At 58.9% G+C, this 57,400-nt stretch carries 56 protein-coding genes and 1 tRNA gene (1 of these 57 cut by a window edge); 25 read left to right on the forward strand and 32 right to left on the reverse strand.

Translation table 11 applies throughout. The features are described from left to right. The coding region (locus HNR46_RS03425; RefSeq protein WP_184015832.1) for a hypothetical protein at positions 1-301 on the reverse strand (301 nt) is incomplete at its 3' end. 241 nt (positions 302-542) lie between these two features. Here HNR46_RS03425 and HNR46_RS03430 point away from each other — a divergent pair. Beyond that, positions 543-875 carry a transposase gene (locus HNR46_RS03430; RefSeq protein WP_343076014.1) on the forward strand — a complete coding sequence of 111 codons (333 nt, stop codon included), beginning with the start codon at positions 543-545 and terminating at the stop codon, positions 873-875. A gap of 150 nt (positions 876-1,025) precedes the next feature. Here HNR46_RS03430 and HNR46_RS03435 read toward each other — a convergent pair whose 3' ends face one another. The 3 genes from HNR46_RS03435 to HNR46_RS03445 form a co-directional block, all read right to left on the reverse strand. Further along, entirely contained in the window at positions 1,026-1,481 is a 456-nt protein-coding gene (locus tag HNR46_RS03435; RefSeq protein ID WP_184015834.1) for a hypothetical protein, read from the reverse strand. A 1,117-nt stretch (positions 1,482-2,598) separates the two neighbouring features. Then, complete coding sequence (tpiA, locus tag HNR46_RS03440; protein ID WP_184015836.1) at positions 2,599-3,369, reverse strand: triose-phosphate isomerase; 771 nt, start codon at positions 3,367-3,369, stop codon at positions 2,599-2,601. 37 nt (positions 3,370-3,406) lie between these two features. Next, on the reverse strand, positions 3,407-4,603 hold the full coding sequence (locus HNR46_RS03445) for a phosphoglycerate kinase (protein ID WP_184015838.1): 1,197 nt from the start codon (positions 4,601-4,603) through the stop codon (positions 3,407-3,409). A 137-nt stretch (positions 4,604-4,740) separates the two neighbouring features. On the opposite strand from HNR46_RS03445, the gene HNR46_RS03450 reads away from it, so the two are divergent. The 12 genes from HNR46_RS03450 (at position 4,741) to secD (ending at position 15,265) form a co-directional block, all read left to right on the forward strand. Then, positions 4,741-5,361, forward strand: a complete 621-nt coding sequence (locus tag HNR46_RS03450) for a bifunctional 4-hydroxy-2-oxoglutarate aldolase/2-dehydro-3-deoxy-phosphogluconate aldolase (protein WP_184015840.1) — start codon at positions 4,741-4,743, stop codon at positions 5,359-5,361. 49 nt (positions 5,362-5,410) lie between these two features. After that, positions 5,411-6,958, forward strand: coding sequence for a pyridoxal-phosphate dependent enzyme (locus HNR46_RS03455; protein WP_184015841.1), 1,548 nt, complete (start codon positions 5,411-5,413; stop codon positions 6,956-6,958). Positions 6,959-7,032: 74 nt separating this feature from the next. Then, positions 7,033-7,308 carry a metal/formaldehyde-sensitive transcriptional repressor gene (locus HNR46_RS03460; protein WP_184015842.1) on the forward strand — a complete coding sequence of 92 codons (276 nt, stop codon included), beginning with the start codon at positions 7,033-7,035 and terminating at the stop codon, positions 7,306-7,308. Positions 7,309-7,313: 5 nt separating this feature from the next. Next, the gene (dmeF, locus tag HNR46_RS03465; protein ID WP_221284994.1) at positions 7,314-8,285 is read left to right on the forward strand and encodes a CDF family Co(II)/Ni(II) efflux transporter DmeF; all 972 of its coding nucleotides are present in this window, start codon (positions 7,314-7,316) and stop codon (positions 8,283-8,285) included. An 80-nt stretch (positions 8,286-8,365) separates the two neighbouring features. Beyond that, positions 8,366-8,692, forward strand: a complete 327-nt coding sequence (locus HNR46_RS03470; RefSeq protein ID WP_184015843.1) for an ArsR/SmtB family transcription factor — start codon at positions 8,366-8,368, stop codon at positions 8,690-8,692. Beyond that, complete coding sequence (locus HNR46_RS03475) at positions 8,692-9,174, forward strand: DUF6428 family protein (RefSeq protein WP_184015844.1); 483 nt, start codon at positions 8,692-8,694, stop codon at positions 9,172-9,174. Before HNR46_RS03470 ends, HNR46_RS03475 begins: the two co-directional genes overlap by 1 nt. Positions 9,175-9,186: 12 nt before the next feature. Next, positions 9,187-9,609 carry an arsenate reductase ArsC gene (locus HNR46_RS03480; protein WP_184015845.1) on the forward strand — a complete coding sequence of 141 codons (423 nt, stop codon included), beginning with the start codon at positions 9,187-9,189 and terminating at the stop codon, positions 9,607-9,609. Further along, positions 9,602-10,702: an ACR3 family arsenite efflux transporter gene (gene arsB, locus HNR46_RS03485; protein ID WP_184015846.1), complete on the forward strand. Its 1,101-nt coding sequence runs from the start codon at positions 9,602-9,604 to the stop codon at positions 10,700-10,702. The genes HNR46_RS03480 and arsB overlap by 8 nt, the downstream gene beginning before the upstream one ends. Before the next feature lie 86 nt (positions 10,703-10,788). Beyond that, entirely contained in the window at positions 10,789-11,265 is a 477-nt protein-coding gene (gene rplI / locus HNR46_RS03490) for a 50S ribosomal protein L9 (protein WP_184015848.1), read from the forward strand. 77 nt (positions 11,266-11,342) lie between these two features. Beyond that, positions 11,343-12,464, forward strand: coding sequence for a tRNA guanosine(34) transglycosylase Tgt (tgt, locus tag HNR46_RS03495; protein WP_184015850.1), 1,122 nt, complete (start codon positions 11,343-11,345; stop codon positions 12,462-12,464). Beyond that, complete coding sequence (gene yajC / locus HNR46_RS03500) at positions 12,461-12,808, forward strand: preprotein translocase subunit YajC (protein WP_184015851.1); 348 nt, start codon at positions 12,461-12,463, stop codon at positions 12,806-12,808. The genes tgt and yajC overlap by 4 nt, the downstream gene beginning before the upstream one ends. Positions 12,809-12,826: 18 nt before the next feature. Beyond that, a complete protein-coding gene (secD, locus tag HNR46_RS03505; protein ID WP_184015853.1) occupies positions 12,827-15,265 on the forward strand; it encodes a protein translocase subunit SecD in 2,439 nt (812 codons plus the stop codon). Here the strand turns inward: secD and HNR46_RS03510 are convergent. The 5 genes from HNR46_RS03510 to HNR46_RS03530 all read right to left on the reverse strand — a co-directional run bounded on the left by HNR46_RS03510 (position 15,250) and on the right by HNR46_RS03530 (position 20,017). After that, the gene (locus HNR46_RS03510) at positions 15,250-16,476 is read right to left on the reverse strand and encodes an NnrS family protein (protein ID WP_184015855.1); all 1,227 of its coding nucleotides are present in this window, start codon (positions 16,474-16,476) and stop codon (positions 15,250-15,252) included. The two genes, secD and HNR46_RS03510, sit on opposite strands and share 16 nt — an antisense overlap. 20 nt (positions 16,477-16,496) lie before the next feature. Then, entirely contained in the window at positions 16,497-17,729 is a 1,233-nt protein-coding gene (locus HNR46_RS03515; protein ID WP_184015857.1) for a radical SAM protein, read from the reverse strand. Continuing rightward, positions 17,726-18,793, reverse strand: coding sequence for a TIGR04053 family radical SAM/SPASM domain-containing protein (locus HNR46_RS03520; protein ID WP_184015859.1), 1,068 nt, complete (start codon positions 18,791-18,793; stop codon positions 17,726-17,728). The genes HNR46_RS03515 and HNR46_RS03520 overlap by 4 nt, the downstream gene beginning before the upstream one ends. A gap of 91 nt (positions 18,794-18,884) precedes the next feature. Then, positions 18,885-19,544, reverse strand: a complete 660-nt coding sequence (locus HNR46_RS03525; RefSeq protein ID WP_184015860.1) for a type II secretion system protein — start codon at positions 19,542-19,544, stop codon at positions 18,885-18,887. A gap of 396 nt (positions 19,545-19,940) precedes the next feature. Further along, positions 19,941-20,017: transfer RNA gene (locus HNR46_RS03530), tRNA-Met, on the reverse strand. Positions 20,018-20,132: 115 nt separating this feature from the next. Here HNR46_RS03530 and HNR46_RS03535 point away from each other — a divergent pair. Further along, complete coding sequence (locus HNR46_RS03535; RefSeq protein ID WP_184015861.1) at positions 20,133-21,032, forward strand: 3-methyladenine DNA glycosylase; 900 nt, start codon at positions 20,133-20,135, stop codon at positions 21,030-21,032. On the opposite strand, the gene HNR46_RS03540 is transcribed toward HNR46_RS03535, so the two are convergent. Further along, complete coding sequence (locus HNR46_RS03540; protein WP_184015862.1) at positions 21,029-23,383, reverse strand: serine/threonine-protein kinase; 2,355 nt, start codon at positions 23,381-23,383, stop codon at positions 21,029-21,031. The genes HNR46_RS03535 and HNR46_RS03540 overlap by 4 nt on opposite strands. Before the next feature lie 76 nt (positions 23,384-23,459). Here HNR46_RS03540 and HNR46_RS03545 point away from each other — a divergent pair, with 76 nt between their 5' ends. Together HNR46_RS03545 and HNR46_RS03550 are read left to right on the forward strand one after the other, a co-directional pair. Beyond that, the gene (locus tag HNR46_RS03545) at positions 23,460-24,383 is read left to right on the forward strand and encodes an RluA family pseudouridine synthase (RefSeq protein WP_184015863.1); all 924 of its coding nucleotides are present in this window, start codon (positions 23,460-23,462) and stop codon (positions 24,381-24,383) included. Positions 24,384-24,394: 11 nt separating this feature from the next. Next, the gene (locus tag HNR46_RS03550) at positions 24,395-24,664 is read left to right on the forward strand and encodes an Ntn hydrolase family protein (RefSeq protein WP_184015864.1); all 270 of its coding nucleotides are present in this window, start codon (positions 24,395-24,397) and stop codon (positions 24,662-24,664) included. Here the strand turns inward: HNR46_RS03550 and HNR46_RS03555 are convergent. Continuing rightward, positions 24,625-25,878, reverse strand: coding sequence for an FtsW/RodA/SpoVE family cell cycle protein (locus HNR46_RS03555; RefSeq protein ID WP_221284995.1), 1,254 nt, complete (start codon positions 25,876-25,878; stop codon positions 24,625-24,627). The two genes, HNR46_RS03550 and HNR46_RS03555, sit on opposite strands and share 40 nt — an antisense overlap. Before the next feature lie 111 nt (positions 25,879-25,989). Here HNR46_RS03555 and HNR46_RS03560 point away from each other — a divergent pair, with 111 nt between their 5' ends. From HNR46_RS03560 to rhaM, 4 genes are all read left to right on the forward strand, one after another. Then, positions 25,990-26,487 carry a hypothetical protein gene (locus HNR46_RS03560; RefSeq protein WP_184015866.1) on the forward strand — a complete coding sequence of 166 codons (498 nt, stop codon included), beginning with the start codon at positions 25,990-25,992 and terminating at the stop codon, positions 26,485-26,487. Between the two features lie 106 nt (positions 26,488-26,593). Then, a complete protein-coding gene (locus HNR46_RS03565) occupies positions 26,594-28,261 on the forward strand; it encodes a ribulokinase (RefSeq protein ID WP_184015868.1) in 1,668 nt (555 codons plus the stop codon). Positions 28,262-28,346: 85 nt separating this feature from the next. Then, positions 28,347-29,906, forward strand: a complete 1,560-nt coding sequence (locus HNR46_RS03570) for a glycosyl hydrolase (RefSeq protein WP_184015870.1) — start codon at positions 28,347-28,349, stop codon at positions 29,904-29,906. Further along, positions 29,903-30,223: an L-rhamnose mutarotase gene (rhaM, locus tag HNR46_RS03575; RefSeq protein WP_221284996.1), complete on the forward strand. Its 321-nt coding sequence runs from the start codon at positions 29,903-29,905 to the stop codon at positions 30,221-30,223. Before HNR46_RS03570 ends, rhaM begins: the two co-directional genes overlap by 4 nt. Here rhaM and HNR46_RS03580 read toward each other — a convergent pair. Genes HNR46_RS03580 through obgE form a run of 3 tightly spaced genes read right to left on the reverse strand, consistent with a single transcriptional unit; the run spans position 30,211 to position 32,185 of the window. Then, entirely contained in the window at positions 30,211-30,690 is a 480-nt protein-coding gene (locus tag HNR46_RS03580) for an SRPBCC family protein (protein ID WP_184015872.1), read from the reverse strand. The two genes, rhaM and HNR46_RS03580, sit on opposite strands and share 13 nt — an antisense overlap. Before the next feature lie 45 nt (positions 30,691-30,735). Beyond that, on the reverse strand, positions 30,736-31,134 hold the full coding sequence (locus HNR46_RS03585; RefSeq protein ID WP_184015874.1) for a gamma-glutamylcyclotransferase family protein: 399 nt from the start codon (positions 31,132-31,134) through the stop codon (positions 30,736-30,738). Between the two features lie 4 nt (positions 31,135-31,138). Next, positions 31,139-32,185: a GTPase ObgE gene (gene obgE / locus HNR46_RS03590; protein ID WP_184015876.1), complete on the reverse strand. Its 1,047-nt coding sequence runs from the start codon at positions 32,183-32,185 to the stop codon at positions 31,139-31,141. A 193-nt stretch (positions 32,186-32,378) separates the two neighbouring features. Between obgE and HNR46_RS03595 the strand changes: the two genes are divergently transcribed. Then, positions 32,379-32,927 carry a YqgE/AlgH family protein gene (locus tag HNR46_RS03595; protein WP_184015878.1) on the forward strand — a complete coding sequence of 183 codons (549 nt, stop codon included), beginning with the start codon at positions 32,379-32,381 and terminating at the stop codon, positions 32,925-32,927. Positions 32,928-32,968: 41 nt separating this feature from the next. Here HNR46_RS03595 and HNR46_RS03600 read toward each other — a convergent pair whose 3' ends face one another. After that, positions 32,969-33,928 (reverse strand): hypothetical protein, encoded by a 960-nt coding sequence (locus HNR46_RS03600; protein WP_184015880.1) that lies wholly within the window; start codon positions 33,926-33,928, stop codon positions 32,969-32,971. 96 nt (positions 33,929-34,024) lie between these two features. On the opposite strand from HNR46_RS03600, the gene purB reads away from it, so the two are divergent. Continuing rightward, the gene (purB, locus tag HNR46_RS03605) at positions 34,025-35,443 is read left to right on the forward strand and encodes an adenylosuccinate lyase (RefSeq protein ID WP_184015882.1); all 1,419 of its coding nucleotides are present in this window, start codon (positions 34,025-34,027) and stop codon (positions 35,441-35,443) included. A gap of 62 nt (positions 35,444-35,505) precedes the next feature. On the opposite strand, the gene HNR46_RS03610 is transcribed toward purB, so the two are convergent. The 9 genes from HNR46_RS03610 to HNR46_RS03650 form a co-directional block, all read right to left on the reverse strand. Continuing rightward, positions 35,506-37,680: a thrombospondin type 3 repeat-containing protein gene (locus HNR46_RS03610; protein ID WP_184015883.1), complete on the reverse strand. Its 2,175-nt coding sequence runs from the start codon at positions 37,678-37,680 to the stop codon at positions 35,506-35,508. Positions 37,681-37,720: 40 nt separating this feature from the next. Next, complete coding sequence (locus tag HNR46_RS03615) at positions 37,721-38,452, reverse strand: RsmE family RNA methyltransferase (RefSeq protein WP_184015884.1); 732 nt, start codon at positions 38,450-38,452, stop codon at positions 37,721-37,723. Between the two features lie 7 nt (positions 38,453-38,459). Beyond that, positions 38,460-39,602: a molecular chaperone DnaJ gene (dnaJ, locus tag HNR46_RS03620; RefSeq protein WP_184015885.1), complete on the reverse strand. Its 1,143-nt coding sequence runs from the start codon at positions 39,600-39,602 to the stop codon at positions 38,460-38,462. Between the two features lie 5 nt (positions 39,603-39,607). Continuing rightward, entirely contained in the window at positions 39,608-40,177 is a 570-nt protein-coding gene (gene grpE / locus HNR46_RS03625) for a nucleotide exchange factor GrpE (protein WP_184015886.1), read from the reverse strand. A 51-nt stretch (positions 40,178-40,228) separates the two neighbouring features. Beyond that, positions 40,229-41,671: a PP2C family protein-serine/threonine phosphatase gene (locus HNR46_RS03630; protein ID WP_184015887.1), complete on the reverse strand. Its 1,443-nt coding sequence runs from the start codon at positions 41,669-41,671 to the stop codon at positions 40,229-40,231. Further along, entirely contained in the window at positions 41,668-42,231 is a 564-nt protein-coding gene (locus tag HNR46_RS03635) for an STAS domain-containing protein (protein ID WP_184015888.1), read from the reverse strand. Before HNR46_RS03635 ends, HNR46_RS03630 begins: the two co-directional genes overlap by 4 nt. A 47-nt stretch (positions 42,232-42,278) precedes the next feature. Continuing rightward, positions 42,279-43,067, reverse strand: a complete 789-nt coding sequence (locus tag HNR46_RS03640; protein WP_184015890.1) for a CAAX prenyl protease-related protein — start codon at positions 43,065-43,067, stop codon at positions 42,279-42,281. Between the two features lie 3 nt (positions 43,068-43,070). After that, positions 43,071-44,237, reverse strand: a complete 1,167-nt coding sequence (locus HNR46_RS03645; protein ID WP_184015892.1) for a pyridoxal phosphate-dependent aminotransferase — start codon at positions 44,235-44,237, stop codon at positions 43,071-43,073. A 61-nt stretch (positions 44,238-44,298) separates the two neighbouring features. Beyond that, positions 44,299-45,102, reverse strand: coding sequence for an alpha/beta fold hydrolase (locus HNR46_RS03650; protein WP_221284997.1), 804 nt, complete (start codon positions 45,100-45,102; stop codon positions 44,299-44,301). A 218-nt stretch (positions 45,103-45,320) separates the two neighbouring features. Here HNR46_RS03650 and HNR46_RS03655 point away from each other — a divergent pair, with 218 nt between their 5' ends. Next, complete coding sequence (locus tag HNR46_RS03655) at positions 45,321-48,509, forward strand: efflux RND transporter permease subunit (RefSeq protein ID WP_184015896.1); 3,189 nt, start codon at positions 45,321-45,323, stop codon at positions 48,507-48,509. Positions 48,510-48,519: 10 nt separating this feature from the next. Here HNR46_RS03655 and HNR46_RS03660 read toward each other — a convergent pair whose 3' ends face one another. From HNR46_RS03660 to HNR46_RS03670, 3 genes are read right to left on the reverse strand one after another with little or no spacing between them, the layout of a single operon-like run. Then, complete coding sequence (locus tag HNR46_RS03660) at positions 48,520-49,191, reverse strand: ElyC/SanA/YdcF family protein (protein ID WP_184015898.1); 672 nt, start codon at positions 49,189-49,191, stop codon at positions 48,520-48,522. Beyond that, complete coding sequence (locus HNR46_RS03665) at positions 49,188-50,150, reverse strand: YegS/Rv2252/BmrU family lipid kinase (RefSeq protein WP_184015900.1); 963 nt, start codon at positions 50,148-50,150, stop codon at positions 49,188-49,190. Before HNR46_RS03665 ends, HNR46_RS03660 begins: the two co-directional genes overlap by 4 nt. Positions 50,151-50,163: 13 nt before the next feature. Beyond that, a complete protein-coding gene (locus tag HNR46_RS03670; protein WP_184015902.1) occupies positions 50,164-50,730 on the reverse strand; it encodes a Maf family protein in 567 nt (188 codons plus the stop codon). Between the two features lie 148 nt (positions 50,731-50,878). Here HNR46_RS03670 and HNR46_RS03675 point away from each other — a divergent pair, with 148 nt between their 5' ends. Continuing rightward, entirely contained in the window at positions 50,879-51,739 is an 861-nt protein-coding gene (locus HNR46_RS03675; protein ID WP_184015904.1) for a metal ABC transporter substrate-binding protein, read from the forward strand. Here HNR46_RS03675 and HNR46_RS03680 read toward each other — a convergent pair whose 3' ends face one another. The 5 genes from HNR46_RS03680 to HNR46_RS21325 form a co-directional block, all read right to left on the reverse strand. Further along, the gene (locus HNR46_RS03680; protein WP_184015905.1) at positions 51,740-52,132 is read right to left on the reverse strand and encodes a YraN family protein; all 393 of its coding nucleotides are present in this window, start codon (positions 52,130-52,132) and stop codon (positions 51,740-51,742) included. It lies immediately after the preceding gene. Then, positions 52,113-52,742, reverse strand: a complete 630-nt coding sequence (locus tag HNR46_RS03685; RefSeq protein WP_184015907.1) for a ribonuclease HII — start codon at positions 52,740-52,742, stop codon at positions 52,113-52,115. Before HNR46_RS03685 ends, HNR46_RS03680 begins: the two co-directional genes overlap by 20 nt. 7 nt (positions 52,743-52,749) lie before the next feature. Next, a complete protein-coding gene (locus HNR46_RS03690) occupies positions 52,750-53,322 on the reverse strand; it encodes a CAP domain-containing protein (RefSeq protein WP_184015909.1) in 573 nt (190 codons plus the stop codon). 669 nt (positions 53,323-53,991) lie between these two features. Next, a complete protein-coding gene (locus HNR46_RS03695; RefSeq protein WP_184015911.1) occupies positions 53,992-54,690 on the reverse strand; it encodes a response regulator transcription factor in 699 nt (232 codons plus the stop codon). Next, positions 54,687-56,321 carry an ATP-binding protein gene (locus tag HNR46_RS21325; RefSeq protein ID WP_184015913.1) on the reverse strand — a complete coding sequence of 545 codons (1,635 nt, stop codon included), beginning with the start codon at positions 56,319-56,321 and terminating at the stop codon, positions 54,687-54,689. Before HNR46_RS21325 ends, HNR46_RS03695 begins: the two co-directional genes overlap by 4 nt. Positions 56,322-56,423: 102 nt before the next feature. Here HNR46_RS21325 and HNR46_RS03705 point away from each other — a divergent pair, with 102 nt between their 5' ends. Further along, on the forward strand, positions 56,424-57,400 hold the 5' end (the start) of the coding sequence (locus HNR46_RS03705; protein WP_184015915.1) for a DUF3500 domain-containing protein. The gene runs 1,096 nt beyond the window's last position; 977 of the gene's 2,073 nt are visible here — the first part of the coding sequence; it begins with the start codon at positions 56,424-56,426; the stop codon falls past the right edge of the window.

The raw sequence follows: 57,400 nt of genomic DNA on the forward strand, positions 1-57,400 counted from the left end.
AGGCGTTGAAGAAGCCTTGAAGAAGGTCCGGCAGGATACCGCACGAGGTCGGCAAGGCGCCGGCGGCTTCCCTTTCCTGATGGTCCCGGCCTCCGCTCATCAAGGCACGCTGCCGCCCTTGGTCGCGTGGGAGGGCGACCAGCGGAAACTGCGGTTGGAGATGAGGCCCGAGGCCCATCATTCGATCAGCGATCCAACCCCCATCGGCTGCGGCAAATGCAGATTCCGCCGATTCCAGAGTGCTGACGGCTGAGAACAGACCTTGGGGGAGCGGCTGGAATCGCTGTTTCGGCACTCTCATTTCACATCCAGAGGCGACGCACTCGCTCGAAGTTTGGAGCCCATCATTCCGTGGACTCCAAGGGTCGAAGCTCCATTCGCACCAGCATGCTGTCCCCGTCTTCCACCTTGTGGGCCGTCCTCAGATCCCTCCCATCCTGAAGCTGGAGCTCCGGCCAGAGTTCTCGCAACTCGCAACCGAATAAGATCCCTTCCCATCCAGTGATTGGGGAAAGAACGGCATCGACTCCGACTTCTGCTCTATCTCGGGCTGCGGAAAAAATGCCTGCGACCCGGCGCGGGCAGGCGCGACCCGGCACCCCCTCTCCATCCGCACCGAATCCGGCCGTCCTCTCTGCGACGGGATGCGAAGCAAGGTCGACAATTCCGGAGGCCGCGAACGCTACAGCCACCGCATGGGCATCATCGAACCCGCTCTCGCCAACATCCGCCATGCCAAAGCCATGAACCGTTTCGACGATCGAGGACGTCGCAAGGTCTCCGCCCAGTGCCGACTCGACGATATCGTGCACAACCTAGGCAAAATCGCTCTCTCTCGGCCGGGTTACGCCACCGGCGAGCCCGCCACGGGGTGAATCCCCCTTGCCTCACAGCATGGGTGGCCCCGGCAGGGCGTCACAGGAGCCCATCACCAGGTGCCACGACCCCGCAAGGGAAACGCCCGCCCGGAAATCGAAAACGACGTCCATCACTCGGCACCATCGGAAGGCAACGGTATGACGGGCTCAACCGGGGTTTTCCGATGGTCTCGTTTGGCCTTTTTGTTTCAGCAACTTGGTAACCTGAAACCGACTTTGAAAGTGGTGTGCGGTCGTCGGCACGAAAGGAACATCCTCGAATGCCTCGTTGGGAATCCCGGTGAATCCTCCTGTCTCATATCCGCGAAATCGAGCAACGGTGCCACGCTCAGGAATCGAAATATCGATCCATCCAAACACAAGAAGTTCGATCACTATCGGTTTCGTCAGTGCGTGCGTTCCGACCCGCTTCACCTCAATGAGCTTCTTGCCGAGGTGCGCGCGAAGGCGAGTGTCCTGATCGTCGACAATTCGCCCCTCAATCTCGATCATCTTGCCAAATCCGGCACCCAACTGTGAAGAAATCGAGATGCCTTCCCCTTGGTCCTCGGCTGCGCAATGAAGAGCCGTCGCTGCAAAGAGGATTGCGTGGAGGAGTTTCATCTTCTGGCGCGTCATAGCACCAACTGCCTGACGGCAGCCGCGCGTTGACTGTGGTTTGAGGATTGAAATCACGGTGAGAATTCGACTCCGACTCCGAGCGGGGCAGCGGTCATTCGCGTCAACCTAGTGCGACAATCGATGGGTTGTCAGTCGATTGAATTCACAAAAAACGAGAAGAGGCTTGATAGGGATAGAGCTCCGGCAAAATCGGCATGTTCGGTGCCAACTTCTTTCCGAGTCTCCCAGATCTCGAATTCATCGCAAGATCATTGGGCCTGATCGTCAGGCATTCCCACAAATTCAGTGGAGCGGGATTCCTCTTCGCCCTGCTTCGCTCCGTGACCATGGGCGACTGCTCGCTCGACCACCTCCCAGCACGAGCTGGAGTGAGACCTTGACATGAGGGTTCGAGTCCTAGGCGGGATACGATGAAGGCCCTTGAGCAGAAAAGCTCACAGGCCTTCGCCTTTTCTGAATATGGTGAAACTCGAGAGAAGCTCCGGAGAGGGAATGGAAGTAGGATTCGCTCCGAGCAGGTCTCCCCAGTGAGTTGAGTCCTGATCTTTATGGAAACTCGAGCTTCCAGAGCGTCCAATCCTCGCCCAGAGCCGACCTGCACCCCTCCGTATCACCATTTCGCGAAACCATCCCCCCACCCTGCTCTCTCCTCACTCCAAGAAGCCTCCCCTCCATTTTTTGTGACGCACGGTGATCGGTGAGTTTTCCTGTGTGGCGCCCACCACCGCTTCACAATGCTCGCTGTGGAGTTCGCGACCTTCGTGAAGCCGGTTCGGCAAAAGGGCGACTGGCGAACTCCTTCGAAGTTTCCCGCTCCCGGATCTGGGGGAAATCTTCGGCTGCTGCCCATTAGGGTTCTTGGAAACCGGATCGATGAACTGCGCTGTCCCTGCCTTGATGGCGCACCAGCGAGGCTGAAAAGCTCTTCCTCACCAACCCACCTGGAACGCCGTGGAAGCCAGGGAGCCACCTGAGTGTCTTCTTCGATTCCCATGGTCGTTTCACGGATCCCCTGTCGAAAGGATCTCTCCCGCACTCCCTAAAAAAAGGCCGCGGAGAACTCCGCGACCTTCCAAGGATTCGTTAGGCAAACTTCCGATTAGGAAGCGGTGCCATTCTCGATGATTTGGAGGAAGCTAGAGGCTTCGAGTGCTGCACCCCCAATCAGGGCTCCGTCAATGTCCGGGCAGGCCATGAGCTCCGCGGCATTGGCAGGCTTCACGCTGCCGCCGTATTGGATGCGAATTTTGGCTGCGGGCTCGCCACCGAAGGCTTCCGCCACCAACGAACGCACAAATGCATGGGCTTCCTGTGCTTGCTCGGCGCTTGCCGTCACACCGGTTCCGATGGCCCACACCGGTTCGTAGGCGATCACGGTTTCCTGCAAATCCTTTTCAGTGAATCCTGCAAGGCCCTTGGTGACCTGACGGCGAAGCACTTCTTCCAGCTGACCCCCTTCGCGCTCAGCAAGAGTCTCGCCGATGCAGAAGATGGGCTTCAGCTTGAACTCGCGAGCTTTGAGCATCTTCGCGTTGATCACGTCGTCGGTCTCACCATAGATGGAGCGACGCTCACTGTGCCCCAGAATCACGTAGTGAACGTAGAACTCCTTGAGCATCACTGCGCTCACTTCTCCCGTGTAGGCACCGCTATCATACTCCGAACAGTTCTGAGCGGCCAACGCCACGGCAGTGACATTGCCAAAAAGCTCACTGGCCTTGGCCAACGAAACGAAGGGCGGAGCAATGACCAGGTCGCACGGAAAGGTCTGGTGCTGAACGTGAGGAAGAAGAGCACGGGCGAAATCCTCCGTTTCGGAGGGACCCTTGTTCATTTTCCAGTTGGCGGCAAAAATCGGCTTCCGGTTCATGCTTTGATTTCAGTTGGTTACAGCATCCACCATGCCATTAGGCTTCATCAAGAGCTGCCACACCGGGCAGTTCCTTGCCTTCGAGCAATTCAAGGGAGGCACCGCCTCCAGTGGAAATGAAGGTGACTTTGTCGGCGATGCCAAACTTGTTGGCCGCCGTGACGGAGTCGCCGCCACCGACGATGGTCACTGCATCGGTCGCAGCCACCGCTTCGGCCACCTTCTGGGTGCCCTTGGCGAAGCTGCCAATCTCAAACACTCCCATGGGACCGTTCCAGACGATGGTCTTCGAGGATTTGACCTCCTTGACGAAGTCCTCAATGGCTTGGTCGCCGATGTCGATGCCTTCCCAATCCGCAGGAATCGCCCCACCCTCGGCGTAAGGAGCCGTCACTTGGGTTTCGGCACCGTCCTTGAATTCTTGCGTGATGCGAGTATCGGCCGGGAGCAAGAAACGCACGCCCTTGGCGTCGGCGTTCTTGAGAATGTCGAGGGCGAGCTCAAGCTTGTCGTTCTCCACCAGGCTTTTTCCGATCTCGTAGCCCTGGGCCTTGCGGAAGGTGTAGGCCATGGCTCCACCAATGATGAAGGCATCCGCCTTCGCCATGAGGGCGTTGATCACCTCGATCTTGTCAGAAACTTTGGCCCCACCCATAATGACCAAGAATGGACGTTGGGGCTCGGCCAGCTTGTCGACCAAATACTCCAGTTCCCGAGCCAGCAGGAAGCCCATCGCGCTGGTAGCAACAAAATGGGTCACTCCCTCGGTAGAGGCGTGCGCACGGTGAGCGGTGCCAAAGGCGTCGTTGACAAAAATCTCCGCCGATCCGGCGAGTTGCTTGGCGAACTCCGGGTCGTTCTTTTCCTCCGCGGAATAGTAGCGTGTGTTCTCCAAGAGAAGCACGTCGCCCTCAGCCAACCCTGCGCGCAAGGCGGCCACTTCTTCACCCACGCAATCTGGAGCCATGGTCACCGACTTGCCGAGCAACTCCGAGAGGCGTGCTGCCGCAGGTGCCAGGGAAAACTCCGGTTTGGGCTCACCTTTCGGACGACCGAGGTGCGAGCACAGCACCAACTTGGCTCCGCCCTCGATGAGATGACGGATGGATGGAACGGCGGCTTGGATCCGGGTGTCATCGGTAATGGCTCCATCTTTGAGCGGAACATTGAAGTCCACACGCATGAGCACTTCCTTGCCTTTGACGTCGAGATTCTGAATCGAGAGTTTAGCCATGGCGGCGGGAGTGCTGCACCTCGCGTCGACGAGAGTCAAGCATCGGGTGGACCATCGGGCCTGGATGACGGAGGGAGTTCGATTTGACGGAACGAACACTTGCCTCGGGAGGCTTTCGAGCCTTTAACCTCGGTTTCATGATCGAAGGAATTCTTGAGAAGCGGATTTGCCCGGTGGTGGTATTGGATCACGTCGAAGATGCCGAGCCCCTGGCGGATGCCCTGTTGGAAGGTGGACTCAATGTGATGGAGATCACTTTTCGCACTGATGCAGCGGCCGATTGCATTCAAAAAATCGCCAACGACCGCCCTGAAATCATCGTCGGGGCAGGAACACTCTTGTGCCCAGAACAGGTCCAACGTGCCAAAGATTCCGGAGCTACCTTTGGATTGGCCCCTGGCCTCAATCCTCAAGTTCTGGCCAAGGCCAATGAACTGGAGCTTCCCTTCTGCCCAGGGGTGATGACCCCCACAGATATCGAAGAAGCCCTCGGACTCGGGTGCGACTTGCTCAAGTTTTTCCCGGCCGGCCCAGCCGGTGGGCCGAAATTCCTCAAGGCCCTCGCCGGCCCCTACGCCCACACCGGAGTGAAGTTCATCCCTACCGGAGGCATCAACCGCGCCAACATGCGCGAATATCTCGACCTCTCGGTGGTGGGAGCAATTGGTGGAAGCTGGATGGTGGATAGTGTTTTGGTGAAGGAAAAGCGTTGGGCGGAAATCACTTGGCTGACCCGGGAAGCCCTCGCCGCAGTTTGACCCCAAACTCGCGGATTGCTCTGTCGCCGGTTTCGCGCAGCTTGGGGCTGTGGAAACCGGTGAAGCTCTCTCCGCCAACCGCCGCCTTCGTCAGGAAATCCTCCTGGCTCGCGAGCGGGTCTATCATTTTGGAAAGCCCACTCCTTTGGATGCTCTCGGCATCGAAGGGCTCGATATTTGGATCAAGCGTGAGGACATCTCCCCAATCAAAGCCTACAAATGGCGGGGAGCCGCCAACCGCATGGCGTCTTTGTCGGTTGAGGAAAAAGCGCGGGGCGTCGCCACGGCGTCTGCTGGCAATCACGCTCAGGGAGTCGCCCTCGCCGCCGCTCGGTTAGGTGTCTTCGCACGGATTTATATGCCCCGCTCCACCCCTCGAGTCAAAATCGAGGCAGTCCGTCGTCTCGGCGGCGAACAAGTGGAAGTGATCCTATCCGGCGATAGCTACGATGAAGCCATGGCCGCCGCCCTTTCCGGTGCCGAAGCTTCCGGCGCGACCTATGTCCACGCCTACGACGACCTCAAAGTCATGGCCGGGCAAGGCACCTTGGCCGATGAAGTGGTGCTTTCCGGGCAAGGCCCTTTCGACGTGGCCTATCTCCAAATCGGGGGCGGCGGCATGGCGGCGGGCGTCTCCGAATGGCTCAAAACGTATTGGCCGGAAATCGAGATCGTCGGCGTCGAAGGTATCGATCAGGCCTGCATGGGAGCTGCCGCCACGGCGGGCGAACCGGTGACCCTCGATCAGGTGGATCTTTTTTGCGATGGAACTGCCGTCCGCAAAATTGGCAGCCATCCGTTCAAGATATTGCAGTCCCGTCTCGACCGACTGATCACCGTCACCAACGACGAAGTCGTCGGAGCCATCCGCTGCCTTTGGGAAGGCCTGCGATGCATCGCGGAACCCTCCGGGGCCATGGGCCTCGCGGGAGCCCTCAAGGAATCTTCATCACTTCAGGGAAAGCGAGTACTCGTGGTGCTTTGTGGAGCGAACATCGACTTCCTGAAGCTCGGACAGCTGGCACTATCTCAAACGTCCGGCCGAGCTCGCACACGAACCCTGAGCGTGCGCATTCCAGAGCGCCCGGGAGCCATGCTTCAGCTGCTCCATTCGGCATTCGCTGGTGCAAATATCGTCGATTTCCAATACGGCAAAACCAGTGAACGCGATGCATGGCCGGTCTTCACCCTACAGACCGACTCCACCGAGGACCTGGATGCCGTATCGACGCGCCTCAACGGGCAAGGCTTCGAATGGCGGTTGCGGGAAGATGCCGTGGATGTGCGATTTCGTGCCATTCCGCTCCGTCAAGACCTCCTGTCACACCCGGTTTTCTTGCGCCTCGATTTCTATGAACGGGAAGGAGCGCTTCGCGACTTCCTTCGCGCCCATCTCCCCTCGGACGCCAACCTCTGCTACTTCAATTACCGGAGTTCCGGTGAACGCATTGGACGCGCTCTGATCGGCATCGAATTCCCCTCTTCGCAGGCTGCCCAATCGTTTCTTGAGGGCAGCTTCCGAACAGGAGAGGGCTACCGGTTATGCGAACCCCTCGATCCCGAGACGACGGGTCGCCTGCTCGGTCAGGGGAGCTGAGAGGCTGATATCCAACCCTTCTCCATTTGGGCTGAGGGCTTGCGCCAATACCCTACCCCAGTATAGGACCAGTCATGGCACATTTGTCCGGGGACAACACCAAGCTGATCCAAAGGGTCCGACGCCTGAAGGGACAGCTCGAAGGCATCGAACGCATGCTCGTTGATGGCGAGGACTGCTACAAAATCCTGCAAAACACCGCGGCCTGCCGAGGCGCGCTCAATTCACTGACCCGTCAGCTGATGGAAGAACACATCGTCCATCACATTGAGCAGGAGGCCAGCGCGAGCGAGCCCATCAAGGCCGCATCCCGGGACCTCAGGGAGATTCTTCACAGCTACCTCAAATAATTCCGATGATGCACGATTCAGAAATCTCACGTTGGATCCACGACCATCGCTTCGGCCAGGATCTCAAGAAGCCCGGTGAATCCCGCACGCTCGCCGTCATCGCTCTCACCATGACCATGATGGTCATCGAAGTTGGAGCGGGAATTCGCTTCGGCTCCATGGCCTTGCTGGCCGACGGGATTCACATGGCCTCACACGCCGTCGCGCTGGGCATCAATGCCTTTGCTTACTACTATGCACGCCGTCATGCGGGCGATCCTTCATTTAGCTTCGGCACCGGCAAAGTGAACGCCCTCGGCGGCTATACGGGAGCCGTCCTCCTCGCCATGTTCTCCATCGGTATGGCTTGGGAGAGCATCGAACGTCTCATTTCTCCGACCTCCATCGCCTTCGACCACGCCATCTTCGTGGCCATCGTCGGCTTAGTGGTGAATGGTGCGTCGGTGTTCATCTTAGGAGAGAACCATCATCACGACCATCATCACGACCACGACCACGACCACGACCACGACCACGGGCACGACCACGGGCACGACCACGGGCACGACCACGGGCACCACGACCACAACCTTCGCTCCGCCTACCTTCACGTCATGGCAGATGCCCTGACCTCGGTGACTGCGATCGTCGCACTGCTCGCAGCCAAATATTTTGGCTGGATCTGGATGGATCCGGTCATGGGAATTCTCGGATCGCTCCTTGTCGGTCGCTGGTCCATCGGACTCCTTCGGCAAACCAGCCGAAGCTTGTTGGATCGCCAACTGCCTGAATCCAAGCTTGAGAGGATCCGATCGGCGATTGAAGCGGATGGGCTCAGCCGCGTTACCGATCTCCATGCGTGGGAGATCGGACCTCAACTGCATTGTTTGATGGCAAGTGTCGCCACTCGCACCGAGCGAAGCCCGGATGATTTCCGCGAAATGCTTCACCTCGATGATTTCCAGCACGTGACCCTCGAAATCCACCGGGTGAAATAGCATCTCGAGAGGCACTTGAGATCGCGATCGCCCGAAGAAAGACTTGCCATTTTTGCCAAACTTGGCCATTTCGCCAAGCCATGAAGGCATTGGAAAGCGACCGCCTCGTTCAGGTCATCAAGGCTCTGGCCCATCCCACCCGCCTTGAAATCGTCCAACTGTTGGCTTCCGGCACCCAAAGCGTCGGTGCTCTCCAAGCGCATGTCGGAGGCGATTTGTCGACGGTCTCCAAACACCTCACTCTGATGCGGAAAGCGGGCTGGATCCGCTGTGAAAAGCAAGGTCAGCAAGTGATCTACCAGCTGGCCTGTGAGTGCCTCCCGACTTTCCTCCATTGCATCCAAGACATCGCGGCTTCCGACTCCAGCTGCGGATGCGAATCTGAATCCGAATCCTGTTCCCTTTGATGAGAGCGACCTATCGATCCTTGCTCACTACCCTCCGAAGCCATCCTCAACATGCCGTCGAAGTGGTGCTCCCGAACGGAGAGTCCATCCCCGCCCATTTTCACATCACCGAAGTGGGACATGTCTCCAAGTCCTTCCTCGATTGCGGAGGCCAACGCCACACCTTGGAATGGAGCAGTCTGCAGGCATGGGTGGCCGATGATATCGATCACCGACTTTCCGCAGAGAAATTGGCGCGCATCCTCGAACGGGCGCAGACCCTCCTTCCGAGCTCCGACTTGCCGATCGAGATCGAATGGGAAGTCCCCCACTGGACACAACTTCCCGTCTTGAAGGTCGAAGTCACCGGCCACTCCCTCCGTCTTCACACCGAGTTCAAACACACGGACTGCCTGGCCAAAGACATCTGCTTGCCCGATTTCACCTTGCCTCCTCTTCCCGGTCAGAAGGCTCTTTGCACTCCTGGTTCCGGTTGTTGCTAACTCTGTCTCCCGATGATTCTCGTCCTTTGCACCGGAAACTCCTGCCGCTCGCACATGGCAGAAGGCATTCTCCAACGAGCCCTTGGCCCGCGAATTGAGGTCGCCTCAGCAGGCTCCAAGCCGGCGGGTTACGTCCATCCGCTGGCAGTGGAAGTGATGGCTGAGATCGGCATCGATCTCCATTCTCACCGCTCCAAGTCATGGGAGCAATTCTTCGACCGACCGGTGGAAACCGTCATCACTGTTTGCGGCAATGCCGACCAGATTTGCCCGACCTTTCCCGGCCAAGCGCATCGACTCCACTACCCCTTCGACGATCCCGCCCACGCCACGGGAAGCGAGGAGGAACAGCGGGTCGTCTTTCGACGAGTCCGAGACGAAATCCTGAAGGTCTTCACCGCCTACGCCGATGGCCGCCTCGCCTCCCATGCGTAAAAAAGAACCATCGGTGGTTTCGCGACTGTCGTTTCTCGACCGCTACCTGACCGTTTGGATCTTCGCCGCGATGGTCCTCGGAGTCGTCCTGGGAAGGTATGTGATTCACGATCCTGAGGCATTTTTTGCCCCGATGATGTTCGGCACGACCCACGTGCCCTTGGCGATCGGACTGATCGTCATGATGTATCCTCCCTTGGCGAAAGTTCGCTACGAAGAACTCCCGCGAGTTTTCTCCAACCCTCGGCTTCTCGGGCTATCCCTCGTTCAGAATTGGATCATCGGACCGGTCCTCATGTGGATCCTCGCCGTCTTGCTGCTTCGGGACCAGCCGGAATACATGATCGGAGTGATCCTGGTTGGCCTCGCTCGCTGCATCGCCATGGTTCTGGTCTGGAATGACTTGGCAAAAGGCTCCGCCGAATATGCCGCAGGTTTGGTGGCACTCAACAGCATCGCTCAGGTCCTATTTTACAGCACCTACGCTTGGCTATTCATCACGGTGCTTCCCCCGTGGATCGGTCTGCAGGGAGCTGTGGTCGATATCTCCATGCGGGAAGTCTTCCTTTCGGTGCTCGTCTATCTGGGGATCCCATTTCTTGCCGGCATGCTCTCTCGCTGGGGCCTGACCCGCCTCAAAGGATCCGCATGGTATGAGTCCCGATTCCTTCCGCGAATTGCCCCCCTGACGCTCGTTGCGCTGCTTTTCACCATCGTCCTGATGTTCACCACTCAGGGCCGAGAAATCGTCGCCCTGCCCCTTGATGGACTGCGCATCGCGATCCCCTTGCTCATTTATTTCGCCGTGATGTTCTTCGTCAGCTTCCTCATGGCCTCGCGGTGGGGTGCGGATTATCCGAGAACCGCCAGCATTGCCTTCACCTCGGCAGGCAACAACTTTGAGCTGGCCATCGCCGTCGCCATCGCTGTTTTTGGCGTCGACTCCAAAGTGGCATTCGCCGCGGTGATCGGGCCGCTCGTCGAAGTTCCAGCCCTCATTGCCCTCGTTCATGCTTCGAGCGCACTTCGACGACGGATCTTCCCAGGGAGACCTGAAACGGAGATCTCTCCCCTCTCAAGCCCAAAAGATTGAGTTTTCTAAGGGGAATTCACCATTTTCCTTGACTGGAAATCCCCCTACAACTACCTCCCCGCCCCCACGAACGACCATTAGACGTCATGGCAAACGCACAAGTGATTCTCCGCGAAAAGATCGAAGGACTCGGCGCCGAAGCCGATGTCGTCAAGGTCCGCGCCGGCTACGCGCGCAACTTCCTGGTTCCCCAAGGCAAAGCCTATGAGGCTTCCGAGGAAAACCTTAAGCACGTTGAAGACCTCAAGGCCGCCCGCGCCCAGCGCGAAGCCGAAGAGCTTCAAGCCGCTCAGGCACTGGCCACCAAGATTTCCAAGCTTCGTCCGAAGTTCACCCTTTCCACCGGTCAAGGTGGCAAGGCTTTCGGTTCGGTGACTTCGATCGACATCCACAAGGAGCTCGAAGCGGCCGGCATCGAACTGGACCGCCACGCCATCGAGCTCGAAAAGCCGATCAAGCGCTCCGGCAAAAACGAAGTGGTGGTTCGCGTGCACCCCGAGGTGACGACCACCCTCACGATCAACGTCGAGGCAGGCGAAGGTGCTGCCGAAGGCGACGAGTGATCGATTGATTTCTTCCCGACGGGCGGATCCTTTCTGGGGTCCGCCCGTTTTGATGTCAGCCAGCAACCACCGCCCGCATGTTCGAAGTTCTCCAACGCGATCCCTCCAGTAAGGCCCGCACCGGCCGTATGGCCTTGGCCCACGGCGTCGTGGAAACTCCGATCTTCATGCCGGTCGGAACGCAGGGCTCGGTCAAAACACTGCATCCCGACGAGCTGGAGTGGCTCGGAGCCCAGATCATTCTCGGCAACACCTATCACCTCTGGTTGCGCCCAGGCCACGATCTCATTCGCGAGATGGGAGGTCTCCACGGTTTTGCCGATTGGAAACGTCCCATTCTGACGGACTCTGGAGGGTTCCAAGTTTGGTCGCTTTCCAAATTGCGCAAAATCACCGAAGAGGGCGTGCGTTTCCAGAACCATCTCGACGGATCCAAAATGTTGCTCACTCCCGAGCGCAGCATGGAGATCCAAGCCGCACTCGGCTCGGACATCGCGATGCTTTTCGACGAGTGCCCGCCATACCCCTGCGAGCGCCAGTATGCCGAGAACTCCCTCGCCCAGACCACCCGTTGGGCCCGCCGGTGCAAGGAATGGATCACTCAGCACGAACCCCGCTCGGGCGAGGGCCGACAATGCCACTTCGGCATCGTCCAAGGTTCCGTGTGGGCGGAACTCCGCGAACGCTCGGCCCGAGAACTCGTCGACCTAGGATTTGACGGCTATGCCATCGGTGGCGTTTCGGTCGGGGAACCCGAAGAGGAAATGTTTCGCGCCATCGACCACAGTGTGCCGTTCCTACCCGAGGACAAACCCCGCTATGCCATGGGCCTCGGCACCCCCCCGCAAATTCTCGAAATGATTGGCCGTGGGGTGGATATGTTCGATTGCGTCATGCCCACGCGGGTCGCCCGCCACGGACAGGTGTTCACACTCGATGGACCGATTCACATCAAAAACCTCGAGTTCGAACGCGACCCGCGCCCACTTTGCGAATCCGCTCATCCCCACGTCGCAAGGTTCTCCCGCTCCTACATCCGGCACCTTTTCCGGGCCGGGGAAATCCTCGCTTTGCGGTTGCTTTCCTTTCACAACCTGCATTTCCTCCTCGGCCTCACCGCCCAAGCCCGGGCGGCGATCGAGGCAGGAAACTTCCTTGAATTCAAAGATTCCTTCATCCGGCGTTACACCAAGGCATGATCACACTTCTCGCGCTTCAATTCCTCGCCCAGAACCCTGCTCCCAAAGGCTTGGGAAACCCTCTGGTCATGATGGTCCTGATGATCGTCATGTTCTACTTCCTGCTGATTCGTCCGCAGCAGAAGCAGCGCAAAGATCTGCAGAAACGCATTGATGCCCTGAAGACCGGTGACCGCGTGATCACGACCGCCGGCATCCACGCTCTCGTTCACCACATCAAAGACAAGACCGTGACCCTCAAGATTGCCGAAGGGGTGCTGGTTGAGTTCGACAAGCAGGCCATTGCCTCCGTCCAGAAGAAGGACGCTCCCGCCGCTGATACCAAGGCGGTCGAATCCAAATAATCCTTTCCCCATCCCACGATGTCTCCCGTGCTCGGCGTCACTTTGATTTCCGACCCGTTGGCCCTTTTCCTTTCGGGCCTCGCGTTGTTGATCCTCTTCATCTGGTACTTCGCGACCGATTCTGACCGCCGTAAGCGGAACGTCGGCACGGTTCTCACCCTCGGTGTCTGCGCGCTTTCCCTGCTCGCGCTCTGGCCGCCGAAGGATAGCCTCAAGGGCGGCATCGATATCGTTGGGGGGTCGGCATTCACCCTAAAGGTGAAGCCAAATGTGGATGAGACCACCGGCGAGCCCATCCCGCTTTCCCAACGCGACCTCGACGAAGCGGTTCGCGTCATCGAAAAGCGTTTGTCGGTCACGATTCCCAACTCCGAACCGTTGGTGGTCAGCAGCGGCACGGACTCGATCATCGTGCAGGTTCCCGGCATGGAACCGGAAGTGGCGGCCGAAGTCCGCGTGGCCCTTCAGAAGGTTGCCAAACTGGAACTTCGTGAGGTCAGCAACGAAAGTGCCATGGTCGCCAAGGCCGTTGCCGATGGCGACGAGGTGGTTCCCGGTTATGCCGCCTTCGAACACAAAGGTGAAGATCGCGACGGAGAACCCTTCACGGAATATCTTCTGCTCAGCAAACGCACCGCCATCAGCGGCTCCGACGTGGCCGATGCGTGGCCACAGCAACAAGGCTCCGACTTTCAGGTCGGCATCAAGTTGACCTCTGAAGGTGGGAAGAAAATGGAAAATCTCACCGGCAGCATGAGCCCGGGTCGGGATCGCATTGCGGTCCTCCTCGACGGTGAGGTCCTCACGGCGCCTGTGGTGCAGACCGTCCCGCTCGGGCAAAGCTTCGTCATCCAAGGACAGGACTCGTTCAAAGCTGCCGACAAGCTCGCCGGTCAATTGCTCAACCCCCTTCAGAACGCTCTCGAAATCTCCGAAGAACGCTCGGTCTCCCCGACTCTGGGCGCTGCCGTGGTGAAACAAGGGCTCACCGCTGGTGTCGCCGGCCTCGCCTTCACCGCCATCTTCCTGTTCATCTACTACCGCTCGGTGGGTCTGATCGCCGTCCTCGCTCTGATCGTGAACTCGATCATCATTTTCGGCGCGATGGCCCTCTTCAACTTCACCTTCACCCTGCCGGGTATCGCAGGCATCGTCCTCACGATCGGCATGGCGGTTGACGCCAACGTGCTGATTTACGAACGACTCCGTGAAGAAATTGAAGCAGGAAAGTCGCTGCATACCGCGATCGACACCGCCTACGCCAAGGCCTTCTCTGCGATTTTCGACTCCAATATCACCTCGCTGATCACCGCCGTCATCCTCTTCTGGAAGGCCAGCGGCACAGTGTCAGGATTCGCCGTGACGCTGACCATCGGCCTCGTCGGTTCGATGTTCTCCGCCATCCTGGTCACTCGCGTGATCTTCCGCTGGCTGCTCGACTCAGGCCTGATGAAGAAGGTCACCCTGATGAACTTCTTCCGGAAATCCAACTTCGACTTCCTCGGCAAGCGTCGCTTTTCCCTCTCCCTATCGACCGTCTTGGTGCTGGGTTGCCTTGGCACCCTCGCCATGAAAAAGGAGGCCGCTCTCGGTGTCGACTTCACCGGCGGTAGCCTCATCAGCTTCCAGTTCCCTGAAGGCTTTGATAGCTTGCCGCACTCAGACGCCGACAACGCCCTCAAGGATCTCGACCTTGCGGCCAATCCCGTGGTGCAAGAAGAGCGCGTCCCAGGTAGCGGTGAGTTGCTGACCATCCGCTGTGCCGCCGAGGATGCCGCCAAAGTCGAGGAACAGATGCGCAAAGCGTTCCCTGATCCGCTCGCCACTCGCGTTCCGGTCGCCGAGGGTTCCGACGAGACGAAATACCTTGTCGAGGCAACCGTCGAATCCGTCTCTGCCACCGCAGGAAAGGCATTCCTTTTGAACTCAGGAGTTGCCCTCGGCATTGGCCTTCTCGCCATCTTTGTCTACATCGCTCTGCGTTTCGAATTCGCCTTCGCTCTCGGCGCCTTCCTCGCACTGATCCACGACGTGATCGCCGCAGTGGGGATCGTCATCCTGCTTGGCGGTGAACTCTCCCTGATCCACGTGGGCGCCATCCTCACGATCGCTGGTTATTCGATCAACGACACCATCATTGTCTTTGACCGCATCCGCGAATCTCTGCTCACCAGCACCGGGCGCATCAAGGACCTCATGAACGAGGCTCTCAATGCCACCCTATCGCGGACGATGCTGACCTCCCTGACGACCATCTTTACCGTCGCCATTCTCGCCATCTTCGGCAGTTCCGGGCTGCGCGACTTCTCGGTGATGATCCTCATTGGTTTGGTCGTCGGCACCTATTCATCGATCTTCGTGGCCTCTCCCGTCGTGTTGATTGCGGCTCGCAAGAAGAACCTCCGCGAGCAGGTCATCGAATCGAGCATGATCGAAAAAGGTCAGGCCGAAGCCTGATCTCGATCTCGTTTTCTTTCTCCGCGGCTCAAGGGACGGTGCTTCCTTGAGCCGTTTTTATGGGCCGTTACGAGCGCACTCCGAAGTCGCCAAGACCAGAAAACGAGCGTCCCACTCCACACCAACGCGGCATAGTTGAAATGCGAGATGCGGATTTTGGGGACGAACTCGGGAGTCCATCGAGTCGCAGCCGTGAAGAGCAGTAGCCCCCAGACGACCTTGAGCCCTTTCATTGGCCTCCCATCAGAGTCGGTTCCCCTCGCCTGCCCCAAGACGACCCGGGTCGCAACGCTCAAGACCGCCCCTCCTGCAGCCCCGATGAACATGGCGTGCAACAGACCGATTCGAAGCGGGGGCAAGGCGGTAGCCGCCAGCCAACCCACGGCCGCTGCAGCCGGCACCCAGCGCAGCGCGAACTCTCCGGCGTCGCCACTCTTCCTCCAACCCGTTTCCGCAAGCGCGAAGGCAAACGCGAGGGTGACCGCGACCACGCGCAATACCATCCCCAGTCGACCGCTCCCCATGGCTTCCAGAGCGATGCTGAAAATCAAGATCCCCCCAGCCAGCCAACAGGGGATGCCCGTCCGCAACCAAGAACGGACATTCCCCTGCGCCTGCACGTGGACAGAAGTCTGACCCCAAAAACGCGAGAGCCCTAGAGGAATCAAGCCCATCAAGGGCAACCACAGAAATCCCTGGAACAACATCAGCCGCCAAAACGTTCTCCAGGTCGGGTCCAAAGGACAGCGAACATCCAGGGCGAGAGCGAACTCCGCCATCGCCGCTCCGCCCCATCCTGCCGCTACCAAAAACAGCCCAGGCGGCGGGAGCTTCGATCTGCCAACGATCCCCCTCACCACCAGGCTGACGGTCAGCCCGATCAACCAGAAGCCTCCAACGCCGTCCGCTACGGAGATTTGTTGAAACCACCACAGTCCCGCCATCACACTGATGAGGCTGATAAACAGCAGGCATTCGAAGCAGCTCCACGGGAACGCACCGGTCATTCTCGGACCGGCCGTCCCCATGAAACCTGCAATGAAACATCCTCCAAAGCCGAGAACCATGAATCGCGCGTGTGCCTCCATGGGCCAGCCATCGATCCAGCCGCAGAAATGCAGGGGCCACAGCGCGACCCCCAGAACCGAGAGTACAATGCCGAGAGGAAAAAACACTCGGTGAGGCTCTCGGGCGATCGGTTCGATCTTCACGGTCTCCCCTTTCCCTGCACCTAGCCCTTCTCAGACGAAAGCGCCTCGGTCAGCTGGGGAGCAATCTCTTCGTCGCTGAGATAACAGCCGGGATCCGACCCGAAATAGTCGACATTTGCAAATGCCGCCCGGGTCCGGAATCCACCCCCGCAGCGGTCGAACCAACGGCAGCCTCCGCAGCGACCATGCATGCGCACTTTTCGCTCGGCTGAACTCAATGCTCCCAGGGAACGAATCTCTTCAAGCACTGCCGACGATGGCTCATACTGGCCGTCCCAAATGGAAGAAAACGGAGTCTTCTTCACATTGCCGAGGATCACGTCCTGCCAGAATTGATCCGGATGAACGTTTCCTTGCGTATCAATGTTCGCGATTCCCCGTCCTGAACTGTTCGCCCCTCCTCCATTCCACCCCAGAAGCTGTTCCGCTTGGGCGAGGTGCGGGTGATTCTCCCTCCGCATCCGGACCAGCAAATAGGCCCCATCCGCTGGCTGAGTCACCGTGAGAACCTCACGGGTTTGTCCTCTCTGATTCCAGTCTTCGACTTTCGCAATCAGGGTATCAATGGCTCGCCGTGATTCGACCGCATCCAGCAATTGCATCTTGCCGCCGCGGCCGGCCGGAACGAGATGATAGAAGCACACTCGCTGAATTTCCTCTTGTTCGATGAAGTCGAGGATCGCGTCGATATTCTGAACATTGTGACGCGTTAAAGTCAGCCGCAGCCCGGTTTTCTGACCGACATCGTGGCAATTCCGAAACCCGCGAACCGCCGCTTCGAAGGCTCCCTTTTTGCCACGAAACTCATCATGCACGGCCCCAATCCCGTCCAACGAAATTCCCACATAGGCCACCTGCGCCGCTTTTAAGGCCGCCGCCTTCTCGGGCGTGATCAGCGTGCCATTCGTGGAAATCGTCAGCTTAAGACCCGCATCCGAGGCCAGATTCACCAGGTCGAGAAAGCGGGGGTGAATGGTCGGTTCTCCCCCGGAAAGCAACAGTGAAGGGATCTTATAAGCCGCGAGATCTGCCACCACCGATTGCATTTGCTCCCATTCCAATTCACCAGGATAGCGAGCCGCCATCGAGTCGGAATAGCAGTGCACGCAGCGGAGATTGCAGGTGCGGGTGATGTTCCAGACCACGATCGGCTTGCGCTCGCGGGCAGCGCCCGGAGCTTGATGGCCATGGCCATAGCGAAGGTGATCGGCAGGCTGGGCCTGCCCGGTCCAAAGTCGGGTGAGGTTGATCATGCGATGGCTGTGGGTTGGTAAATGCAGGAAGGATCCTCCGCAAAGGGATCGCCGGTGACGCCATAAGCACGGGCCCGCGAGCCCCCGCAAATTCGGCGAAACTCACAGCGCCCACATTTTCCTCCGAGCGCGTCGGAGTCACGGAGGCTAACAAACAAGGGATGATGTCGGTAAATCTCGCCTGGATGAGACGAGCGAACATTGCCGCATACCAGAGGAAGGAATCCACTCGGGCTCACTTCGCCGGTGTGAGAAATGAACATCACTCCCCGTCCGTCGCGGATGCCGAGGGGGGAACGCATGCCTTGGCGCCCTCGCGTTCCGCCTTTGCCGCGTTGGGCGAGGACTCGACGAAAGTGATGCCCCTCCGTCGTTTTGACAGCAAAGGGGGCTTCGCCCACCAGATCGGCCAGCTCTTGAAAAACCCCCTCGATCGCCTCCGGGCTCGCCATCTCCTTCGCTCCAGCCCTTCCGGTGGGGACCAAGAGGAACACGCTCCACATGGCGGGCTTGAGCCGGAACATCAGTTCCTTGAATGCAGGGAACTCTTCCCGATTCGCACCGGTGAGCGTCGTGTTGATCTGGATCGACAAGCCCGCATGATGGGCTCTCTCCACCGCCTGCAAGGTCTGCTCGAAAGTTCCTCCGACACCACGAAATCGGTCGTGAGTCTCCGCACAGGCACCATCCAGACTCAGCGAAATGCGCTGGATTCCAGCCTCCCGGATACGATGAAAATCCGTGTTCAGGAGCCGTGGAGTGGCGGAGGGACTGAGTCCCACTCGCAATCCAAGATCCGAACCATAGCGGGCGAGCTCAAGCACGTCGCGGCGCATCAGCGGATCTCCGCCGGTAAGGATCAACATCGGCGGTGCCAACTCGGCAAGTTGCTTCATCAACTCCCGAGCTTCCAGCGCATCCAACTCGTCAGGATGCCGTCGCGGTTGGGCCTCAGCCCGGCAATGCCGACACGCCAGCGCGCACGCGCGGGTCACCTCCCAGAAAACCAGAAAGGGACGTTGGCTAAAGGGATCGACCGGAGGTGCAGCACTCAAAGCAACCATGGCGCAAGGACAATGCCCTTGCGCCATGGTCGGCGACCACGCCGTGAACGTGATCTACCGCGCATATTCTGCGCGGCTTCAAAACTCAAAATCAGAAGTTCTTCACATCGTCGGAACCGGAGAAATTGTCTGCCTTCTCTCCGTCCTTGCCGTAAGACCAGATGACATAGCTCTGGTAGAGAGGCTTGACGTCATTCCATTCGGCAAATCCATCCGTATTGAGAACCTTGTCGTTCACCCCACCAGTGTCTTCTTCTTCGAAGGGCGGCACATTGACGGCGATCATCAGCTCGCGGCCCCAGAAGTCGTAGATTTTACCGTCCTTACGATAAACACCATTCCGAGGTTGTTCCTCATACTTCGGCTCAATGTAGGAGTTGTCCTTGTAGTTGAGATCGCGACCCGCAAGGAAATCGCCACTTGGATTCTCGGGCTCTGCATTTTCGTCGTGTCCCAAGAGCGCTCCGAAAAGCATCTCCGTGCCATTGTCACCGCCTGGCACACCATACAGCACGTCGCGACCGGAGTCCCGATTCCGCTCCGGAATCGGCGGGGTGCGATAGTCCACTTCAAACATCTCCATGCTCACCGCCAGGTTCCGCATTTGGTTGAGAGCCGAGGTGCTCTGGGCCTTGGAAATGCCCTTTTTCGCCATCACAAACGCGAGCGAAGCCAGCACCGCGATGATCACGATGACAACGAGGAGCTCCACCAGCGTGAAGCCCCGAGAACGGGACGAAGGTTTCTTCATGTGGGTCTTTAGCCGATTCATTGGACTGAGAGCGACGCTACACTTCGCCGCGGGCGCGTCCAGCCCCCAATACCCTGCAGGGGGCAGGGAATCCTCGCAAGCCACACCCACCTTCCAAAACGAGCCGACCCCTACGACCCTGTCCTCCCCATGGCCGACCCGAGGGACCGCGGAACCCGATCCACAAGAACCATGGGGTGCGCACCCTACTCAAAGAAGTCCGCCTAACAGCATGACTGATCGGACCGGGCTGATGAGCGTCGATCCTGAAGGGAGATCAGGATGAGAAATCGAGTTCTCATTCCGGCCCTTCCTGGTTCGCGCAAAACCATCCTTGAAAACCTTTTCCTCAAAAAGGCGAAGGGCACTGACTCATTACGAGTCAGTGCCCTTCATTGGTGGCGGGGGTAGGATTTGAACCTACGACCTTCAGGTTATGAGCCTGACGAGCTACCTGGCTGCTCCACCCCGCGATTCCTTTTTTTGTCCGCCCCTTCCGGCGCGGGCCGGCAGACTACTCATGAGCCGACTCCACGCAAGAGGTTTTTACCTCTTTTCTCGGAAAGTTTTTCCGACTGGAATCGGCACGTGCCGATCAGCGCTCCTCCGACCCTGACCTACCTCACTGCCGAGACTTGGCGGCAACTGCGTGAGGACCACGCGTTGCGCGCGGAGCGCCGCACTCAGCCCGCTCTCAAGCGACGTGCCGAACAACGTCCGCATCCGATCGAAGACTTCCTCTTCACCTACTATACTTTCTCTTTTTCGAAGCTACGCGAGTGGCATCCGCCCATCGGGGTCGCACTGGAAGCATCGACACCCCTCCCGTCCTGTTGGCAGAAAGCCCCATATTCCTTTTCGGACGGATGGCTGTGGGCGGATCCATCTTCCCTCCCGTCGAAAGAGTTCGAACGAATCCGTTGGATTCGCGATCTCTTGGTCTCCACCCGTCACCGCCCTGCCCACTTCGGCTGCTATGGGATGCACGAATGGGCCATGGTCTATCGGGGGAAAGATATTCGGCATCACGAGACGGCTCCCCTGCGTTTGAGCCAGGAAGATGTGGATCGCTTCGTCGAATCGCGGCCGATTCAGTGCTCCCATTTCGATGCATTCCGGTTCTTCGCCCCAGAGGCTAAGCCTCTCAACAAACTCCAGCCGGGCCTCTGGACACGCGCCGATCACGAACAACCCGGTTGCGTTCACGCCAACATGGATCTCTACAAATGGGCGGGGAAAGCCATGCCATGGGTCGGAACCGAACTATGGTTCGCGTGCTTCGAATTGGCCCTGCAGTTTCGCGACCTCGATATGCGGGCGAGCCCCTACGATTTGAGCGAGTTCCATCTTGAACCCATTGCCATCGAAACGGCTGAAGGACGTCGCGCCTATGAGACGGAACAACGCCGTCTCGCTGCTCTCGCGACGCCCCTGCGAGACACCTTGATTGCCCTGCTTGATCAGGTTCTATCGGCCCGCTCCGACTAGCGCGGAATGCGTCGAAAAACCTGATCCCAGAACTCAGCACGCTCAGTGCTGGTTTCCAACCACTTGGCCACCGCTGTTTTGGCTCGTTGGGGATCACCGCTCAGATAGTCGAAAGCGAAGGCTTGTTCGTGCCAATCCGCTCCATCTCCCGAGGAAGAGGCTGCCACCCGGTGCAGCGCAATCAATGCGTCGGCACTGAGTTCCGACCAGCCGAGATGCCATTCTTTTCCTGCGGCGGTGGCCACGACGATCCCTCCCTCTTCGCCGCGTAGAACTCTTGGAAAGCTTCGTCCGTCTCGGGTCTGCACCGTGCCCTCAGCAGCCACCCGCCGGGACTCAAGTCCCTTCAAAAAAGACTCCGCATCCTGGATCAGAGACATCAGCAATTGCCGACTCTTCTCCGCATCGTCTGTCGGCGGGCTCCAAGCACTGAGAGCTTCGGTCGCTCCCTGGTAGTCCAAGCCACGAAGATTCCCCCAAACGTCCTCGGGGACATCGGGCTCAGCGGGTCCTTTCGGCTCGACCGGTTTCACCGCCGCCCGCGTCATGCCGAGCCGCCAAGTCCTCACGTGAAAGGAAGCCCGACCCTGAGTGGCGAGCGAACGATCCAACTCGCCCAAAGCATCGGCTCGTTGCCGTGCCTCCTCAGGGGGCAGATCATAATTCTCCGGCTCCGCAGTCCTCAGCCGCTCATCATCCGAAAGGTAGCGACGGGCGAGCACCGCCGTCTCGTCATCTGCCTTGGCCAGCTCTTCCAGCATCGGCCTGGCCATGTCAAATCGACCTTGGTCCCAATCTTTCAATGCCGCCAACCACAAGAGCAGATGATCCAAGGAGGAATCGCCCGTGGTGGGGAATACCCTCACTGGCGGGAACTCCACAAGCGCGGCAAAGGCATCCAAACAGGCCTCCCTCATCGCAGGATCGAGGGTGTCCGCCCCCCGAATATGCTCGAGCCCTGCACGCAGTTCCTCCCTTGCCTGTGCGGACTCCCCCGCAAGCCAAGCACAGGCAACCGCTTCACAAGCAGCCTGCATTCCCGTCGGCTGCATCACCTCCGGGTGGTCGCGAACCTCTCCATAAAGCCCCCGCGCTTCATCAAAGCGATCCTCCAGCAAGGCCGCTTCCGCTTCACGGTAAGAACGGACAATTCCGGACGCCAGTGAAGGGACCGGCCTCGGGAGACCCTCTTCCTTATCCGTGGAGTCTGGGCCAGGCGATGGCGTGGGCGAAGAAGGCGTGGCCACCTCTGTGGATGCCGGAGAGGAGTTGAGCAAATTCACCCCCAGCATGGCGATGGCGGCGATGCCGAGAAGCCCGCCGGCAACCATCGCGATTTTCTCCGTTCGGCTCGCTGCACGCCGGGTCCTTGGAGTTCGTAGCCCTTCGCTGGGGTTTTCTCCGCGGCTGGCAGCGCGCAAGGCCGCCAGTAGCTCCTCGTACGAGGAGTAGCGATCCCCAGGCCGATAGGCCATGCATCGGTCGATGACTTTCGCAGTCGGTTCGGAAACCCAAGGTGCGACTTCTCGCAGCGGCTGAATGGCCATCTTGGCCTGGCGAAGCCTCAGGGTATCCATCGACTCTTCATCGCATGGCGGCACGCCCGCAAGGGCATGGTAGAAGGTCGCCCCGAAAGCATAAATGTCCGAACGAAAGTCCTCGACATGGCCTTCGACCGTCTCAGGAGGGACGTAGTACGGCGTTGCCCAGAATTCAGACGCTTTCGCCATGCCTTCCTGAGTGACCAGAGCGAGTCCGAAATCGACCAACTTGGCCGACCCGTTGGCGTCGAGCAGGATGTTCCCAGGTTTCACATCGCGGTGAATCAGCCCTGCAGCCTTCGCCGCCTGCAATCCTGAAGCGACCTCGACTGCGAGCGGCAGGCACTCATCCTCCGGAATGCGTCCCCGGTCTCGAATCGGCTGCTCGAAATGCCCGCCCGGCACCAACTCCATGGCGATGTAAAATCGTCCGAAGGCCCTGCCGGTGGTGAAAACCCGAACCACATTGGGGTGGCTGATCGAGGCGGTGATGCGGGCTTCCTGCTCGAATGCCTCCATGCGGCGGGTCACTGAGGAGTATTCTTCACTGAGAATCTTGACCGCCACCTCCCGCCCCAAGGTCGAATCCACCGCGACGAAGACCATGCTCATGCCCCCGACTGAATGGCGACGTTCCAGCCGGTAAGGCCCGAACTCCCTCTTCACCCGATGATGCTCTCCGCAGGCCGGACAAGCCACATTGGTGAAAGGCCCGACCTCAGAAAGATCCATCACCGCACCACACGCGTCGCATGGGATCAGGTTCTCTGGGTCGTCTTCCAGCATCTTGAACGCACTATCCACGGCCATCGCCGCGTGAAAACTTCAATTCCACCTGATCTCCGCGCCTTGCCGCCGCCAGCCATCGCCAGTAAACACGGGCCGGATGGAAATTGAAGTGGACGGAGATGCCGGCAGCCGATTGGACGCCTTCCTGGCCGGGCGGCTGAGTGAGCTTTCGCGCTCCCGCATTCAGGCGTTGATTCGCGAACAGCATATTCATCGCAACGGACAACCCGCAAAACCTCGGGACCCCGTGGCTCTGGGCGATATCATTCGCATCGACCTTCCCGAGGCCGTGCCCGCAGAAGCTCAACCGGAAGACATTCCTCTCAGTGTCCTTTATGAGGACGAAGATCTCATCGTGATCAACAAATCCGAGGGCATGGTGGTGCACCCCGCGGCGGGCAATCCTGACGGCACTTTGGTCAATGCCCTCCTCCATCACTGCCAAGGCAAACTTTCAGGGATCGGCGGCGTCGAACGCCCCGGAATCGTCCACCGGCTCGATAAGGATACCTCGGGATGCATGGTGGTCGCCAAAGCCGACACCGCGCACCGTTCCTTGGTTGATCAATTCGCCGGACGAACCACCGCCAAGCGATATCTTGCCGTCGTGCAAGGCACCCCATCCCCCCGGGCCGACACGATTTTCACCCACATCGGGCGGCACCCGGTGAACCGGATGAAAATGAGCGTTCTCACTCCCCCTGCCGGAAAAGCCTCGATCACCGACTACCAAGTGCTGGCGACCGACCCTGCAAGTCGGAGTTCACTGGTGCTGTGCGACCTGCACACCGGGAGAACCCACCAAATCCGGGTGCACATGCTGCATCTCGGGTGCCCCTTGATCGGCGATCCTCTCTATGCCAAACCCTCCCGCCAACAGGCCCAGCCCGGGCGCATGATGCTCCACGCATGGCAATTGGAGTTCGATCACCCGGCCAGCGGCGAGCGCATGGCTTTCGAAGCCCCAATCCCACCAGAATACACCCCTTGGTTGCAGATGGCGCCCACCTTCCCTTGCTGATTTTCACCACCATGGACTTGCCCTTCAACGAAGACGACGAAGCCGATCGTTTTTTTCACGACTTGCTTGATGCCGTCGACCAGCAACGCGTCTCGCCACAGACACCTTTCGTCGCGAAAACCGTCGATCGTCTGATCCGCGAGGGCTTGGAGGAAGATGAAGCTCGGGAGGCCGTCGCCCGATGTCTGGCGGAGGAAACGGACCGCGTCCTGCGTTCTGGTCGCCCCTTCGATCTTGAGGCTTATCGCAGGTCGCTGGACAAAATCAGCCCAGGCTCCTGAGCATCTTTCTTGGGATCCATCTCGACGGCCGCCTTGATCGGCTTTCGGTGAACCCAGACGCTCTGGACCAATCCCAGGAGGAACATGCACATCAGCACGAAAGTTCCTGAGTAGCTGATCAACGGCAGCGGAATCCCCGTGATGGGCATCAATTGGATGCACATGCCGATGTTCTCAAATACGTGCGCAAAAAACAAAGCGACGACTCCCCCCACGAGCATGCAGCCCATGGGGTCACGGGCGTAGGAAGCCACAAACAGGCAGAGCACCAGCAACACGGTGAAGCCCGAGATCAGTAGCAACCCGCCTTTGAATCCCATCTCCTCTGCGAAAACCGGAAACACGAAGTCGTTGTGGGCCGTTTTGAACGGAATCATCCTGCGATCATGGATGGAGCCCTGGTCGGCATTTGCCATGAACCCGGTCCCATTCCAGCCTGCGTGTCCCACCGCAATCGCGATGTTATAGGGCGCCCACGCCGTGTCAGAGATATCGACGGGACGCTCGGCCAGCAAATCGAGGAACAGTTCAATCCGCTCGGTGCCCCGGTCGGAAACCTGAGGCAAGATCACGTAGTAAAGCGGTGGAATCGCCGCCGCTCCGACCAGGAGGAGAAAACTCAGGTATCGGAACGGAACCCCGCCGACCACCATCGCCACGAGAGCCACGGGGAGCCAAACCAAGGCCGACCCCATATCCCCCATCTTGACCACCAAAAGAAATGGGATGCCGGTGATGGCGCCGACCAGGATGATCTTGGTGATCGGTTCGTCCAGCAGCCACCCGATTTTCGGGATCTTCCGCCCCAGCCGAGGCAAATCCTGCAGCAGCCACCCAAGCATCAAGATCCCCGAAGCGATGGCGAGTTGGGCGGGTTGGAAACTCACCCCTCCAATGGTGAACTGGTGAACGTCCGACGCGGAGTTCATGATCATTCCGCAGAGCACCAAGGCCACGCCATAAATCGGCAGCGCCAACCAGCGAAACCATCGGTAATCAAAAAGCGCAGTGGCGAAGTAAACCCCGCTGCCGAGCAGAATCCATTTTTTCTGCAGGTTTGCATAATAATGGCCCCCTTCCGGCAAGTGTCGGGCAGCGCTCTCGATCGCAAACACACCGGTGGCCAGGAGACCGAACATCACGATCACCAACCACCAGTTCATCCCGAGCAATTTCCGCAACAAAGGCGTCATTCGGCGGCGACCGTCCCTCATCCCTGCCCTGCTAGCAAGTCTACAAACCCTGACCACTGAAGGACGCCGCAAACCGAGGTCGGCTGCGTCGACACCTTGCACGCAGCCAACACCTCACCCATGGTTCACGCCATGAAACGTGTTTCCGGTGCCGCCATCATTCTGGCTCTGATCTTGATGAGCTGGTGGTGGTTTTCTCCCACCCAGATCATCAAGCGTCGCGTCGCCTCGCTGATCGATACGGTGCAGGTTCCAACGGGAATGAGCGAAATCGGGAGAAAATCCCGGGGGGCCCACCTCGCCGATCATCTTGCAGCCAGTTTGGAAATTCATCCCCCGAAACATTTCTTCCAAACCCTACCCGCCTCGCTCAAGCGCGACTCAGCGGCCGCAGGCTATGCCTTCTTTGCCACGACCGTCCGCCGGATTTCTCTGGAAGATCTCGAATTCGATCAGATCGATCGAGACGGCAATCGTGCTCACGTCGTTTTCCACCTCGATGCCATCGTCGAAATGCCCTCGGTGACACCAGTTGATGGGATCCTTCACTTCGACACCCAGTGGATCCTCGACCCGGACCTCGGCTGGGTGATGCGCTCGATTCAATGGCACCAAACAGGGCGCCAATGAGGCCTCGTCATTGGGCCCTCGTTTCCACCCACTAAACGTTTCCTATCTTTCTTCATGACCCAACTCCTGATTCCCTTTTCAGGATTTGGTGATCACGATTTCCGGCATGTCTTACACGATCGGCATCGACTATGGGACCAATTCGGTTCGAGCCTTGGTGGTCCGCGTCTCTGATGGCGCGGAACTCGGCACCTGTATTTTTGACTACCCCTCTGGAAAGCAAGGAATTCTGCTGGATCCCACGGATCACCATCTGGCCCGTCAAAGCCCTGCCGACTACATTCAGGGCGTCGAAATTGCCGTCAAGGGAGCGCTTTCCCAAGCTGCGGAAACGGATGGCTTCTCCGCGGACCAAGTGATCGGCATCGGTGTCGATGGCACCGGATCGAGTCCGATTCCAGTCGATGCCAACAATCGTCCGTTGGCGCTGGATCCTCGATTCACGGCCAACCCCAACGCGCATTGCTGGCTTTGGAAGGACCACACATCGATTCGGGAAGCCGCCACGATCACCGCGAAGGCAGGTGAGCTGCGACCTCAATTCCTTGCTAAAATTGGCGGAACCTATTCATCGGAATGGTTTTGGGCCAAGATCTGGCATTGCCTCAACATCGACCGCGAAGTGTTTGACGCCGCCTTCTCGTGGGTGGAGCTGTCGGACTTCGTGCCCTCCTTGTTGGCGGGCGTGACGGATCCTCGGAAGATCCAGCGCGGAGTTTGCATGGCAGGTCACAAAGCGATGTATGCCGAGGACTGGGGAGGACTCCCTGACAAGGAATTCCTTGCTGCGCTCGATCCAGCGCTCGCCGACTTGCGGGACCGGCTTTTTGACCAAGCCTGGGATGCGTCCCATCTGGCGGGAACCTTATGCTCGGAATGGGCCGCCAAACTCGGCCTCCCTGAAGGCATCGCCCTCGCCATCGGGGAAATGGACGTCCACTATGGTTCCATTGGCTGCGGGGTGGACGAAGGAACCCTGGTCAAAGTCATTGGAACCTCAACCTGCGACTGCGCGGTGGTTTCCGCCGATAAGGAAGTTGCGGACATCCCCGGGATCTGCGGCATCGTGAAGGGTGCCATCCTCCCTGGCTTCTATGGTGTCGAGGCCGGGCAATCGGCGGTGGGCGATATCTTCAAATGGTTCGTCGAAGGGGTGCTTGGCGACGTGACTCAACACGGACCGCTCACCGAGGAAGCCGCCCGCCTGCGACCTGGGCAATCCGGCTTGCTGGCCCTCGATTGGAACAACGGCAATCGCACGATCCTCGTGGATCAGATGCTCACCGGCTTGATGTTGGGCCAGACCCTTCACACCAGCCGCGCCGAGATGTATCGCGCGCTGATCGAAGCCACCGCCTTTGGGGCCCGAGCCATCATCGAGAGGATCAAGGAATTCGGCGTTCCTGTCGAACGGGTCGTCTGCTCGGGCGGTATCGCGGAGAAGAATGCGATGTTGATGCAGATCTATGCCGACGTCACCGGTTGCGAAATGCGAGTCGCCCGCTCCAGCCAAGCATGCGCCTTGGGCTCTGCAGTCGGAGCCTCCGTCGTAGGTGGAGCCTATCCTGACTTTGCCACGGCCCAAGCGGCAATGACCGGGCTCAAGGACGTCACCTACCATCCGATCCCGGAAAATCAGGCCATCTATGACCGCCTCTACGCTCTCTACCGGCAGCTTCACGATGCCTTTGGCGGCGTTGTCGAATCCGCCTCACTGGGCCATGTCATGAAAGACCTGCTCCACCTCAAGGCGGAAGCCAACCGTCAAAGTTGATCTGCTGCCTGCACGCCCGTCCTTCCACCAGCCACCCCGGAGTTTTTGCGATGGGGTGGCTTCTGATCCCGTTCCTCCCGATCGCATGGTAACCTCGGTGTCCCTCCATTCACGTCTTTGGCTCGTTGGCCTGCTGAGTCTCAGTTCCCACCTTGATGCAAGACAATGGGTCTTCAAGGGCATCCCTGAGCCCGTTGAGGCAGACCTCGTGACCGAGAACCATGGATTCGTGGTGATGACGGGCGACAATGGCAAAAGCTTTGAACTCCCCCTTGAGAACTTCACTCCCGCGAATCAGGCCTACATTCGCGTCGCCGCGGCCAAGCGTCCCGTTGAACCCTTCCCCCCCGCGGAAGCGGTCACGCAACGCAAACGCTACCAATCGACCGAGAGTGAACAGATCCTCGATACTTTCGTCAAAATCGGGCCCGCGAGCGAATTGCACCTGACCGGAACGGACGATCCTCTGCGCGGCAGTTCCGTTCATTTTACCGCTGCTGACGGCTGGCTCTTTTTCGATCACATCAAGCCTTCGGAAGTGATCGAAAAATTTATCGACCGAATGCTCGTCAACGGATCGATCGCAGAACTCGATGTCAATTTGCGTGTCGCAGCTCATGCCTCAGGAACCGTCGTCATCCCTCAAGGACCGGAGTTTTCCGCATTGGATCTCCACGGTGCCGCCAACCTCGCCGGACCTCGGGTCGGCTGCGTCAGCTACCGGAAATACGGTGGCTCCGACTTGCCCAAGTCGGGCTCATTTCTCCTACGCCGTGGTTACATGGCCACCCTCGCCGAAAATGAAGACGGCACGGGATTTAGCAAAAACTACGTCGCCCAGGACCATGATGTGCTCGTCGATCGACTCCCCAAAGAACTGATCGATCGTCTTCAGTTTGTCCGTGTATTTCCCTGGAACTGGTGCAGCAAGAAAGGCATCGCCGGAGGAATCCACGATGGATTGCAGTGCGGATGGTTCTACGACTGGAATATTGGTGCCCGCTCGTCTCCGGACCTCGAGTATGTGGCAATCCGCCAAAATCAACACTGGCCCGGAATGGATCAGGATTGGCGAGCCAAGGGCATCAACCATCTGCTCGGTTTCAATGAACCGGACAAGAAGGACCAAGCCAACATGTCCGTCGACGCCGCCATCGCCAATTGGCCGACCCTCCTCAAAACGGGACTCCGGCTTGGCTCTCCTGCGGTATCGGATGGGGGGCTCGGCTGGCTATACGACTTCATGACCAAGGCCGACAAAGCAGGCCTACGGGTCGATTTTGTCGCCGTCCATTACTACCGAGCCGTGCCTGACCCCGGGGATGGGCGGGCTGCCGCCGCGTCGATGAAGGGGTTCCTCGACGACATCCATCGCCGGACCGGCCGCCCCATCTGGATCACTGAATGGAACAACGGCGCCAATTGGACCCCTCATCGCGATCCCAGCGAAACGGAACAGAAACGCGCCATCGAAGCGATGATCGAGATGCTCGACGAAACGCCCTATGTGGAGCGCTACGCCCTCTACAATTGGGTCGAGGAAGGTCGCAAGCTCAAGCGCGATGATCAATCGCTCACACCGGCAGGCGTTGCCTATCGAGATCACCCTTCCCCGGTGTTTTTCGAACAACCGAACTACAAATGACACCCCTCCGAAAAGCCTTCGTGATGTCGGTTCATCCTGGAGCAGAGGACGAATACGAACGCCGTCATCAGCCCATTTGGGCAGAATTGGAGCAAGTTCTGCGCGACCACGGCGTCTCGAACTACTCGATCTTTCTTCACCCGGTGACGCGACAGCTTTTTGGCTACGCGGAAATCGAAAGCGAAGATCGCTGGGATGCCATCGCCCAAACCGAAGTGTGCCAGCGCTGGTGGCACCACATGTCCGAATTGATGCCCAGCCATCCGGACCACCGCCCCCAGAGCACTTCCCTGAAAGAGGTGTTTCACCTCGATTGAGGCCCCACTTCACCGAAGCGTTGCGCGAGGACTTTCCGCCGATATTCGAAAATCCGCTCTAGCTTCGGTCTCACCACGGTCTCGTGGGCAAGCTCACCCAATGGCCAAAACGGGACCGCGTAGTGGACTTGATCGAGCATCCTCACACCACCTTCCATCGCCTCAAAATGATGGCGATGATGCCAGAACGCGTAGGGCCCAAAGCGCTGCTCATCGATGAATGAACAGCGTTCCTGGACGGCCCGAATCTCCGTTACCCATGGCACCCAGATTCCGGGAAAAATCATCACCTTGTAGGTGATGATTTGACCCTCGTGCATCACATCCGACAGGCAGCTCTCGATCCGAAACCCCAACTCAGTCGGGGTGATTTCGTCGAGATTGCGTGGGGACGAGAAGAAGCTCCATGCCTCATCGAGGGACAAAGCCAGATCTTGGGATTGCTCAAGCAGGTGAATTTTCTGCATCTTACGCCAATCTGGCACCCGCCGATCGCGTCGCAAGCAAGGAAGTTACGGGAGCTCAGAGGCCTGTAGCCAATCGCCTCCCGGAAGCGGCGTCAGTTCCTGGACGCTCCCCTTCCAAGTCCACACCCATGCTTCCGTTGGGTGCGAATCGATCGGCAAACCTTCTGAAATCTGCACCAAAGGCAGCAAGATCCGGTCGTATTCGTCGCCCTCAAATTCATCAAGTTCCGCCAAAACCTCGGGCGGAACCTCAAACAGCTCACCACGGACTTCGGTGGCATCCCCATCCGGGACGAAGGCGGGATAAGCAAATTCCCGGTAGCAATCGACCCGGTAGAGTCGGCCTCGGACCGAAGCTTCGCCCAAAAACCGGGACGACTTCATCCGGTGTCCATTCGAACCGTCACGCCTCAAGGTGCCGTAGACCAAGACTCGCTCCGTCATCGATTCAGGCGCGATACGCCACAGTTTCGTTCAAGTAAGCTCTGAGTTCATCCAAACCAGTCTCTTCCTCTGCTGAAATCGGAATGATCGTCTGCTTCGGAAAGCGATCCCGGAAGGCTTGAAGCAGTTCTTCCGAGCCTTCGAGATCCATCTTGTTCGCCACGATCATCCAAGGGAAAGCCGCGAGTTCCTCGTCGTACTCACGCACCTCACGGCGCAGAATTTCCAGGTCGGAAATCGGATCACGTCCTTCACTGCCCGCCATGTCGATGACGAACATGAGCACTCGGCAACGCGTGATGTGGCGAAGAAATTCATGCCCAAGTCCGCGGTTTTCGTGAGCACCTTCGATCAACCCCGGGATGTCCGCCACGGTGCAACGGCGGAAATCTCCGAATTCCACCACTCCCACCACGGGTTGAAGCGTCGTGAATGGGTAACTCGCCACCTTCGGGTGAGCATGCGATAGTTTCCCGATCAGTGTCGACTTGCCCGCATTCGGGAATCCGACCAGACCGGCATCAGCGATACGGCGCAATTCCAGGTAATACACGCCCCCTTCCCCTTCGGTTCCAGGAGTGAATTCCGTTGGAGTTTGATTGGTCGCGGACTTGAAATTCGTGTTGCCCTTTCCACCGATTCCTCCGTGGCAAAGGATAAACTCCTGACCATTGTCGGTGAGGTCCGCGATCGGTTCGAGATCGATCCCCTCATCGCTGCGCTCCATCTGTACGGCTTCCTGCATCGTGGCCGCATTGGCCCGATACACCACCGTCCCTGGAGGAACCCGACCGATCTTCACTTTCCCGCTGCGGCCGGTGCATTTGTAGCGTCCCCCGTGCTGGCCGTTTTCGGCAAGCAACTTGGGATCATAGTGATAGGAGCGCAGATTGTCCGTTGAAGGATCGACGATCAGTTTGACGTGACCTCCATGGCCCCCATCGCCGCCATCCGGTCCACCTCTCGGAACGAACTTCTCGCGCCGGAAGGAAACGTGGCCGTTTCCTCCGTCACCTGCCTTCGCGAAGATTCGGATGTGGTCGATAAACATGAGCTTGGCCGCGCCCTTTGCGCGATGAAGACCCCGGCGTCCAGTCCTTTCTGAAACGAATCCGCCATCGGGTGATGCCCACCATGCACGGCCTCATCGCTGTGAACAAGGCCCAGGTGCGGAGGACGGAAAACACCACTTCCGGAATTCCGGATTCGCCATCGGTCACCAAGATCGTATCTTCCCCCCAACCATGGCAGGCACCTCCACCCGGCTTTCCGGTTCGCTCCTCATCGCAAGTCCCACTTTGCGCGATGGCACTTTTGACCACTCGGTGGTCCTCCTCGCCGAACATTCGAAGCAAGAGGGCGCCTATGGAGTGATTCTGAATCAACCCACGGGACGTGAGGTTTCCCACTTTTTGAATGAACCTCAATTTGCCCCGCTATCGCGAGTTCCAGTCCACATGGGCGGTCCCGTGTCACGGGATCAGTTGATCTTCGGGGCATTCTCCCGTGGACCCAAGAACCGCCTGCGGTTCTCCCTGCGCCTGTCCGTTGAAGATGCCATCCGCCAAGTCAAAACGCCGGGCGTCGTGCTCAGGGCTTTTGTTGGCTATTCTGGATGGTCCGCCGGGCAGTTGGAAGGAGAACTCCAGCGAGACGCTTGGATCACGGCCAAAGCGAACGCCGATCTTCCAGGCCGACCCTTTGACCACACCTTGTGGCGGGAGCTTCTCGAAAGCCTCTCGCCCTTTCATCGCCTGTTGGCCGACGCCCCGCCGTTTCCCGAGTGGAACTGATCGGAGAGGCGCCCTCAGCACCGATCCCAAGACCTTCCAGTTCAGTGCTCCGATCCTTTCGCGGGCACCGAGCTCGGCACCGGAAAACTCAGCAGTGGCGCGGCAACGCCCTCGCTGGTCACCCAAACCCGGTCACCCTTCGCAGAAAAGGCAATCGCCTCTGCTTGGAAGAGCGTGTGGGATCCCAAAATCTCCCACGGTCGGGATAGCGCGCTTTGCCACGATTCATTCTCCCCTCGCCGAGCAAGCATCACCCCTTGGTAGCTGACCACGGCCGCCAACCTCCCATCTCGGGAGAAGTCCATGCCGGTCGCTTGCTTTCCGTAGGGATGGAAGGGCATTCGCGGCGGCACCGGAATGCGCGCGCATTCCCCGACGAATTCAGCCTTTACCGGAACTTCGCCCACCGGGCTCTCCAAGCTCAATCGATAGAGCCGGGGCACGGCTTCACGTTTGCTCAGGAGGTAAATGGCTTGCTCCTGCGCGTCGACCGCCACCGATTCGCAATCTCTTGGCCCATCCGGATATTCGAAAAGCCACTTCCGAAAAACCGGCTGGTGACCTTGGAGAAGCTCCCCATCCTCGGGCAAAACAGGCTCCTCAGCCAGATAGATCACACCATACGGGCGGGATGACGCATTGTCCCCAACATCTGCCACCAGCAACCACGATTTCCCTTTCCACCGAAAGCTTGCGAGGTCTTCCCAATCCAGGTTGCTCGCGCCTTCCAGCCTCACCGTGCCACGAAAGCGCCCGTTGGTCTCAGACAAGTGGAGATCCGCCGTTCCTCCGCTGTCATTGATCTGCCACAGAAACCTATCATCCCGCGACGAAACCGCCAAACCACTCGACTCTCCAAGCCCCGCATCACTGAACACCACCTTTTCGGCAGGCTCGGAAGGCGGCACGGCACACGACGGAACCGCTGCCATCGTCAAGACCATCAAACCGATCCAACACCCCTTGCCCCTTCCGCTCGCATTTCCGCGAAGTCGACTCATGGCGGAAGTCTGACTCAGCTCGCTCACCCGACAAGCTCCAGCCTGCTGAAACTTCCCGTTCTTGCCTCCCCCGTCGCAGCACGCTACGCCGACGTCGTGATTCCCAATGTCCTCGCCGAACGCTACGCCTCTTCCGCCTTGCAAGCCATCTGGTCCGCCGAGGGCCGCATCGTGCTCGAGCGGGAGTTCTGGATCGCCGTGATGAAGGCCCAGCGCGACCTCGGCCTGGACATCCCGGAGGAGGCCATCGTCGCTTACGAACAGGTCAAAAACCAAGTCGACACCGCCTCCATCATGCAGCGCGAGCGGATTACGCGGCACGATGTCAAAGCACGGATCGAAGAGTTCAACGAGCTCGCAGGCCACGAACATGTCCACAAAGGCATGACTTCCCGAGACCTCACCGAAAACGTCGAGCAACTGCAGGTCTTTCGCTCCCTCCAGATCATTCGCGACAAATCCGTCGCGACCCTGGTCCGGTTTTCAAAACGCGCCGCCCAATGGGCCGATCTCGTCATCACCGCTCGCACCCACAACGTCGCCGCTCAGCCGACTACCTTTGGGAAGCGCCTCGCCATGTTCGGTGAGGAAATGCTTTCCGCCCACGCCGCCGTTCAGGATTTGGTCGACCGCTACCCCGTCCGGGGCCTCAAAGGAGCCGTCGGAACCCAAATGGATCCGCTTTCGCTCTTCGAAGGAGACGCATCGAAAGTCGCAGAGTTGGAAAAGCGCGTGGTCGCCCACCTTGGGATGCCGGCTCTCTGGACCAACGTCGGTCAAGTGTATCCCCGCTCTCTGGATTTTCGCGTCGTGGCCGCCCTGACCGATCTGGCGAGCGGTCCATCCTCCTTCGCCAAAACTCTCCGTCTGATGGCCGGCCATGAGACGGCCAGTGAAGGATTTGCCCCGGGACAAACGGGTTCAAGCGCCATGCCTCACAAAATGAACTCGCGTTCATGCGAGCGGGTCAATGGCTTCCATGTCATCCTCAAAGGTCATCTCGCCATGGCCGGTGGCCTCGCGGGTGACCAATGGAACGAAGGCGATGTCTCCTGTTCCGTCGTTCGCCGGGTGATGCTTCCCGACGCGTTTTTCGCCACGGATGGCCTTTTCGAGACCCTCCTCACCATCCTCGATCAGATGGACGCCTATCCTGCGGTGATCGCGAAGGAAAATGCCCATTACCTCCCCTTCCTCATGACCACCACCATCATGATGGAAGCCGTCAAAGCGGGAGTCGGCCGCGAGACCGCTCACAAGGCGATTAAAGAACACGCCGTCGCAACCGTGAACGACCTACGCACCGGTAAAGTGACCACCAACAACCTCATCGAGCGCCTCGTCGGTGATGACCGCATTCCACTTTCCGCCGATCAGCTGACGACCCTCGTGCAGGCCGGGGAGCGCAACGCCGGTGCCGCACAAGCCCAGATCCAAGCGTTTGTGGGAACCATTGCCGAACTTGCTGAGCGCCATCCCCAGGCAGCCCAATACACTCCGGGATCGATTCTCTGAGCTTTGACCGGGGCATTCCGGAGCTCCAATCCGAGCTCCGGAACGGCCGAGCCGCAGGGCCCTCACTTCGGCTCGATGGCCCACCGCGCATAGACAGCGGGGCTCTCCACAAAACACTCCCCGATCAGAAGATCATCCGTCCACAACACGGAGGCCCCGGTATCGCTCCATTCTTGGAGATCGGTCGAAATCTCCATGCGGTAGTCGACGTCTTCCTTCAGCTCGGCGAGCGGCAACTCCAACCGGATAACTGAGTCGAACATCGACACCTCGGACGTCAAAACTCCAGGTTCCGAGGGATTCGTCGATAGGGCATATTCCAATCCGTCGCTCAGCCCGTCTCCATCGAGGTCTCCTTCAAATGCCCCTGAAGCCGTTGGGTAATCGGCGGCAATCCATTCACCAAATCCGCCGACAGCTTCCACAAAGGTGACCGAATGGCTGATCGGCGATGGATACTTGCGTCCACCCAGCTCCGTCCAAGGCACCAAGCCGCGCTGCATTCCCACCCACGGGGCTTCGCCAAGAGTCTCTTCATCGAGACGCACTGAGTCGGCATGGCTCGATGGCAGAAGGGTCGATTTCGCAGTCACCCAATCCGCATTCGAAATCGAAATATCGTCGATGAAACACCCGATTCGGTTGTCATTGCCCGTATAAATGCTCCCCGACGCATATCTCAACACGAAGCGGATCCACACCGACTCGCCTTCTTCCAGGTCGATATTCCGGGCGGAGAAATTGGCATCCACAGCATTGTTGCCGACCACGCTGTCCACCACGGTCCAATTCGACTGATCATGGGACACCTCGACATCGAGATACTCCCCAGATCCCATGTAGCCGCGCTTCAGGAAATACTTCAACTTGCTGCCGGACCCCGTGATGGTCTCCCGCAAAATAGAAAGAGTCTGAGAAGGAGGCAATCCACTGCCACTCGGCAAGGTGAGACGCATCCGAAACGAACGAGAACCCGATTTTTTGAAATTGGAAACCGAAAGCTCGTAGGTGTCATCCGTGCCATCTTCGATGAACTCCATCGTCCCATTCTCCGCGCCCTCCTCCCAATCCGCAGAGCTTGTCGTCAACACATCCACCCCTTGGGCATCAGCGGCCGGAATGGCCTGAAAATGATAGTTGGCACCCGTCAAAGGAGGCGTTGCCGTGCCCGTCAACGGTTGCTCCATCCCCAGCTCATCCGGATCGAAAACCGTCACCTCGTAGCTGTAACTCTCGGTCTCCCCAAGGATCTCAATGCCATCAACGTGGACCGTAAAGACCTGATCCGCATCGACATCGGTCTCCGCCCATTCCGAGGGAATCGACCAAACCAAAGTCGGGGCTCCTTGACCGAGAAGCTCTTGATCCGTGATGGTCGCCGCGATCTCCCCATCCGGCCCCGTCATCGTCACCGTCGCTTTTGAAAAGTCCGCGTTCGGATGACTGAGTGACCAAAGACGCGTCATCAATGCATCGGGAAAAAAGCCCGCCGAGGGCCAAGGCACATACTTCGGCTCGTAAGAAACCTGCTCGGAAGGACTCTGAATCACATACAGCACATTGGTGGGCAACAGCGTGTCGGTCCCATTTCCGGGAGTGTTGCCGGTGGCAAAGTCGGTGCTCCCCTGATTGAGCAACCACCGTCGGTGACCTGCCGTCGGATTTGAAATCACGCCCTTTTCCTCCTCCCGCAAATAGGCATCCACCGCATCCGGACCGTGATATCCAATAGCTAGATTGCTGCGATAGGCCGCATTCCAAGCCGCCAGAGTCCAACAGGAATAGGGCAAGGCCGGTGGCGGTTCGTGACTGATTTGCCCCGCCCACGAAAACATCACAGCCGCGATCTCTGCGGCTTCCTGCTTGGTGTCGCTTACGCTCGGCTTGTATGGATCTGTGGTGCCAATCACGACCGTGGACCCGGTATTCACCAAAGTGTCGGCATGCACTCCAGCCATGGCCCGGAAGAAATTGATGCGCCGTTCAATTTTCTCGATGTACGCCACCGAAACCGTTCCCGGACTGCAAATCGCGTAATTCCCGGTCCAGTCCATCACCTCATCAGCATCGCTGGAACTGGTGTAGTACCGGTTCCAAAACGCCATCACCGCAAGACGATCCTGGGTGTCGACCGACAGCTCCGTCGTTGGAATCTCCGCACCAAACGAAAGCTTCGCAGTGCTGCAAAACACCGTAAGAAGCATCCCCCACGACCATTGATTGAGAATTTGCTGCATTGAAATTCAATGACTTCTTAACCCACAATCCTCAGATCATTCAATCAGATTTATAGTTAATTGATTGTGAGAAGTATCGGAAGACAGATGCACCATACAGAGCCGCCGTTTCGCTGCGCAAAACCGTCGCTCCCAAGGTCACAGGAACCCACCCACTCCTCATGGCATCGTCCATTTCGTCGGCGGAAAAATCTCCTTCCGGACCTACGAGAAACGTCGCGCTTCGGATCGCACCGGCTTGTTCGAGCACCGAATGAAACGGACGAGGTTCCCCGAACAAAGCAGCCACACAACGCAAATCCCCACCGTCCATCGACACCCACTCGGAAAAGCGAACTGTGTCGTGAATCACCGGCAGACGACTGCGCCCACATTGCTTGCAGGCTTCTAGAGCAATCCGTCGCCACTTTTCAGGCTTGTCATCCCCCGGCTTCACGACGGCATGGCGAGTGGCGAGAGGCTGAATCTGATCGACGCCCAACTCCACCGCTTTCTGGATCAGCCACTCCATCCCTTTCCCCTTGATCACGGCCTGTGCGAGCGTGAGTGAAATCGCTGCCTCCGGCTCGATCGCAACCTCCCCGAGCTTCAAGCGGACTGCCTGCTTGGAAAGCGCCACGATCTCCGCTGGAGCCGAACGCCCTCGACCATCGAAGACATGAATCCGGTCTCCCACCTTGGCCCTCAGCACCCGAACACAGTGCACCGCCTCCTCGCCCGTCAGCTCGGGAGCCGCGTTCCATGCATCTGGGTCGAGGAAAAATCGGGCCATGCCGTTCCTAGCTGCCAAAGAACTTCTTCGCCTTTTCGAAGAAGGACTCCTGCATCGGAGAATTGTGCTCGCCAATCGACTCCGCGAACTCCCGCAGTTTGTCCTGCTGTTCTGAATTCAGCCGCGTCGGGACTTCCACGTGAACTTCGACATGCAGGTCGCCTTTGCGACCTCCGGAGAGCGCCGGCATCCCCCGTTCCCGCAGTCGGAACAAAGTGCCGCCCTGAGTTCCGGCAGGGATCTTGATCGACGCCCGACCTTCCAGCGTGGGCACTTCCAGCTCACCGCCCAAGGCCGCTTTGCTGAATGGCAATGGCATCCGGCAATAGAGATCGTTGCCATCGCGCTCGAAAACCTCGTGCGCCTTGACGTGCAGGAACACATAGAGATCGCCCGCAGTGCCTCCGCGCACCCCGGCATCGCCGTTTCCGGACGAACGCAAGCGCGTGCCATCATCCACCCCCGCAGGAATGCGAATCTTGATTCGGCTCGGCCGAGTCGTGCGACCTTCACCACCACAATCCGAGCAGGGATCGGAAATCGTTTCCCCGGTGCCCCGGCATTCCGGGCAGGTGGTCTGCTGGATAAAAATGCCTGCCTGCCGGGCGACCACACCGCGGCCACCGCAAGTCGAGCAAGGTCGGCTCCCTCCGCCACTGCGAGACCCCGTGGCATTGCAGGTGCCACAGGCCACATTGTGCTCGATCTCCAGCTCCTTCTCCGTCCCACGAGCTGCCTCTTCGAGGGAGATCTCCAAATCGTAGCGCAGATCACTACCGCGCTGCTTGCCGCTGCGCTGACGGCGGCCACCACCAAAGAATTCCTCGAATCCGCCGCCAAATGCCCCACCGAAAACCTGGGAGAACAAATCCATCGGATCGTGGAAGCCGCCAAAGCCGCCACCACCGTATCCACCCCCGCCTCCGGAGAAGGCCGCATGACCGTAACGGTCATAGGCGGCACGCTTGTCTGGATCACTCAGGACCTCGTAGGCCTGACCCAGCTCCTTGAATTTTTCCTCCGCTTTGGCGTCACCCGGATTTTTGTCCGGGTGGAACTTCACCGCCAACTTGCGATAGGACTTCTTGATTTCCTCGGGGGTCGCAGTTTTTGCCACTCCCAGGATCTCGTAAAAATCGCGATCAGCCATCTTCTTCAGCTTTCAGCAGATTCCGGAGCCTTGGCCACCACCACCGAAGCCGGGCGCAGCAAACGATCACGCAGCAAATAACCCCGACGCGTCACACGCAGCACGGTGCCCTCCTCCACCTCGCTGGACTCTTCTTGAGAGACCGCGTCGTGCAGATTCGGATCAAACGGCTTGCCGGCCGCCTCAATCACCGTGGCTCCGCAATTTCCGAGGAAATCATCGAGTTGCTTGCGCACCATCGACATTCCGATGAACACCATCGAGCCCTTCTCCTGCTCGGCCGCTTGCATGCCCATTTCGAAATTATCAAGAATGGGCAGCAACTCCTCGAGCAGCGACTGATTGGCATAACGCACCGACTCTTCCCGTTCCCGGGCGGCGCGCTTGCGGAAATTCTCCAAATCGGCGGCTCCACGCATGGCAAGATCCTTCCATTTCAAGATGTCCTGCTCCAACGCAGCCACCGTATCGAGTTCATCGGCTTCTTGGGCGGCCGCGGCAGCTTCCGCTGCGGCATCGGTCTCCGCGGGATCAAAAGGTTCTTCGACGGCTTCCTGAGATTCGTCACGTTGCATGGCCGCTACCTGTCACGCTCCGCCCATCCCGTCAACCCCCTCCGGACTCGATCAACGTCGTTCCAACACCAGAAGCGTGATATCATCCATCTGTGGACCTCCCCCAGCAAAGGCTTCCACCTCCCTCCGGATCGCCGTCATCACGGCTTCCGCCCCAAAGGGCGCCGCCGAGAGGAAGGTATCCTCAAGCCGTTTCATGCCGAATTCCTGCTCGTTGGCATCGACGGCTTCCTTCACCCCATCGGTATAAAAAAGCAGGCAATCCCCGGACTCCATTTCGAAGTCCATCGGCCGCGTCACCCTCTCGAAGGCAGGACCATCGTCCACACCAATCGCCAATCCCGGCGGACGGATCTTCTCCACCTTGCGGGTGGCGCATCGATAGCAAAGTGCTGTCTCGTGCCCGGCACGAACCAACTGCATTCGCGATCCATCCGGGGAAATCACCCCGTAAAACAGACTGATGAACATGTCCTCCCGCATGTCAGAGAACAGCTGCCGATTGACGATGGCCAGCACCTCTCCGGGATCACTGCTGCTATCCGCCTCCGCACGCAGCACGCTGCGGCACATCGCCATCATGATTCCTGCCGCGACCCCTTTCCCCGATACGTCGGCAATCACCACGCCATGACTGCCATCTGCCAGCTGCAAGTGGTCATAGTAATCGCCGCTGATGATTCGCGCAGGGAGATTCGTGCCCGCCACCCGATATCCGGGAATGATCGGATCTCCTTGCGGAAGGAGAATACGCTGCACCTCACTGGCGCTTCGGAGATCACTCTCGATCATCCGCTTCTCCGCTGCCTCCCGGTAAAGAAGGGCATTCCCCAAGGCAAAGGCTGATTGCTCAGCCGCCGACCGAAACACCGAAAAATCGTTGGGACTGAACTCGGGATCGTCCTCACCTCGAGCCACCGCCAACACGCCAAGGTCTTTTCCGCTGTGACGCAGCGGTGCAATCAACGCGGCAACCTCGCCACCTCCAAAGCCGTGAAACGCATCCCGGAATGCTTCGTGACTCTTCAAATCTTCGACCTGCGTCGCCTGCCCCGCCTGCAAAACATTGCCCAAGACGCCCTGCGAAATGGATTCCTGAGCCAACCGCACATGGCTCTCCATCACCCGCGGATCCTTCTCTGCCCGCTTGATCACTTCGGGCGGCACCCCCACCAGCGGAGGGCAATTCTCGGAAATATGTTTCGGCTGAAGAAACTCCCCCGTGTCATCAAGCAGGTAAACAGCTCCGCCACGGGAGTTCACGACCCGCGTCACCCCCTCGACAATCACCCGATACAATCCGAGCTGTCCGGATTCCCTGCCGATCGCCTCACCCAGATCATGGAGGTAATCGAACATCCGCGCCTCTTCATCTTCGAAGGCACGAAGCTGATCCCGTTTTCGCTTCAGGCGTCGCCGCAATCGTCCGATCAACAGCAGGCAGATGACCAGCGTGATCCCGAGTGCGATGAAGCCGTGGGAATGGTTCATCATTTCGGATCCGCCTGGGAGTCCGGCGGCACCTGCTTCTTCAGCACGTCGAGGACGTTTCTGAAGCGCTCGGCATTCGCCTGACTGGTCGATGCGAGATCGCGGTGAGCGTCGAAGACGTGACGCGCACGCTCACCCATCGCCTGGGCAGCCTTGGGGGCATAGGGTTTCAGTGAAGAGCGAATCTCGTCGACCTTACCTCGCCAGCCAGCGCCGAGAGGCTCGATTTCCAGCAGATGGTCCAAGCCCAAATCTTCCAGTGACTGGCGATTCTTGGCACCTGGGGTGGCAATCTGAACGCCCCCTCCCGTCCTCCGCAAGCGGGTCGAAAGCCCGGCCAAGGTGCCCATGAAAGTAGAGTCCATGCCGGTGCAGGCTTCGAGATCGATGACGAAGTGCTTCTGACCGTCCTTCTCCGCCGACTGCGCGCAATCCTTGAGCGCTGGGCTTTGAAGGAACGATCCCTTGCCTTCGCATCGAATCCACGTGAACCCGTCGAAGGTTCCCCAGAGAATGGCGTTTTGCTCGTTCACGTATTCCTTTGTCTCGCGTCTGCGAAACACGTGGCAACCTACGCCTGCAATGGGCTGCCGGTCAACCATCCATCGGCCTACCACAACCCGGTTTTGCCCGTATACAGGATGAAAATCCCCATCAGGCCGTTGGCAACCGCGTGCATGATCACGCAAGCTCCCAAGTTTTTGCTCCAAACCGTGAGCAGATACGTCAGGGAACCGTAAATGATCGCCCCACTGTAATCGACCGGTGCATGGGCCAATACGAAACCGGCCGTCACCACGCCAAATGCCAGCCAGGAATGCCTGCCAAAGGGCTGCTTCCAATACGGGCCGTTCCAATCGGAAACCAACCGCATCAGAAACGACCGCCAGAAAATCTCTTCGACCAACGCCACCACCACCACCGCGCGCAGAAAACGAAACGCCAGCGATAGAAACCACGCCGGACTGTGCACCGCGAAATAATCCCCGGGGTCGAAGCCGCCTTTGCGATCTTCGACTCCCAAACCTGTCCACCATCCCTCGCCCTGCGGCTGCCAGTGATCCCAAATCACCGTCGGCAATAGCCAGAACCCAATCCCGACCGCGCCGAAAATCGCGCCGATCAGGGACCATCGCAGGTTCCAATGGAATTCGTAGCTTCGCCACCAACGACCGAGAAGCACGAGGCAGGCCACCGACTGGATCGGATAGATCCATTGTTCCGGAGACTTCCTCCACCACGGGGCGCTGGGAAGATCACTGGCGAAGAAACTCCCCGCCAGTTGCAGCACCAATAGGAATCCCATGAACACCGCGAACGGAATCACCTGCCGGCGAATCCATCGGTCCGGCTGGTTCCAACGTAGCGGCTCTGCAGGACTCTCAGGGGTGGCCATCATCGATCAAAGTCGGCCCACAAAAGCCTGCATTTTGTCCATCGCCACCTGCAAATCTTCAAAGGCCGTCGCATAGCAGCATCGCAGGAAACCTTCGCCGCTCGCACCAAATGCGCTGCCCGGCACCGCCGCCACGCCTTCCTCCTCCAGCAATCGCATGGCGAATTCCTTGCTGCTCAGCCCGGTCTCTCGGATGTCCGGGAAAACATAGAATGCCCCGCCCGGCGAATGGCAACTCAGGCCCATCTCATTGAGCCGCTTGACGAGGAAATCCCGGCGCAACCGGTAGCTCTCACGCATTTCCGCGACGGCTGGGAGACCATTTTCCAACGCCTCGAGAGCCGCCACCTGACTGGTGATCGGCGCGCATAGCATCGAATACTGGTGAATCTTCATCATCGCCTCCACCACCGGCTGCGGTGCGCATGCGTAACCCAAACGGAATCCCGTCATCGCAAAGGCCTTCGAAAAACCATGCAGCAAGACGGTGCGCTCGCGCATCCCGGGCAATGAGGCAATCGAAACGTGAGGCTCACTCAAATCGTAACGCAACTCCGAGTAAATCTCATCGGTCAGCACCATCAAATCGTGCTCAATGCACAATTTCGCGATCCCTTCGAGGTCCTCACGGGTCGCCGTGGCACCTGTCGGATTCGTCGGGAAATTCAACATCAGCACCCGACTCTTGGGCGTGATCGCCGCGGCCAAAGCCTCTGGCTTCAACGAAAATCCATCCCGCTTGCGAGTCTCCACGGCCACCGCCTCGCCATACGCCATCACGATGCTCGGCGAATAGGAAACGTAGCAGGGCTCGTGGAAAATGACCTCATCGCCCGGATTCAACAAAGCCCGCAGCGCCAAGTCGATGGCCTCCGAGACCCCCACCGTCACGAGAACCTCACTGACGTCGTAGGACACACCGAAAAAATCCTGCACATACCCGCTGATCGACTTCCGCAGGGACGGCAATCCTAGGTTGGAGGTGTAGCTGGTCTGACCTTTCTCCAACGAATAGATGGCGGCCTCGCGAATGTTCCAAGGAGTGACAAAATCCGGTTCGCCCACACCGAGGGAGATGATCCCCTCACGGCCTTGGACGAGTTCAAAGAAATCGCGGATGCCCGACCGCGGAACGGACGCAACTTGTCGGGCAATCTTTTGGGTGTAGTCCATGGTACAAGCCCGACCTATCCGGGCGCGGCCTTTCTAGTGGGATACCTCATTCCTGCAATCCTCAATCCTTGGAATGCAGAAAGTCGCGAATCTGTTTGGCCACCTCCCCCGGGGCCTCTTCCGGTGGCACATGCCCCACCCCTTCGAGTTTCTTGACCGGAACCTCCCCAGCCATCGATTTCACCGCCTCAAGCGGAATGATCCGGTCCGCACTCCCACTCAGGATCATCACCGGCTGGGAAATCGATTCGATCCCCACCCGCGACGTCTCAAGATCCACCAAAGAGGCCCCAAAACCGCGATAGGCATCGTGCAACCCTTCCACCAAGAGCTCACTGCGATAGGCAAAGAACGTCTCATCATCCAACAGATCCGGATCTGCATACGCTCTCTCAAACATCAAGCGTAGCCGCGAAGGATCCTCCAGCCACCAGCGAAATACCGGATAGCCCGCCTCACGAATCCACGCCGACTTAAGCAGACCGTGCGACCCCGCCCCCATCTGCAGCGCCGGACTGATCAACACCACCTTGCGCACCTTCTCGGGAAACGTTGCCGCGAACCTCAATGCCAGATCCGCTCCGTAAGAATGACCAACCAGATCCACCATTCCTCCATCCCATTGTTCCAGAAACCCTCCCAACATCGCCACTTGCCCATCCGGAAAATAGGCATCTGCTGATCGCGGACGCTCACTCCATCCAAAGCCACTCAAATCTGGGGCCCATACCCGGCCTTCCCTGGCAAGGAGTGGCCCAAGCCGGCGAAAGACCCGGCTCGATTGCCCAAACCCATGGATCAGCAAGACCGGCTGCCCCCCCTTTCCCCACTCCAAGTAATGCACTTGCTGGTCACCGACCTTCACCCATTCCCGCTCAGGCAAACTTTGCCGCACTTCTCGGAAGGGAACCAGAGGACAGCACCCGGACCACCCGAACCCCATCAGCAGCCATCCCGCTTTCAACGCCCCTCCTTTCATCGACTCATTCCTTGGCTGGTGTTTCCCCGCCTGCAAGGATTTGTCAAATTCCGGGGAATCCCCCGCTAGACCCAGCCTCCAACCCACCGTAGAAGCCCCGCAACATGATTCGCTGGTTCGCACGCAACGATATCGCGTCCAATTTCCTCATGATCGCCATCCTGGTTCTCGGGGGATGGACCGTCATGAACCGCGTGCCGTTGGAAGTACAACCCAGCATGCACTTCAACGAAGTCTTCGTTCACGTCAACTACCGCGGTGGCTCGCCTGAGGACGTCGAGCGCAATGTCATCGTGCCCATCGAGCTCGCACTCGAAGGCATGCCCGGCGTCAAACAAGTCACCTCCAGCGCCCGCGCCAACTTCGGTGAGGTCAAGGTGCTCGCTCAGGACCACGTCGACTCCCTTGAACTCCAGGACGAAGTGCAGCTCCGCGTGGATGGCATCGTCACCCTCCCTCAGGAAATCGATCCCCCCCGGGTTTTCGTGCCCGACACCTCCAAATGGATGGATGTGATCAAAGTCGCCATCACCGGCGACATGGACGTCAACGACCTCATCAAAGCAGCCCGTCGGGTGCGTGACGACCTCCAGGAACTGCCCGGGATTTCTCAAGCCGCCATTCAGGGAGAGACTCGACAGGAAATCTCCATCGAGGCCGACCTCGCCCGGCTCCGGGATTTTGACCTCGGCTTCACCGACCTCGCCGATGCCATCCGTCGCTCGTCCATTGACCAACCCGCCGGCCGCATTCAGACCGACGAGGGCGCCATGATCATCCGCTCCCGCGGACAGGCATTCACCAAGGAAGAATTCGAAAACATCGTCGTCTCAAACCATCGGGGTGCCAATGTCCGCGTCAAAGAAGTCGCCCACGTGACCGACGGCTTCGAAGAAGGCGGCAAAATCATGCGCTTCAATGGGCGCCCCGCCCTGCTGGTCGAAGTTCTCCGCCTGAACGAGGAAAATGCCCTCGATATCGCCGACAAGGTCAAAACCTACGTGGCGACTCAGGAAAGCCGCTTCCCCCAAGGCATCGAACTCTACATTTGGGACGACAGCTCCATCGAACTCCGCGGACGCTTGGGCACCCTCTTCAGCAGCATGCTGCAAGGAGGCCTCCTTGTTCTGGTGGTGCTCGGTTTGTTCCTGCGTCCACGACTCGCCATCTGGGTCGTCGCTGGCATTCCGGTCGCCTTCGCCGGGGGGCTCCTGATGATGCCCTACTTTGGCATGACACTCAACTCGATGAGCATCTTTGGCTTCATCATCGTCATTGGCCTCGTGGTCGATGATGCCATTGTCACCGCTGAAAACGTTTACACCAAGCTTCGCAACGGAGAGGACCCGATCACCGCCGCCGTCGATGGCGCCAAAGAGGTCGCCGTGCCCGTCACCTTTGGGGCTCTCACGACCGTCGTCGCATTCCTGCCTCTCCTGGGTTTCGAAGGCTTTTACGGCAATTACACCAAACAAATCCCTCCCGTCGTCGCCGCGGTCCTTCTGTTTTCGCTCATTGAGTCGAAGCTCGCCCTTCCCAGCCACCTCAAGCACATCCCGGTTGGCCGCACCCGCCTCGGCCCCTTTGCCCGCTTTCAGAAAAGCATTGCCGACGGCCTCGAAACTTTCATCGAACGCTTCTATCGGCCGTCTCTCGAATCGGCTACCCGCCACCGCTACACCACCATTGCCGTCTTCCTTGCCATTGCCATGTGCTCCTTTGGCCTCGTGAAAAGCGGCCGACTGGGTTTCGTCAACATGCCTGCCATGGATCGCAACCGCATCACGGCTCGCATCCAAATGCCACGCGATACTCCGATCGAGACCACCGACAAGCGAGTGAACCGGATCGTGAGTGCCGTCGAAATCCTACGCAAAGAGTTCGTCGATCCCGGCAACGGCCAGTCGCTCATCGGCGACGTCCTGACCAGCGCCGGGGGCCATCCTGGTCGCCCTTGGGCTGATCCTCGAGAAGGCTTCGTCATGCTCTCCGTCACCGATCCCGGTGATCGCACCGAACCCGGCCCGAAGAACAGCGACATCGCCAAACGCTGGCTCGAACTCGTCGGGGACATCCCCGATGCCCAGTCGTTTTGGATTTCAGGCGACCGCGGCGGTGGCGGCAGCAGCGATGAAATGGAGGAAATGCGCATCGAACTCCGTGGTCCCGAAGGCGAACTGAAAGCTGACCTCGCCGACCAAATTGTCGAAGAGTTAGAAGCCTACGAAGGCATTGCCGATGCCTGGAGCGATCAAGGACGCGTGCGTCCCGAAATCCACGTGACGATCAAACCAGAAGGCGCCTCCCTCGGGCTCTCCCAACGCGACATCGGCGGGCAGATCCGCTCCGCCTTTTTCGGTGACGAAGCCCAGCGAATCCAACGCGGCCGCGATGACATTCGCGTCATGGTTCGCCTGCCCCAGAAACAACGCGAGTCGCTTCATACCTTTGAAGACCTCCGCATTCGCACTCCCGATGGAGGCAATGCTCCTCTCAAATCCATCGCGACGGTCTCCTTGGAGAACGCCAAGTCCGACATCTATCGCGTCGATGGCGCCCAAGTCACCGGGATTGGCGCCAAGCCCCTCGACGAAACCATCGATCTCATCGCCATTGCTCGGGACATCGGTCCCCGTCTGGACGCCATTCTTAATCACCACTCCGAATACTCCTGGCGTTTCACCGGATACATTCAGGAGCACGAGGAAACCGGTCACCGCATTTGGATTGCGGGCATTGGGCTCTTTCTCGCCCTCTACGCCCTGCTGGCCGTGCCCTTCAAATCGTTGATCCAGCCCTTCGTGGTGCTCCTCGCCGTGCCCTTTGGCATCATCGGAGCCCTCGCCGGGCACCTCATTCTCGGACTCACCCCCTCCTATCTCTCCGTCTTCGGCATGCTCGCTCTTGCCGGGGTGGTCGTGAATGATTCCTTGGTCATGGTCGACTTTGCCAACCAACGGCGGCGCGCTGGTGATCGCAGCCTTCAAGCCGTCACTGATGCAGGGAGCCGCCGCTTTCGGCCCATTCTACTGACCTCTCTGACCACCTTTGTCGGCCTCCTTCCGCTCATGCTGGATCCATCGCTGCAGGCCCAGTTCCTGATTCCCATGGCGGTGTCGCTTGGCTTTGGGATTCTCTTCGCCACCTTCATCACCCTCTACCTGATTCCCTCAGGCTATTTGGTCGCCGAAGACATCGTGCGCGGAACCCAAAAAGCCTGGGCTTGGTATCGGAAACCATTTCAGCGCGAACCGGAAGAGCCAGCGGAAGCACCGGCCCCTCCCGCGTCCTGAACCCACCGCATCAAAGCGGAAGCTTTTCCTGCTCTCCGAGGTGGCGGGGTCGGGTTCCTAAAATGCGCACATCGAGCCACATTTTCACCCGCGCACCGACCTCCCTCCATCGGGTCTTCCACCCCCCTTGGCCCTTCACATCCCGGGCATTAAAACCGACGGCTTCCAACCCCTGGGCCCTCGCCAGATAGAGCGCTCGCTCATTTTGAAAGCGCTGTGTGATGAAGGTGACTTCCTTCACCCCAAACACCTCCTTCGCTCGCACCACCGAGTCCAAAGTACGCAACCCGGCGTAGTCGCACACAATTTTATCGGCTGGCACCCCAGCCGCCACCAAGGCCCGCATCATTCGCAGCGGCTCATTGTAGTGCTTGGTCCGATTATCTCCGGATACAATCACGCAGCTCAACTTTCCCGCCTTCCAAAGCTCCGCGGCGGCATCGATCCGGTAGCGAAAGTAGAGATTCTCCCGCCCCTCAATCCGATCGTCACAGCCAAACACCAATCCCACCCGACCCGTCGGCACCTCCTCAACCCGGTCGAAAACCCGTCCCGAGGCCGCAAAGACGGCCGCCAAATTCATCCATCCCACCGCGAGTACAAATCCCAGCACCAGGGTCGCGACGAGAAGCAGCAGCCGTTTCCACCACGGTTTGCCATGAGCGCCTCCTCTTTTCTTCACGTTTCAGGCACACCCACGGTTTTTCGCAGCGACCCCAGGAAGTGTTTCATCGCTTCCTCCCACCGGGTACCAATTGGCTTCTTCGGAGCCAACACCCGAAGGCGTTCGGGTTGATCATCGCCGAACACCACCCGCTTGGTTCTACCCACCAGCTCGCCATCCACCTCCAGTGGCACCTCGCGCTCGCTTTCGACCACGCAAGACTCCGTCTGCAAATACACCACCGTTGACTCGTCGAACGCCACCCCACGAGAGGCGATGCCACGTAGCGAATCGAGCACCAATCGATATCCCGCCTCTTTGAAAACCAGAACATCCAACTTGCTGTCCTGATTGTCAGCCAAATGGAACAACCGGATTTGGCCGCCATACAATGAGCCGTTGCCCGCAAGCACCGCAATGCCCTCCGTCTGCAAGCCCTCCGCTGTCGTCACCCGCATCACCGGCGGGTCCTCACCCAAAACTTTGACCGCCGAGAGCAGATACGCCAACGGACCCAGTACCTTTTTGCTCTCCCAGGTGGTCTCCTCAATCACCGCCGCATCAAAACCCACTCCCGCCATTTGCACGAAAGGCGTACCATTCGCCTCAAAGAGATCCACCTCTCGGACATTTCCTTCAAGAATCACCTCAAAAGCCCGATCCAAGTTGTCATACGGAATCCCCAGCTCCCGGGCAAAAACGTTCATCGTCCCGGTGGGCAACACCCCCAATGCCGTTTGGGTTCCCGCCAAGCCCTTCACCACCGCATTGAGGGTTCCATCACCGCCCGCCGCAATCACCATCGGTTCTCCCTCGGCGGCAAACCTGGACGCCAAGGCATGGGCTTCCTCCGCAGATCGGGTCGCGTAAAGCGCCAAGCCTGCCGCATTGTCCATCAAGAACTCCAACGCCCGGCGGCCCCGTTGACTGCGCGCCTTGGGATTGAAAAGAACCGGATATCGAGGCGGGAGGATCACGCCCCCAATCAAATCACGTGACCAACGCGCCGCAAGCCTTCAACCGCTGGATCAACTCCTCCATCGGCAATCCCATCACATTGTCGAAATCGCCGTCGATGCCCTCAACCAAGCGCTCCCCATGCTCCTGAATCCCGTAGGCCCCTGCCTTATCAAGCGGATGGACCCGCTCAAAATACTCCGAAATCGCCTCATCATCGAGAACATGGAACCGCACCTTGGTCGCCACCACAAAAGTTTCCCCCTTCCCATCGGCCGATCTCAAACACACTCCGGTTCTCACCTCATGAGCCCGCCCCGATAGCTTCTGCAACATCGCCCGCGCCTCCTCAAGATCACGTGGCTTCCCCAATACCTCGCCACCCACCTGCACCAAAGTGTCCGCGGCAATGATCCATTCCCCGGGCCCCACCTCAACACCCGCCGCTTTGATCTCCGCATTGGCCTGACAAAGCTCATCCCAAGGACGAGCCCCCGGTGGCAGTTCCTCGGCCGCCGAGGGTCTCACCACAAACTCCAAACCCTCACGAGCCATCAACTCCTTCCGCCGCGGCGATCCCGATGCCAAAACCAATGTCATGCCCCTTCCCTAGCCATTCCTCCGATCCTGCCAAGACCATCGTCCTTCCGCGCGACGGCCCTCAACACCTCAGCAACTATCGCAAAGGAGTTGCGTTTCAACCCACCCATGTTATGGGCCCCGGGTGATCCGAACCATGCTGCTCCTCATGCTCAGTGTCCTGGGTGCCTCCGCGAATCTGAAAATCGCGGTGCTTCACCCCCTGCTCGGTGATCTCGCGCAGCAAGTCGGAGGCGATCGAGTCACGGTGACCGATCTCCTAGGGCCGAATGGCGATCCTCACCACTTTGAGCCCACACCCGCCCAACTTCGGCAGGCCGGATCACTGGACCTTGTCCTCGCCTGTGGTGTCGGCCTCGAGGCGGATCTTCCGACCCTACGCAGTCTTCTCCCCCCGGCGACCCCGCTATTCGAAGTCGGCTCCACCCTTCCCACCATTGAGGGAAGCTGCGCGGATCCCAGCCACGATCACTCGACCCATCAACACGGCAAAGACCCCCACTGGTGGCACTCCGTCGAACAAGTTCGCCGCGCCGTCACGTCCCTCGAAACCGAATTCACCCGGCTCGACCCCGACGGCCAAAAAACTTATCACGACCGCGCTCTCGCTTACCGCCAAACTCTCGACGCTCTCGATCGCTGGGTTCGCCGGGAAGTCGCCCGCATTCCTCGCGACCGCCGAATCCTCGCGACCTCCCACGCCGCCTTCGGCTATTTCTGCCACGAGCACGAGTTTCAACAAGTCGCCGTCCAAGGATTGACCCGAGAGCAAATGCCCGACGCCCAGACCCTGGCCAAAACCTTCTCCCAGCTTCGCAGTCAACACGTCCGCGTCATTTTCCCGGAAAAAGGAAATAACCCGGCGACCTTGCAAGCCCTCGTCCAAGATGGCGGACTTCAGCTGGGCCCTGCACTCGATGCCGATGGCACCCACTCCGCCAGCTTCGAGGCGATGATGCGTTCCAACGTCGCGGCCATTCGTCAGACTCTCACGACGGCCCCTCACTGATCACGATTCCTCGAGGCTCACATTTTCTACGGAGTTCACACGCGGACGCTCCCCGTCGGTAAGCAGGATCTCCAGAACGTCGTATCTCCATGGGAAATCGCGGCGACCCAGCAATCGCAACCACTCATTGGCGCCACGGCGGATCAGTCGGCGCTTGTCTCGATTCACCGCATCCAGAGGCCGGCCGAAGCCCTCACGGGTCCGGGTCTTCACCTCGACAAACAGCAACAAGGCTCCTTGCCGGGCGACGATGTCGACCTCTCCTCCGCCCGGTGCGCGAAAATTGCAGGCGAGAACTTTTGCCCCCTGAGCTCTTATCCATGCCTTCGCCACCCGCTCTCCAAGGCGACCCACCTCCGCAGGTGTCAGAGACTCACCCCTGCTCGTCTTCAAACAGCAGGGAGCATTGAGCAACCGGCTGAAACGAGTGACGATGAATGCGACAAGGCCCATGGCGTTGAAGAGCTTCGAGGTGCGCCTTCGTACCATAACCCATATGACGCTCAAAGCCGTATTGCGGAAACTCCCGAGCCCACTCAAGCATCATTCGATCTCTGGACACCTTGGCCACGATGCTCGCAGCCGCGATCGAAAGCGACCGTCCGTCACCTTTCACCACGCCTTGATGATCGACCGGAAAACCTGCGACGGGCAAACCATCGATCAGGCAATGCTCCACATCGGCGCCCAAAAGCCGCACCGCCTCCGCCATCGCACGATGCGTGGCCCTTAGAATGTTGATGCGGTCGATTTCCTCGGACTCCACCGAAGCCATCGCCCAGCGGACCGAAGGGTCTTCCGTCAAAACCGTGAAAAGCAGCTCACGACGTTTGGCAGAAAGCTTTTTGGAGTCATTCAAGCCTGCACACTGGAAACCTTCTGGTAGCACCGCCGCCGCCGCCACCACCGGGCCCGCCAAAGGACCGCGGCCGGCTTCATCGACCCCCGCAATCACCTTGAATCCACGGTCGCGGCAGGCGGCTTCGAAGCTCAGATCAGGCATTCCTGATTCAGAACGAACGCATGCGGTCGGTCAATGTCTGGGAAGAGAGATCCTTGGTCGCAAAAATCTGGGTCACGTAGACCATCCCGTCATCGGCCACGTAGACCCCCATCCCGGCGCAATCCCACTTCTGACGGAGGTTGTAGAGGTGCTTCTTCGATTGCACCCAAGCTTGGGTAATCTCACCAGCAACGTCGCCACCCGCTTTGCCGCCTGCGACGTTCTCCGCTAAGGAAAGCATGCCATAGCCCCTCTGCGCCATCAGCACCCGCTCCTCGAAGCCGACGTGGCTGATGTTCTCCGAACCCAGCGTGAATTTGCCCCGGTTTCTCGCCATGAACTCGCAATGAGCTTGGGCGAGGCGATCCAACCCAGGGTGACTCGGCAACGCCGATCGCCCGATCGAACCGCGAAACCGATTCACCGACGATTCCAACTGGGACTTCAGGCCACTCGAACCTTTCGACTCGACCGGATGCTGCGACATCGCCACTCGGGTCGTATCGAGACTCTGAGCGCATGAAGCAAGGAACAGGAGCCCTCCGGCTCCCACGACTTGAAACAGATGTTTCGGGAACATGCAGGTAGTGGTGTGGGACGAAAAGGAACCGGGAGGGAACGATTCCCTTCGGATCCCAACTCAACAATCGCAATTCGTCAGGACAAAAGTCACATCAGGGGGTTACGAAATCACGTGCCTCGTGAAATTACGGTGCCACGTAAGATTCCCCATCGGTTTGAAGCAGGCCTCAGGCCATCCATTCGCCGCGCCCGTCCCTCGATCGGTAGTTCCCGACCTCCGACTCATCGCGGCTTTCAGCAGGGTCATGGCTTCACGGACTCTGAAGACTCAGATCCGAAAAGTGGGATCTCAGGAAGTCACCCGCGATGCGATGCACGGAGGCCCGAATATCGACGCTCTGGAAGCCCTCTGCCCCACGGATGACGGCGTTTTCACAAGTGGATTTTCCGCTTCATTCCCTCCTTGGGGCTCGGCTAACTCCATCACCCCTGGCCGTCTTATCATGAAACTCGCCTACGAGGGGCTCATGCGATTCCATGACATTTCTGGCAGAAACCAACCCTCATCCGATACCTCCGCACAGAACCGAGGGACTTCCTATATCGACCCTCGGGTTTTCGCCGCAGGCGACCCTGGGCCAAATGGCCGAAAACGAACCGGTCCGTTCCCATGCGCCCTCCGGGGTGCAGCACCTTTCGGAATCACGCAACGGATCGGTGGCCATCCTCAGTCAATGCATCCCCATTCGAAGCGGTATCCCTTCCCCCTGAGGGTAACGATGTACTGTCGGTGGGAGGTATTCGTTTCGATCTTTTGGCGTAGCCATGAGATGTGCACATCGACCGTCCGCTCCGTGATGTGGGGTTGGTCCGCCCACACTTGCGAGAGGATCGATTCCCTGGACAAAGTGGAACCTGCATTCTTGACGAGAAGCTGGAGCAGCTCCGATTCCTTCGTGGTGAGATGGATCGACTCGCCATTCCGATAGACCTTCGATTGGGTGAAATCTGCGATGGTGTCGCCAAACTGAATGGAGGATCCTTCCCCCAAGTAGGACTTTCTTAGCCGGCGAAGGAGGGCATGGACGCGGGCGACCAGTTCGTCGGGATCGAAGGGTTTTACCATATAGTCGTCCGCCCCACTTTGAAGGCCTCTGACGCGGTCATGAACGACCCCACGGGCGGTCAACATCAGGATCCCACCTCCGAATCCTTCTTTCCGAACTTCATGGCAGATTTCGAAACCCGACTTGCCTGGGAGCATCAGATCGAGAATGAGCAAATCAAACGGCTCGGACCGAGCACGACGGAATCCTGCCTCGCCGTGAGCCGAAGACTCCACTTCATGGCCTTCGGAGCGTAGAAGATCCCCGACCACTTCGGCAATGGCGGATTCGTCTTCGATCAGCAGGATCTTGGCTGTCATGGGCAGTGGGGAGCGAGCGGCAGTCGGAGAGTGAATACCGATTCGCGGCTGTCGCTGGAAACGGAAATCGTTCCGTCGTGAGCTTCCATGATTTCCTTCACCAATGCGAGTCCAAGTCCGCTGCCTCGGATCTGGGCATCGCGAGCGGCGGAGCCTCGGAAGAACGGAGTGAAGATCTCCTTTTGCTCCTCAGCCGGGATGCCCATTCCCCGGTTCGAGATCTGGACGATGGCTTGTTCACCATCGCAGAAAACATGGATTCCGATCCATCGATCGCTCCCACCATATTTCGCAGCATTCGAGATGAGGTTTTGCACCGCTCTTATCAAGGCAGCTTCGTCCGCCATGACCTGGACGGGGTCACCCGCCATGTGAACATCGATCTGCAAGCCGGTGGTTTCAGGCGCTGTATTTGCCAAAGCGGTTTCGACGACGCGCTGGAGGGGCAGAAGAGTTGGTTTTGATCCGTGGCCTCTCTGTTTTGTGGTGGAATAATCGAGCACCTGCTGGACCATGCCATCGAGCTGCTCCGCATGTTGGAGGATCATCCCAGCGTAACGGTGAATGGCCTCCGGCTCTCGCACAATCCCCCGTTTCAAGTTGTGCGCCGCTCCGCGAATCACCGTGATCGGCGTCCGAAGTTCGTGAGAAACCCCGGCGACGAAGTCCACCTGAGCTTCGGCCAGTCGACGAGACTTGCGCGTCTGTCGAACCAGGGCGAGGCCCGCCGCAAAGATCAAAGCGTTGACACCCATCGCGAGCGTCAGATTCCTTCGCTTGGAAGCGGCAGCGATCGTTTCCAGTGCTCCTGCCTCGCGATGTGTGACCAATGTCCACAGCGGGTTCTGCGGTCGGCCAGTCCGATCGTCTGGGCTCTGACCTTGGAAATGGAAAGACATCTGGATCGGGTTTTCCCGGGCATCTCGCGGTCCCATTTCGAAGATCGGGAGTGCGTTCCGCCGGTTTCGAGAGATCACCTCGATCCGATAGGGGAAGCTCCCTCCTTGATCGAAATGCTTCTGGGCAAGTTGAGGCAGCCAGCGGTTGCGCAAATCGTCGCGGTCGATTTCAAGGATGAACCAACCGGCTTCGGCCGGACCGCTGGCTCGCGAGCTACCGGCCCCCGTGCCATGTCCGCCACGGATGGGGAACTCAAGGAGCAATCCCTCCGGATCCGCGAAAGGAGGAGACCCGCCACGGGATTTCCTCAGAAGATTCGATTCGAGAGCCGCCCAGCGATCGGGCCACGCTTGCGGCTGCTGAGCCCCGGTAACAAGATCGATTCCCTTCAACTCCAACGATGCCCCTGATGGGCGGGCGATTGCCATCCGGGAAAACCGTAAGGGTGAGTGTTGTTGGTTCCACTCCCGCACCCGACGGGCGAAGTCCTCTTCGCCGATCTCTCGTGAATTCCCAGGGACCAAGGCCTCACAATGGAGACGCAATTCGCTGTCAAATTCACTGCAAAATCCACGGGCGGCAACCTCTTGGCGATCTTTCAGACTTTCCAGCTCCGCCGTCGACAGTTCCGCTGTCCACCGAAACTGCAGCACCGTGAGCGCCAGGCAGAACACCGCCAACAACATCAGGAATCCGTGATCGATCCATGCAGGAGGGCGTCTTCGGTTCACATCCCGAGAATAGGCGCCAAACTGGCACGGGCAATTCCTCAGCAACTTTCTTAATATTCCTTAACATGACAGAATCGCTGGGGGCCGCGATGATCGCCAGCGATGACCCCAAACCCTCACTCCCCTCGATTCCATCGCCGTTGCATCCGGTTCCATCGATTTCCTTCGGCGCTGCTTTTCGCATCCTTCCTTGGCTGCACCGGTTCCACCCTCGCCACCACGACCTCCGAAAACACCGATGCCGTGGTGTCGGCCGCCAATGCGTTTCTCGCTACTCTCACCACGACGCAGAAAACCGCGATCGATTCGACATCGAATGTCACCAATGGTGGCACCAATTCCTCCTGCCTCTACAACTCCACTTTGGCGAATGTTGAGAACTGGTCGAACATCCCGGTGGCTGCGTCGACGCGCAATGGCCTGCAATTCTCCGCTCTCACGACTCTCCAACTCAACGCCGCCCTCGCCGTGGCCGATGCCGCGCTGAGCGACTCAGGAACGACACTTCTGGAGGAAATTCGACTGGCCGACCAATACATCAGTGGTGAAGTGACCAACTCGAAAGGCTCCACCTCTGGGATGTGGGGGTACGAGAAGTACTACATCGCCTTTGTCGGCACTCCCTCGACTTCCAGCGCGTGGACGCTGCAGCTTGGCGGCCATCACCTCGCCTACAACATCACCTACAACGGAAGCTATACCTCCTGTTCGCCGATGTTCTTTGGCACCGAGCCAAACAGCTGGACCTACAACGGATCCACTCACGCTCCCTTGGGGACCCTGAGAACCCTCATCACTTCCCTGCGCCCCACCCTTACCTCCTCCGCTCTGCTCAGCGGCACTTACTCCGATGTGGTGTTCGGTCCGAACGGAACCGGATCCCACGATACGAACCAACCGAAATCTTACCCCACCAGTGGGCGCGGACAGCTCTACTCCTCCCTCAATTCGACCCAGCAGGGGTTGGTGATCGACTACATCACTGATGTGATCGGCAATCATGCCGGTCCCCGTGCAGATGAACTCCTGGCGATCTATTTGAGCGACGAAGCCCTGGCGGAAACCTACATCGGCTATTC

Origin of the sequence: Haloferula luteola, assembly GCF_014201715.1 — a bacterium.
Taxonomy (GTDB): Bacteria; Verrucomicrobiota; Verrucomicrobiia; order Verrucomicrobiales; family Akkermansiaceae; genus Haloferula; species Haloferula luteola.

Coding starts and splice junctions, on each gene's coding strand:
- HNR46_RS03435 (WP_184015834.1), bottom strand. CDS start 1,481: ATGAAACTCCTCCACGCAATCCTCTTTGCAGCGACGGCTCTTCATTGC.
- tpiA (WP_184015836.1), bottom strand. CDS start 3,369: ATGAACCGGAAGCCGATTTTTGCCGCCAACTGGAAAATGAACAAGGGT.
- HNR46_RS03445 (WP_184015838.1), bottom strand. CDS start 4,603: ATGGCTAAACTCTCGATTCAGAATCTCGACGTCAAAGGCAAGGAAGTG.
- HNR46_RS03450 (WP_184015840.1), top strand. CDS start 4,741: ATGATCGAAGGAATTCTTGAGAAGCGGATTTGCCCGGTGGTGGTATTG.
- HNR46_RS03460 (WP_184015842.1), top strand. CDS start 7,033: ATGGCACATTTGTCCGGGGACAACACCAAGCTGATCCAAAGGGTCCGA.
- dmeF (WP_221284994.1), top strand. CDS start 7,314: ATGATGCACGATTCAGAAATCTCACGTTGGATCCACGACCATCGCTTC.
- HNR46_RS03470 (WP_184015843.1), top strand. CDS start 8,366: ATGAAGGCATTGGAAAGCGACCGCCTCGTTCAGGTCATCAAGGCTCTG.
- HNR46_RS03475 (WP_184015844.1), top strand. CDS start 8,692: ATGAGAGCGACCTATCGATCCTTGCTCACTACCCTCCGAAGCCATCCT.
- HNR46_RS03480 (WP_184015845.1), top strand. CDS start 9,187: ATGATTCTCGTCCTTTGCACCGGAAACTCCTGCCGCTCGCACATGGCA.
- arsB (WP_184015846.1), top strand. CDS start 9,602: ATGCGTAAAAAAGAACCATCGGTGGTTTCGCGACTGTCGTTTCTCGAC.
- rplI (WP_184015848.1), top strand. CDS start 10,789: ATGGCAAACGCACAAGTGATTCTCCGCGAAAAGATCGAAGGACTCGGC.
- tgt (WP_184015850.1), top strand. CDS start 11,343: ATGTTCGAAGTTCTCCAACGCGATCCCTCCAGTAAGGCCCGCACCGGC.
- yajC (WP_184015851.1), top strand. CDS start 12,461: ATGATCACACTTCTCGCGCTTCAATTCCTCGCCCAGAACCCTGCTCCC.
- secD (WP_184015853.1), top strand. CDS start 12,827: ATGTCTCCCGTGCTCGGCGTCACTTTGATTTCCGACCCGTTGGCCCTT.
- HNR46_RS03515 (WP_184015857.1), bottom strand. CDS start 17,729: ATGATCAACCTCACCCGACTTTGGACCGGGCAGGCCCAGCCTGCCGAT.
- HNR46_RS03520 (WP_184015859.1), bottom strand. CDS start 18,793: ATGGTTGCTTTGAGTGCTGCACCTCCGGTCGATCCCTTTAGCCAACGT.
- HNR46_RS03525 (WP_184015860.1), bottom strand. CDS start 19,544: ATGAAGAAACCTTCGTCCCGTTCTCGGGGCTTCACGCTGGTGGAGCTC.
- HNR46_RS03540 (WP_184015862.1), bottom strand. CDS start 23,383: ATGGCCGTGGATAGTGCGTTCAAGATGCTGGAAGACGACCCAGAGAAC.
- HNR46_RS03545 (WP_184015863.1), top strand. CDS start 23,460: ATGGAAATTGAAGTGGACGGAGATGCCGGCAGCCGATTGGACGCCTTC.
- HNR46_RS03550 (WP_184015864.1), top strand. CDS start 24,395: ATGGACTTGCCCTTCAACGAAGACGACGAAGCCGATCGTTTTTTTCAC.
- HNR46_RS03555 (WP_221284995.1), bottom strand. CDS start 25,878: ATGAGGGACGGTCGCCGCCGAATGACGCCTTTGTTGCGGAAATTGCTC.
- HNR46_RS03560 (WP_184015866.1), top strand. CDS start 25,990: ATGAAACGTGTTTCCGGTGCCGCCATCATTCTGGCTCTGATCTTGATG.
- HNR46_RS03565 (WP_184015868.1), top strand. CDS start 26,594: ATGTCTTACACGATCGGCATCGACTATGGGACCAATTCGGTTCGAGCC.
- HNR46_RS03570 (WP_184015870.1), top strand. CDS start 28,347: ATGGTAACCTCGGTGTCCCTCCATTCACGTCTTTGGCTCGTTGGCCTG.
- rhaM (WP_221284996.1), top strand. CDS start 29,903: ATGACACCCCTCCGAAAAGCCTTCGTGATGTCGGTTCATCCTGGAGCA.
- HNR46_RS03580 (WP_184015872.1), bottom strand. CDS start 30,690: ATGCAGAAAATTCACCTGCTTGAGCAATCCCAAGATCTGGCTTTGTCC.
- HNR46_RS03585 (WP_184015874.1), bottom strand. CDS start 31,134: ATGACGGAGCGAGTCTTGGTCTACGGCACCTTGAGGCGTGACGGTTCG.
- obgE (WP_184015876.1), bottom strand. CDS start 32,185: ATGTTTATCGACCACATCCGAATCTTCGCGAAGGCAGGTGACGGAGGA.
- HNR46_RS03595 (WP_184015878.1), top strand. CDS start 32,379: ATGGCAGGCACCTCCACCCGGCTTTCCGGTTCGCTCCTCATCGCAAGT.
- HNR46_RS03600 (WP_184015880.1), bottom strand. CDS start 33,928: ATGAGTCGACTTCGCGGAAATGCGAGCGGAAGGGGCAAGGGGTGTTGG.
- HNR46_RS03610 (WP_184015883.1), bottom strand. CDS start 37,680: ATGCAGCAAATTCTCAATCAATGGTCGTGGGGGATGCTTCTTACGGTG.
- HNR46_RS03615 (WP_184015884.1), bottom strand. CDS start 38,452: ATGGCCCGATTTTTCCTCGACCCAGATGCATGGAACGCGGCTCCCGAG.
- dnaJ (WP_184015885.1), bottom strand. CDS start 39,602: ATGGCTGATCGCGATTTTTACGAGATCCTGGGAGTGGCAAAAACTGCG.
- grpE (WP_184015886.1), bottom strand. CDS start 40,177: ATGCAACGTGACGAATCTCAGGAAGCCGTCGAAGAACCTTTTGATCCC.
- HNR46_RS03630 (WP_184015887.1), bottom strand. CDS start 41,671: ATGATGAACCATTCCCACGGCTTCATCGCACTCGGGATCACGCTGGTC.
- HNR46_RS03640 (WP_184015890.1), bottom strand. CDS start 43,067: ATGATGGCCACCCCTGAGAGTCCTGCAGAGCCGCTACGTTGGAACCAG.
- HNR46_RS03645 (WP_184015892.1), bottom strand. CDS start 44,237: ATGGACTACACCCAAAAGATTGCCCGACAAGTTGCGTCCGTTCCGCGG.
- HNR46_RS03655 (WP_184015896.1), top strand. CDS start 45,321: ATGATTCGCTGGTTCGCACGCAACGATATCGCGTCCAATTTCCTCATG.
- HNR46_RS03670 (WP_184015902.1), bottom strand. CDS start 50,730: ATGACATTGGTTTTGGCATCGGGATCGCCGCGGCGGAAGGAGTTGATG.
- HNR46_RS03675 (WP_184015904.1), top strand. CDS start 50,879: ATGCTCAGTGTCCTGGGTGCCTCCGCGAATCTGAAAATCGCGGTGCTT.
- HNR46_RS03685 (WP_184015907.1), bottom strand. CDS start 52,742: ATGCCTGATCTGAGCTTCGAAGCCGCCTGCCGCGACCGTGGATTCAAG.
- HNR46_RS03690 (WP_184015909.1), bottom strand. CDS start 53,322: ATGTTCCCGAAACATCTGTTTCAAGTCGTGGGAGCCGGAGGGCTCCTG.
- HNR46_RS03695 (WP_184015911.1), bottom strand. CDS start 54,690: ATGACAGCCAAGATCCTGCTGATCGAAGACGAATCCGCCATTGCCGAA.